Origin of the sequence: Desulfosporosinus sp. OT (genome assembly GCF_000224515.1) — a bacterium.
Taxonomy (GTDB): domain Bacteria; phylum Bacillota; class Desulfitobacteriia; order Desulfitobacteriales; family Desulfitobacteriaceae; genus Desulfosporosinus.
In genome coordinates, this window is record NZ_AGAF01000116.1 from 1 (window position 1) to 48,707 (window position 48,707).

49 protein-coding genes and 1 pseudogene are annotated in these 48,707 nt (G+C 42.7%); 16 read left to right on the plus strand and 34 right to left on the minus strand.

Annotation, left to right across the window (positions count from 1 at the left end; genetic code table 11):
- The 20 genes and pseudogenes from DOT_RS10400 to DOT_RS10495 form a co-directional block, all read right to left on the minus strand.
- The coding region (locus DOT_RS10400; RefSeq protein ID WP_009618032.1) for an acetaldehyde dehydrogenase (acetylating) at positions 1–1,316 on the minus strand (1,316 nt) is incomplete at its 3' end.
- 72 nt (positions 1,317–1,388) lie between these two features.
- Complete coding sequence (locus DOT_RS10405; RefSeq protein ID WP_009618034.1) at positions 1,389–1,988, minus strand: BMC domain-containing protein; 600 nt, start codon at positions 1,986–1,988, stop codon at positions 1,389–1,391.
- Positions 1,989–1,999: 11 nt separating this feature from the next.
- Entirely contained in the window at positions 2,000–2,680 is a 681-nt protein-coding gene (locus DOT_RS10410) for a cupin domain-containing protein (protein ID WP_009618037.1), read from the minus strand.
- Positions 2,681–2,737: 57 nt separating this feature from the next.
- A complete protein-coding gene (locus DOT_RS10415; RefSeq protein ID WP_009618039.1) occupies positions 2,738–3,286 on the minus strand; it encodes a BMC domain-containing protein in 549 nt (182 codons plus the stop codon).
- The gene (locus tag DOT_RS10420) at positions 3,279–4,616 is read right to left on the minus strand and encodes a 4Fe-4S dicluster domain-containing protein (RefSeq protein ID WP_009618042.1); all 1,338 of its coding nucleotides are present in this window, start codon (positions 4,614–4,616) and stop codon (positions 3,279–3,281) included. Before DOT_RS10420 ends, DOT_RS10415 begins: the two co-directional genes overlap by 8 nt.
- A gap of 20 nt (positions 4,617–4,636) precedes the next feature.
- Positions 4,637–4,897: a EutN/CcmL family microcompartment protein gene (locus DOT_RS10425; RefSeq protein ID WP_009618044.1), complete on the minus strand. Its 261-nt coding sequence runs from the start codon at positions 4,895–4,897 to the stop codon at positions 4,637–4,639.
- Complete coding sequence (locus tag DOT_RS10430; protein ID WP_009618045.1) at positions 4,894–5,205, minus strand: BMC domain-containing protein; 312 nt, start codon at positions 5,203–5,205, stop codon at positions 4,894–4,896. Before DOT_RS10430 ends, DOT_RS10425 begins: the two co-directional genes overlap by 4 nt.
- A 19-nt stretch (positions 5,206–5,224) precedes the next feature.
- Positions 5,225–6,067 carry an ethanolamine utilization protein EutJ gene (eutJ, locus tag DOT_RS10435; RefSeq protein ID WP_009618046.1) on the minus strand — a complete coding sequence of 281 codons (843 nt, stop codon included), beginning with the start codon at positions 6,065–6,067 and terminating at the stop codon, positions 5,225–5,227.
- Positions 6,055–6,726, minus strand: a complete 672-nt coding sequence (locus tag DOT_RS10440; RefSeq protein ID WP_009618047.1) for a hypothetical protein — start codon at positions 6,724–6,726, stop codon at positions 6,055–6,057. Before DOT_RS10440 ends, eutJ begins: the two co-directional genes overlap by 13 nt.
- 55 nt (positions 6,727–6,781) lie before the next feature.
- Positions 6,782–7,228, minus strand: a complete 447-nt coding sequence (locus DOT_RS10445; RefSeq protein WP_040411841.1) for a EutP/PduV family microcompartment system protein — start codon at positions 7,226–7,228, stop codon at positions 6,782–6,784.
- The gene (locus DOT_RS10450) at positions 7,225–7,578 is read right to left on the minus strand and encodes a BMC domain-containing protein (protein WP_009618049.1); all 354 of its coding nucleotides are present in this window, start codon (positions 7,576–7,578) and stop codon (positions 7,225–7,227) included. The genes DOT_RS10445 and DOT_RS10450 overlap by 4 nt, the downstream gene beginning before the upstream one ends.
- A 26-nt stretch (positions 7,579–7,604) precedes the next feature.
- Positions 7,605–8,588 (minus strand): choline TMA-lyase-activating enzyme, encoded by a 984-nt coding sequence (gene cutD / locus DOT_RS10455; RefSeq protein ID WP_009618050.1) that lies wholly within the window; start codon positions 8,586–8,588, stop codon positions 7,605–7,607.
- Positions 8,589–8,618: 30 nt separating this feature from the next.
- Positions 8,619–11,162 (minus strand): choline trimethylamine-lyase, encoded by a 2,544-nt coding sequence (gene cutC / locus DOT_RS10460; protein ID WP_009618051.1) that lies wholly within the window; start codon positions 11,160–11,162, stop codon positions 8,619–8,621.
- A 54-nt stretch (positions 11,163–11,216) separates the two neighbouring features.
- A complete protein-coding gene (locus tag DOT_RS10465; protein WP_009618053.1) occupies positions 11,217–12,716 on the minus strand; it encodes an acetaldehyde dehydrogenase (acetylating) in 1,500 nt (499 codons plus the stop codon).
- Positions 12,717–12,777: 61 nt separating this feature from the next.
- Positions 12,778–13,068 carry a BMC domain-containing protein gene (locus tag DOT_RS10470; protein WP_009618055.1) on the minus strand — a complete coding sequence of 97 codons (291 nt, stop codon included), beginning with the start codon at positions 13,066–13,068 and terminating at the stop codon, positions 12,778–12,780.
- Positions 13,069–13,098: 30 nt separating this feature from the next.
- On the minus strand, positions 13,099–13,398 hold the full coding sequence (locus DOT_RS10475) for a BMC domain-containing protein (protein WP_009618057.1): 300 nt from the start codon (positions 13,396–13,398) through the stop codon (positions 13,099–13,101).
- Positions 13,399–13,603: 205 nt separating this feature from the next.
- A pseudogene (locus DOT_RS10480) lies at positions 13,604–14,829 on the minus strand (FAD-dependent oxidoreductase).
- 26 nt (positions 14,830–14,855) lie between these two features.
- A complete protein-coding gene (locus tag DOT_RS10485) occupies positions 14,856–15,182 on the minus strand; it encodes a thioredoxin family protein (RefSeq protein ID WP_009618060.1) in 327 nt (108 codons plus the stop codon).
- A gap of 189 nt (positions 15,183–15,371) precedes the next feature.
- Positions 15,372–17,420: an alkaline phosphatase family protein gene (locus tag DOT_RS10490; RefSeq protein WP_009618068.1), complete on the minus strand. Its 2,049-nt coding sequence runs from the start codon at positions 17,418–17,420 to the stop codon at positions 15,372–15,374.
- Between the two features lie 186 nt (positions 17,421–17,606).
- A complete protein-coding gene (locus DOT_RS10495) occupies positions 17,607–18,986 on the minus strand; it encodes an MFS transporter (protein WP_009618070.1) in 1,380 nt (459 codons plus the stop codon).
- Between the two features lie 370 nt (positions 18,987–19,356).
- Here DOT_RS10495 and DOT_RS10500 point away from each other — a divergent pair, with 370 nt between their 5' ends.
- From DOT_RS10500 to ilvA, 4 genes are all read left to right on the plus strand, one after another.
- Positions 19,357–20,271 carry a LysR family transcriptional regulator gene (locus DOT_RS10500; RefSeq protein ID WP_009618072.1) on the plus strand — a complete coding sequence of 305 codons (915 nt, stop codon included), beginning with the start codon at positions 19,357–19,359 and terminating at the stop codon, positions 20,269–20,271.
- Between the two features lie 263 nt (positions 20,272–20,534).
- Positions 20,535–21,527, plus strand: a complete 993-nt coding sequence (locus tag DOT_RS10505) for a DMT family transporter (protein WP_009618074.1) — start codon at positions 20,535–20,537, stop codon at positions 21,525–21,527.
- Between the two features lie 14 nt (positions 21,528–21,541).
- Positions 21,542–21,823: a hypothetical protein gene (locus DOT_RS10510; protein WP_009618076.1), complete on the plus strand. Its 282-nt coding sequence runs from the start codon at positions 21,542–21,544 to the stop codon at positions 21,821–21,823.
- A gap of 215 nt (positions 21,824–22,038) precedes the next feature.
- Positions 22,039–23,247, plus strand: a complete 1,209-nt coding sequence (ilvA, locus tag DOT_RS10515) for a threonine ammonia-lyase (RefSeq protein WP_009618078.1) — start codon at positions 22,039–22,041, stop codon at positions 23,245–23,247.
- A gap of 60 nt (positions 23,248–23,307) precedes the next feature.
- Here ilvA and DOT_RS10520 read toward each other — a convergent pair whose 3' ends face one another.
- Both DOT_RS10520 and DOT_RS10525 read right to left on the minus strand, forming a co-directional pair.
- On the minus strand, positions 23,308–25,176 hold the full coding sequence (locus DOT_RS10520; RefSeq protein WP_009618081.1) for a heavy metal translocating P-type ATPase: 1,869 nt from the start codon (positions 25,174–25,176) through the stop codon (positions 23,308–23,310).
- 104 nt (positions 25,177–25,280) lie between these two features.
- Positions 25,281–25,700, minus strand: a complete 420-nt coding sequence (locus DOT_RS10525; RefSeq protein WP_009618083.1) for a MarR family transcriptional regulator — start codon at positions 25,698–25,700, stop codon at positions 25,281–25,283.
- Between the two features lie 343 nt (positions 25,701–26,043).
- Here DOT_RS10525 and DOT_RS10530 point away from each other — a divergent pair, with 343 nt between their 5' ends.
- Positions 26,044–27,846 carry a multicopper oxidase gene (locus DOT_RS10530; RefSeq protein ID WP_009618085.1) on the plus strand — a complete coding sequence of 601 codons (1,803 nt, stop codon included), beginning with the start codon at positions 26,044–26,046 and terminating at the stop codon, positions 27,844–27,846.
- A gap of 109 nt (positions 27,847–27,955) precedes the next feature.
- Here the strand turns inward: DOT_RS10530 and DOT_RS10535 are convergent, their stop codons facing one another.
- The 7 genes from DOT_RS10535 to DOT_RS10565 all read right to left on the minus strand — a co-directional run bounded on the left by DOT_RS10535 (position 27,956) and on the right by DOT_RS10565 (position 33,726).
- On the minus strand, positions 27,956–28,660 hold the full coding sequence (locus DOT_RS10535; protein ID WP_009618086.1) for a CZB domain-containing protein: 705 nt from the start codon (positions 28,658–28,660) through the stop codon (positions 27,956–27,958).
- A 12-nt stretch (positions 28,661–28,672) separates the two neighbouring features.
- Positions 28,673–29,344, minus strand: a complete 672-nt coding sequence (locus DOT_RS10540; protein ID WP_009618087.1) for a methyl-accepting chemotaxis protein — start codon at positions 29,342–29,344, stop codon at positions 28,673–28,675.
- A gap of 364 nt (positions 29,345–29,708) precedes the next feature.
- A complete protein-coding gene (locus DOT_RS10545; RefSeq protein ID WP_009618088.1) occupies positions 29,709–30,488 on the minus strand; it encodes an AraC family transcriptional regulator in 780 nt (259 codons plus the stop codon).
- 4 nt (positions 30,489–30,492) lie between these two features.
- Complete coding sequence (locus DOT_RS10550) at positions 30,493–31,089, minus strand: LysE family transporter (RefSeq protein ID WP_009618089.1); 597 nt, start codon at positions 31,087–31,089, stop codon at positions 30,493–30,495.
- Positions 31,090–31,164: 75 nt separating this feature from the next.
- Complete coding sequence (locus tag DOT_RS10555; protein WP_009618090.1) at positions 31,165–31,806, minus strand: DUF3786 domain-containing protein; 642 nt, start codon at positions 31,804–31,806, stop codon at positions 31,165–31,167.
- Positions 31,807–31,891: 85 nt separating this feature from the next.
- The gene (locus DOT_RS10560) at positions 31,892–33,010 is read right to left on the minus strand and encodes a HEAT repeat domain-containing protein (RefSeq protein WP_009618092.1); all 1,119 of its coding nucleotides are present in this window, start codon (positions 33,008–33,010) and stop codon (positions 31,892–31,894) included.
- 278 nt (positions 33,011–33,288) lie between these two features.
- Positions 33,289–33,726: a MarR family winged helix-turn-helix transcriptional regulator gene (locus tag DOT_RS10565; protein ID WP_009618093.1), complete on the minus strand. Its 438-nt coding sequence runs from the start codon at positions 33,724–33,726 to the stop codon at positions 33,289–33,291.
- A 278-nt stretch (positions 33,727–34,004) separates the two neighbouring features.
- Between DOT_RS10565 and DOT_RS10570 the strand changes: the two genes are divergently transcribed.
- A complete protein-coding gene (locus DOT_RS10570; protein ID WP_009618095.1) occupies positions 34,005–34,250 on the plus strand; it encodes a hypothetical protein in 246 nt (81 codons plus the stop codon).
- A 55-nt stretch (positions 34,251–34,305) separates the two neighbouring features.
- Here DOT_RS10570 and DOT_RS10575 read toward each other — a convergent pair whose 3' ends face one another.
- Together DOT_RS10575 and DOT_RS10580 are read right to left on the minus strand one after the other, a co-directional pair.
- The gene (locus DOT_RS10575) at positions 34,306–35,430 is read right to left on the minus strand and encodes an ATP-binding protein (RefSeq protein WP_242833815.1); all 1,125 of its coding nucleotides are present in this window, start codon (positions 35,428–35,430) and stop codon (positions 34,306–34,308) included.
- Positions 35,431–35,446: 16 nt separating this feature from the next.
- Positions 35,447–36,805, minus strand: a complete 1,359-nt coding sequence (locus DOT_RS10580; protein WP_040411848.1) for a sigma-54 dependent transcriptional regulator — start codon at positions 36,803–36,805, stop codon at positions 35,447–35,449.
- Between the two features lie 421 nt (positions 36,806–37,226).
- On the opposite strand from DOT_RS10580, the gene DOT_RS10585 reads away from it, so the two are divergent.
- From DOT_RS10585 to DOT_RS10620, 8 genes are all read left to right on the plus strand, one after another.
- A complete protein-coding gene (locus DOT_RS10585) occupies positions 37,227–37,814 on the plus strand; it encodes a hypothetical protein (RefSeq protein ID WP_009618100.1) in 588 nt (195 codons plus the stop codon).
- 19 nt (positions 37,815–37,833) lie between these two features.
- Complete coding sequence (locus tag DOT_RS10590) at positions 37,834–39,186, plus strand: 4Fe-4S binding protein (RefSeq protein ID WP_009618102.1); 1,353 nt, start codon at positions 37,834–37,836, stop codon at positions 39,184–39,186.
- A gap of 188 nt (positions 39,187–39,374) precedes the next feature.
- Entirely contained in the window at positions 39,375–39,959 is a 585-nt protein-coding gene (locus DOT_RS10595) for a DUF2318 domain-containing protein (protein WP_009618104.1), read from the plus strand.
- Positions 39,960–40,133: 174 nt separating this feature from the next.
- Entirely contained in the window at positions 40,134–40,817 is a 684-nt protein-coding gene (locus DOT_RS10600) for an ABC transporter ATP-binding protein (protein ID WP_009618106.1), read from the plus strand.
- A 12-nt stretch (positions 40,818–40,829) separates the two neighbouring features.
- Entirely contained in the window at positions 40,830–41,993 is a 1,164-nt protein-coding gene (locus DOT_RS10605; RefSeq protein WP_009618108.1) for an FtsX-like permease family protein, read from the plus strand.
- A 64-nt stretch (positions 41,994–42,057) separates the two neighbouring features.
- A complete protein-coding gene (locus DOT_RS10610; protein ID WP_009618110.1) occupies positions 42,058–43,194 on the plus strand; it encodes an ABC transporter permease in 1,137 nt (378 codons plus the stop codon).
- A 130-nt stretch (positions 43,195–43,324) separates the two neighbouring features.
- Positions 43,325–44,017 carry a response regulator transcription factor gene (locus DOT_RS10615; RefSeq protein WP_009618117.1) on the plus strand — a complete coding sequence of 231 codons (693 nt, stop codon included), beginning with the start codon at positions 43,325–43,327 and terminating at the stop codon, positions 44,015–44,017.
- Position 44,018: 1 nt separating this feature from the next.
- Entirely contained in the window at positions 44,019–45,407 is a 1,389-nt protein-coding gene (locus DOT_RS10620) for an ATP-binding protein (RefSeq protein ID WP_009618118.1), read from the plus strand.
- A gap of 19 nt (positions 45,408–45,426) precedes the next feature.
- Here the strand turns inward: DOT_RS10620 and DOT_RS10625 are convergent, their stop codons facing one another.
- Entirely contained in the window at positions 45,427–46,476 is a 1,050-nt protein-coding gene (locus DOT_RS10625; RefSeq protein ID WP_050809862.1) for a hypothetical protein, read from the minus strand.
- Between the two features lie 285 nt (positions 46,477–46,761).
- Between DOT_RS10625 and DOT_RS10630 the strand changes: the two genes are divergently transcribed.
- Positions 46,762–46,944: a hypothetical protein gene (locus DOT_RS10630; protein ID WP_009618120.1), complete on the plus strand. Its 183-nt coding sequence runs from the start codon at positions 46,762–46,764 to the stop codon at positions 46,942–46,944.
- Positions 46,945–46,959: 15 nt separating this feature from the next.
- Positions 46,960–47,880: a cytochrome c biogenesis protein CcdA gene (locus DOT_RS10635; protein ID WP_009618121.1), complete on the plus strand. Its 921-nt coding sequence runs from the start codon at positions 46,960–46,962 to the stop codon at positions 47,878–47,880.
- 110 nt (positions 47,881–47,990) lie between these two features.
- Here DOT_RS10635 and DOT_RS10640 read toward each other — a convergent pair whose 3' ends face one another.
- Both DOT_RS10640 and DOT_RS10645 read right to left on the minus strand, forming a co-directional pair.
- Positions 47,991–48,182 (minus strand): ribbon-helix-helix protein, CopG family, encoded by a 192-nt coding sequence (locus tag DOT_RS10640; protein ID WP_009618122.1) that lies wholly within the window; start codon positions 48,180–48,182, stop codon positions 47,991–47,993.
- Between the two features lie 238 nt (positions 48,183–48,420).
- Positions 48,421–48,707 (minus strand): RsbRD N-terminal domain-containing protein (locus tag DOT_RS10645; protein WP_009618123.1); only part of this gene is annotated, 287 nt, incomplete at its 5' end.

Sequence of the window (48,707 nt, forward strand, 5' to 3'; positions counted from 1 at the left end):
ATCAAGTGCAGGGGGGTTACATTATCGGAAGTTGCGCTTCCCCCCCAAGTACCACAACCCAAAGTAAAGGATGGGGAAAGTCCGGTACTTGCGCCCACACCGCCTTGGCTGGAGGATGTGTTAACCAAGATTCTGAATACGGGTTTTTCGGCGAATTTCATGACCATTTCATGATTTTCTGTATGAAGGGAAAGACTGTGTCCGACACCGCCATTATTCAAGAGTTTGATACACAGATCACAGGCCTCCAGCCAATCTTTTACAGTATAAAACGCCAACACAGTAGTCAATTTTTCATAAGACAAGGGATATCCTTCACCCACGCCCTGTTGTTCACCCAGTATGACCTTTGTTCCCGGAGGAATGGCTATGCCGGCACTGTCAGCGATGACCGCTGCGGATCTCCCCACCAGTTTGGCGTTCATGGCATGATTTCGAACAAACAGTTTCTTAGCAACTTGGTTTGTTTCCTCGGAGGTCATGAAGTAACCCCCCTGGCGTTTGAACTCTTCCATAACCTGGTCACGTAGGCATTCTTCAACAATAACCGATTGCTCCGAGGCACATATTGTCCCATTGTCAAAGGTTTTACTTGCGATAATATTCCTGACTGCTTTCGGAATGTCGGCAGTTCTTTCTATATAAGCCGGTACGTTGCCCGGACCAACACCCAAGGCCGGTTTTCCGGCGCTATAGGCCGCCTTTACCATGGCTGAACCACCTGTTGCAATAATCATGGCGACTTCATCGCATTTCATAAGTTCATTGGTTGCCTGCATCGAGGGTTTTGAGATACAGCCAATGATATTGGCTGGAGCACCGGCAGCTACTGCGGCATCATTCATTAGTTTGGCTGCCTGCAGCGTACATTTCAGAGCCGACGGATGCGGGGAAAACACAATTCCGTTGCGGGATTTGATAGCAATAATGGCTTTGTAGATCGCCGTGGATGTGGGATTAGTCGAGGGAATGATCCCCATAAGCAAGCCTACCGGTTCGGCAATTTCCATGACTTTATTGACCTTATCGTCTTTAATAACTCCGATAGTTGACATAGGTTTGATGAATTCATAGAGTTCTGTGGAAGCAAACCTATTTTTGAAGATTTTATCTTCTACTTTACCAAAGCCCGTTTCTTCCACTGCCATTTTGGCCAGATAAACGGCATTCTCCACGGCAACTTTTACCATATTACGAATAATTTTATCAATCTGATCAGAATTGAACTTGGCTAGTTGAGTTTGAGCCAATTTGGCCTGGCGGGCAAGATTTCTAGTCTCTTGCACGGATTGTAAATCATAATCAAAGTTTTCCAATTTGCTATTCCTTCCTCCGCTGTCTCTGTATTTTTATTGGATACAAGACATATTTAGGGTTTTGCACATCAGCTACTTTTCAATCTCCTGCTCGTAATATTCCTTCAGTTTTAGGATAAGTGATTCTTTGTTCGCTTTGGATATGGCTTTGCCAGCAACGCCAAGTGTTTTGTATTCTCTTGCCAGATTCCTAAGCTTTACCGCAGAAAGCGATTTTAAGACATCTGAACTTTTTTCGAAACCGAACTCTTGCACATAAGCATCTAGCAAGTCTTTGCGGAGTTGCTTCAGTATTATTTTCGCCGAGTCAGTGCTTTCTTTTGTAATCTGAGCCTGTTTTTGGGATTCTGCTAATGTCTCAAAACTTGGCAAGAGACCGTTTATGTCGATGGGATTTACCATTACACTGACCATGGTTTCAAGCTCAAGATGCGGTCTGGGTATTACATGATGAGAAACCAAAGACAAGTGCCTAATCTTCTCAACAGCAGTTACTCCTGCTTCCACGGCAGCTTTAACAGCCCCCACATCACCAGTTACGGCAACTGTCACGAGGCCGGAACCAATATAGGTCTTTCCCACAAATTCCACTTGCGCTGTTTTTAGCATGACATCTGCACCTTCAATAGCAGGAACCAATCCTCGTGTCTCAATTAGACCAAGAGCCTGCATAGCTTACCCTCCTATTGTTGTGCCATAAGATCAGCCCAGTTTGCCGGGTAAGTTACGTAAAAGAGTTTGACATAGTCAGACGAACTCCAGGTTACTTTGGAACCTTTGGGTACGAAAAGGACATCTCCCTGGTGAGCGTGATAGGTTTCACCGTTGATGGTGATGGATAAGCTTCCCTCGAGAATAATATCAATTTCTTCATAGCACAGCTCCCAGTCAAAGCTGGATTTCTCTATTGTTAAAAAACCCGCACTCATTTGAGAATCCTGTTTACTGACTACTTCGCGATAAGCTACATTGGTACACGGATCCCCCGTGTCAAAGGTCTCGAGTTTCACTGTCCTGCCGCGCACTATTTTCAGTCCACTTTTGGGTTCACAATCTGCACGGAAGGGCGTTTCCAGAGTTGGAGCAGGGACACTTGTCAGGAGTGGGTTAGCTAATACCGCTTTTACTACTTGAAAGATCATTGCTGGGTCAATCTCGTTTTCTTGGTTACCCTTCTTCTGTAGACCGCTTTCTTTAACGATGTGACTTTCTTCTGTAAATGAATCTTCAGTAAATACCACACCCAATTCTTTAGCTAAATCCTTGGCTGCCAGGGTAATAATCGTATTTCTGTCGATACAGAATTGTTTTTGACCTTTTTGGGCTGCTGCTTTTACCTCGTTTGCAGATACTAATTTTTTCACAGTCGCACCTCCTTTCGATCGTATAGGGTATAGAATTATGGGATTGAAGTATAAAGGCTAAAATAGCGATGCCCACAGTCTGTCTGAGGGGGAAGGAATTACTTCTGTATCCACTAACAAGCCTTTTTCGATGGCAATGGCTCTTCCGGCTTCGATGCCTGCTTCCACAGCACCAACATCCCCAGTGAAAGTGAAGTAAGCTTTACCGCCTAGCCCACTGCCTAAACGCAATTCTAGAGCCTGTACATCAGCCGCTTTGAGAGTTGCATCAGCGGCAATAATCATCGAGGACAGGGAAAAACATTCTATAATCCCCAGAGCACCAATTCCATCAGGCATGGTTGTAGCCGTGATGGCCGGGAAAACGGCCTGATGGACATTGGCAAGGATAAAGCTATCAACCAGGTATTCTCCTGCTATTTCTACACCTACACTGAGCGAGCTTTCTACGGCAGCAACGTCTCCTTTGATAATAGCGATATATTTGCCGGGACAAACGGGGGTTGCACTGACCACTTCAACGTAGGCTGTCTTAAGCATCAAGTCTGTGGCATTAATTCCTCTGGCAATACTCGTAAGCTCAATCATACCTATTGCACTATACATACGACCCCACCTTTATCACAATTGAATTATCCTTGATTTCAATTACAGTACCATCGAGGCTAGAGTGGACAGTGGCTCCGAGACTGTTGTCCGGGATTTTTCCAATCATTTGTCCAGCCTTTACCTGATCACCGATACCGACTACGGGTGTTGCTGGTGCTCCGATGTGCTGTCGTAGAGCGATCCGGATATATTCAGGTCGAAATTCGACCTGCTTCATCGGTGCAGGTTTATCGAAGGCTGATAAGCCGATTTTAATGACTAGACGTTTGCTTGGAATAAGGCGATGATCTCTGGCCGACCTCGCTTGGAAATCCATCGGTATTGGCTGATATCGAATACCTTGTTCTGCCAGCTTTTGCTTATAAAGAATATTGACAGACTTCGGATGGAGATTAGCTGGGCAGGAGAACAATTCACAGGCATTGCATTCACAACATAATTGGGCAATTTGTTGTTCCTTCACATCGTCAAGATTGTAGCTTAGGGCACGCATGACCTTATGTGGCTGCATATTATGTCCCAGGAGATAACGAGGACACAGATCGGTACACATCCGACATTGCTCACAGGCGGTTTTACCAATAATTCTTGCTCGATTAAGGCTCACAGATTTTTTGCGGATGAGAAAGTGATCCTTTTTAAGCAACACATACCCTTTACTTTTTTTGGTAACATACCCTTCGACATCATTCATGACAGAGCCCATCATAGGACCACCGTCGATGACGGCATAGTCAGCTATGTCTTGTACACCGCATTGTTCAATCACATCCCGAATGGATACACCCACAGGTACTTTGACGGTCATACGCTGCGGAATATCTCCGGCGATAGTGATGTACGTTTCCGTGACAGGGTTCCCGGCCAGAGCCCTCCATATATTCAGGGCAGTTTCCGTATTAATAACCACACAGCCCACTTTCAGGGGAATAGATGCTTCCGGAACAATTCTTTGAGTCAGTTCATGAACCAGAACCTGTTCGTCACCAGCAGGATAGATATCTCTGAGTTCCATTACCTCCATGTAATTTGAAAATCCCAGAGCTGCAATTCTTTCTCGTAGGAGGACTATGACTTCTTTGTGTTTGCCCTTGATACCAATAATGGCTTTGCGGGCTTCAATATATTTTCCTGCCGCTTCCATTCCTCGGATGATTTCATCAGGAAACAGCATCATCAATTGCTGGTCCACTCTGAGCAGAGGTTCGCATTCAGCTCCATTAAGCAATAAATACTCTGCTTTAGAAGTTAGTTTCGCGTGAGTTGGAAAGCCAGCTCCTCCTGCCCCAATAACCCCTGCATCCTTGATTATGTTCAGCAGATCCAACGTTTTCCACCTCCAATTTCTTAAAACATACAGTCTTCGTCAATGATCCCAACAATGACAGCATCAATCGGTACATCCTCCCGATCGAGCATTTTGCGGGCTGAGCTACCAATACAGACCAGCACCCTTTCGCCAACGCCCGCACCGATCGTGTCGACAGCGATCATAAGACGACCAGCATCCATACCTCCGAGGACTTCCACCAACATGAATTTCAGTCCTACGAGAGAATCGGCTTTTCTTGTTGACCATATACTATCCATTACTTTTGCTGCTATCATCGAATCTCACCCGTTTTTGCTTCCTTAAATTTATATTGTATCTCTTGAATAGCGGCTTCCACCGACGCTGTATCTCCAAAGATGGCGATCATAATCAGATTCTGCGGGCAATGTCCTTTAATGTCTTCCACTCTTACCCCGGCAGCTTTTTCTGCGATATCAGCTGCAAAAACCATATCAATCAACTTCCCTTGAACCAAACCCACAGCATCATAGTTCTCGATAGGGACAGTAGAAGCAGTGCCCTTTCGCCGAAAAAGAATATCCACTGTCCCACTGGAAGGGGATTTGATAATTCGATATTCCATGAGAAAAAGTCACTCCTGTCTAAAGAATTTCCTGTGTGCAGTTAAGTGCAATACCCAAAGGTGTTACAAACATAGGGTTTTGCGGTTTATACGTGGGCAGGTTGGTTTGTTTAGCGATAATATCTTCGATTCCTTCCAGGCAACAGGTTCCACCTACCAGATAAATTTCTTTTACTGGGTATTCATGAATGTGGCGACTGATAATGGATGAAACTTTTTCAATGACTGGTCTTAATACGGGAATCAACTCCCTATGGTTTTTGAAATCTCGCTTATATTGGTCCGCGTCTTCAAAGCTCATTTTATAAGCACCGGAAATGACGAGTGAAAAGTGAGTACCTCCTGTTGGTTCATCATCCACATGAATCACTTTGCCGTCTTTCAGAATCGCAGTCCCCGTAGTGCCACCACCAATATCAACAATCGCACCGTCTTTAATCTTTAATACCGCATTAGCTGCCGTCGGTTCATCCAATACGTTGGTAATTTCAAAACCAGCCCCCTGTACCACATGTCTAATTGCTCCTGAGTCAAGACTGTTAGTTCCCGGAGGAAGTGCTGCCGCTGCATAGATCAATTCCGTGCCAAGTTTTTCTTCGATTTCTTGTTTTAATTCCTTGACTATACGAATCGCGCCGATATAGTCCACCACCATACCATCTTTGACAACACTGGCAAAACGATAGGCTCCGGCAACGGGCTGATAGTTTTTATCAAGAACTGCCAGAACAATATAGGCTGTTCCCAGATCAACGCCAGTGTAATATACGGAGGATTTCTTTAAGATGGGTGTTGTGACGACTTTCTCAAAATCACGAACAAGTTGATCACAGTATTGAAACGTTGAATTTACCGTTTCCATTTTTGTCCTCCTGAAGACTTCCACATCATCATGCAGAGTATGTTAATGATCAGATTGACTGTATCAATCAGGTCTTGCCGAGAACAGACTTGCTGCTCCTCATTCCAATAGGTTTCCAAAAGGGCTGGTTCGACCTCTCGGAGGGAGGCGCGCAAGTAATTTAACAAGGCAATCTCTTTTCCATTTTTCAAACCTACGTGAAACTCATCGACGTCAACGTTTTTTTCAAGATTGTTAGATCGTTCTCTAATTTCTTCTTCCGACCATCCCCAAAATTGAAGCTTATCCGGAGCTTTCTGTTCCCGTTCGGCTTTTTGTACGTTCCGAAAGTATTTGCCGAGCGCCATGACTTCTTCGGACAAGATTGTTTCACCAGAGTGTAAAAGTTCTGCGGCCATTAACAGAAACAAGGATTCCAGGCAGTCCATCCTTCTGCGTAATCTCAGGCTACACCGGCTTTCCCCTACCTGAGCCTGATTCGACTCGTGGATGTTTGATTTCTTACCGCCACTATACTGAACCTGTTCCAGCATGACTCGTCTGTCCGCAAGAAATTGGCGTGCTCCTGGTGTAATCTTTGTATCTGGTTCTAGCACAAAAGTAGCAAAGGGTTCCGTCTTATATAAATCTCGCAACTCCATTTCAGTGATGAATTTCATTGCCTCACCTACCCTTCCTCAAATTACCTTTACCAAATCCCATCGATTATTGAAGCTAAGTTATTTCTTGTGCTTCACACAAATATCGTTTCAAGGCTTCCACGCCTGAATTATCTTTTAAAGAAATACAGAAGTAAGGTTCGATAATCCCGATTCTTTTCAACTGTTGAATACACAAATTGACATTCTTCGGAGCTAAATCAATCTTGGTAATCACTCCAATAACAGGACAAGTATACGATTTAGCAAAACCGGGCGGATATACTTCAACGAGTCTGGATTGATCAACCAAAATGAGCAAATGCGATGCTGTTTGTGCTGTCGCAATCAGATATTTGTACATAGAAGCGTTTTCAATATAGGAGCCCGGCGTGTCAATAGTATTTTTGCCATAAATAACATCCTGGGTCTTTCTTAATGGTCTGACGGAATCATTTAAGACATTGGTCAAGGTAGATTTGCCAGATTGGGTTGGCCCGACCACCATAACTCGTTTTTTCATGTACGAGTAATCTTGGCAGGCGTGAAGCCTAACAGCTTTTCTAAAGTGTCATTAATGGCAATCATAGCTGCTTCAACACTGGCCACATCGCCGGATATAACCAGAGATCCCGTAAACCGATCAAGGAAACCGATCTCTATGTTCGATGTCTTTGTGGCAATATCGGCTGCAATAATAGCCGTCTCCGATGGAGTGAGAGTTGAAATTCCAATGGCTCCAGTCTCTTCAATTCCCAAACGTTCATATATGTCTTGTACGGGCGAAGCTATGATGTGAGCTAGAGTGACTTGCTTGCCTGGCACATATTCCTGGACAATACGTTTCTTGTCAAATTCATCGGCTACACTCATAAAATCCTCCGTCCGGTATATAACTTTTAATGTCTGATGACTTCGACCTGCAAGTCATAACCTTTTATAAACCCTTCAATTTTATCTAATTCGTCTTCCTTGAAGCTCAAATCTTCGGTGATAGCGTAGTTCATGTCCAATTGCTTGTATTTGTTGATGCCTAGTTTATGGTAAGGGAGCAAGTCGATACCCAGAAAGCTTTTGTGACGTTTAAAGGATTCCAGAAATTCCAAAGTCCTACAAATGGTGTCCTCGCTATCATTTAATCCCTTGATTAGAGGCATCCTGACTTTGACATTAAACCCACGTCGGATGAGTTGCGTTAGGTTATCCAAAATGCCTTCATTGCGCACCCCCGTAAGTTCATAATGCCGCTCAGAATCGATCTGCTTAATGTCATACAGAAATAAGTCCGTAAACTGGGCTATCTTGAGCAGGGAGCTCAGTTTGGCATAACCGGAGGTTTCAATAGCTGTATGGATCCCTAAACGTTTACACTCAGTCAGCAAATTGGTGGCAAATTCTGGTTGAGCTGTGACTTCACCGCCTCCAAGAGTGACTCCTCCACCTGAACTGTGGTAGAAAAGTACATCTTGTTGGATGATCTCCATGACTTCGGAAATAGTCTTGTCCACACCAACAATGGACAGAGCTTGTTTTGGACACGCCGTTTCGCACTTTCGGCAACCTACACAATCCATGCTTCTATTTACTCTATGCCTAGATCTTTCGCTTTTAGTTCGGAGTTGCCCGTCTTCATCATTCAGAAGATAATGGATGTGGGCAGGACAAACAGGAATACAGTTGCTGCAATCAACGCACAAATCTTCTTTAAACATGACCTGATATTTTCGTTCAAGTCCCTCGGGATTAGAACACCACAGGCATCTCAGGGGACACCCTTTGAAGAAAATTAATGTTCTTATACCTGGTCCATCATAGATCGAATATTTCTGGACATTGAAGATTCTCGCTTTTCTTTCTAAGATGCTACCGTTTTCTGTACTCATCATTTCCCCATTTCTTAAAATCCCTTCCTATTAAAAGTGTTCCAATACGGTTCTGCTGATTATTTCATCCTGTACTTCCTTGCATAGCTCTACGAAGTAAGCGCTGTACCCAGCAACACGAATGATCAAGTCTCGATACTTATCAGGTTGGACTTGTGCTTTCTTCAAAACTTCATTGTCTACATAGCTGAATTGCATCTGACCGTTGCCAAGAATAGATGCTGTTCTGAGCAAGTTAATTAGACCATTTTCCCCTTCCGGAGTTTCCAGAATACCGCGTAACAGTTTGAAGTTGTGCACCATGCCGATATTCATAGACTCGTTACTCAGCTTGCTGACCGATTTAATGATGGCTGTAGGGCCTAATTTATCGGCACCCTGAGTCGGGCTGATTCCGTCTGACAAAGGTGTCCAAGCCAGCCGTCCGTTGGCTGTCGCCCCAGTAATTTCTCCAATGGGCGTGTTGTTTGATATGGAAAGAGTTCCATGAGTCAAGTGCGAATAGAGCATTTTAAATGTGTGATGGACCCGTTCTGTCCAAATGATGATATCTGAGGCAATTTCATCAACATAGTCGTCGTCGTTCCCGTATTTCGGTGCATTCATGCAGTCTGTACGAATCGTTTCATAGCCCTCAAAATTCGCATTTACCGCATCCCCGATCTGCTTCAGCGTATATTTCTTGTCGTCAAAGACCAATTTTTTAATAGCTGCCATTGAATCAGCATAAGTTCCTAAGCCGGAGAAAATAAGTCCGGGACCACAATTGACAAGAGCGCCTCCATTTGTAACATCCGTCCCCTTTTCCATGCACCCTTCTACCAACAGAGACATGAGGGGTTTGGGAACCAGGTCTCGATGCACCCGCTGACTGACTATAGTTCCGATTGCCGACAGACGGATAATATGTTCAATTTGTTGTTTGCAGGCAGCGTCAAATTCTTCATAGGTCTTGATATTGTCAATATCTCCCGTGTCAAGGCCTTCCATGGTGCCACGCCATTTCATCCTGCCGCGATTTAGAACAAATTCTATGGCAATGGGCCATTGAGTATAACCGGTCGACGTCCACTGATAGATTCTGCCGGATTTTTGCGGTTCCACGCAACCCATGAGACAATAATCGCGTGCATCTTCAATACCAAAGCCCTTGGCCAGCATCATTTTGATATGACTATCATCAAAGTGACAGGCGGGGAAGCCAAGGCCCGCTTTTACAACATCGACAATTTTCTTTAGATATTGTTGCGGTGATTTATTATGAATCCGACAAGCCAGGGACGGTTGATACATCTTGGTAAAACGAACGGCATCCATGATCAGATCGGTTAGCTCATTGGTTGCATCGCCACCGGTTCTCTTCTGTCCACCAATCGTTAAGTTGATAAATGGTTGATAACCAGCGAAATATTTCGCTCCAAGTTCACTGGACAGCCACATCACTTCAGAGCATTTAATAATAAAACAGCTCAAAAGCTCAAAGGCTTCCAGTTTGTTCATTCGGCCAGCTTCTAAGTCAGCCTTGAACATGGGATAAATGTATTGATCCAAGCGTCCAACAGAAATCCCTGTCTGGTTTTCTTCCACCACAAACAAGGACTGCAGTGTCCAAATGGACTGGAGTGCTTCATGGAAGGTGCGGGGAGGATTAGCCGGTACATGAGTCAAACAATCGGAAATCCTATAAAGTTCTTTCTGCCGGGTTGCGTCATGCTCTCTATCTGCCAGTTCTCTGGCATAATCAGAAAGTCGTTGGGCATAAGCCAAAATGCCGTCACAAGTCTCAATCTCCGCTTTATAAAAATATATCTTATCTAGGTCATCCGGATTTTCCATGGACAATTTACTCAGTCTGGCGACGGCTTCCTGTCTTGCACCACTAATGCCTTTTTTAATCAAGATGACATCATAACCTGGGCAGGTATCCCCACCGCCATTTACCTGATGATAGGAAAGGTCACTGACAAACGATTCGCCTGAAAATGCCCACACACCAGCTTCTTCATATTGTGTCTGACAAATTTCATCCACGCTCTTGCCTTCCCAGTACGGGAAGATCTCCTCCCGCAAGATCTGCTTGTCTTCCTCACTGATTTGAAAGGGATCCTGCTGCCTGGTTGACATCGTGTCCAGTTCGTCTCGAATCCATCTCCAGGCAATATCTGGGGATACAGCACCCGCTCTCGCTTTCCCGCAGGGATGTCCTACAATCAATTCGTCGTTTTGGATCACCAAAGGAGCTGTTTCACAGGCTTTTTTGAAACATTTGGCCCGGAGAAGTATTTTGGGCAACCCCGTATTTTCTTTGGTTACTTGGGTGAAAGCTTTGGCACGGTAGATGCTGACACTTGGTCTAACCTTTAAATAAGCTGCTTTCAGCCGTTCTAAACGCGGTGTAAGCCCCGTGATTTCCCCTTCATACGCAGGCGAGAGGGTCACATTATTTGTCGCAGGACTGGTAGTGGATAATTCCTTGGAAATCCCCTGAAAGAGCTTCATGACGGCGGCCGTTTCTTCCGGGGACAAGTGTTTTGTTGCATCCGCAAATTTGGTTGAAAATTCTTTAATATCCAACTTTCTTTCCCTCTCTTGCTAAAAATTCTTTATTACCGCTTCACCTCAATCGTCTCAGTACCACTTAAGTTGCTCAAGCAATTTTTCGAGCAACTCTTTCAAATCAGGTGTACCTTCGAGGGTACTTTGAGTAGCAGAGCAACGGGTTCCTCTTGCTTCAACGACATCCCCTGTCTGTACGACCCTAGTTATATCCTCCATTTGCCGCACACCATAGCCGACTTTTCGGATATTAATCAAGTTCATCGGCGTGACATTGTCAGAAGTAAACCCACCTCCTGCTGCACCACAACCCAAGGTTAATGCCGGGAAGAGATTGGTTGTCGCTCCTATGCCTCCTAATGACGCGGGAGTATTTACTAGCACTCTAGATACTGGTTTTTTCAGGGCAAATTCCCGAATCATATCCTCATTCTTCGAGTGAATGACCAGAGTATGCCCCCGCCCTTCATTGATAAGCAGTTCTACGCACTTTTCACAGGCATTCATCCAGTCCTTTTCAACGTAAAATGCCAGAACCGGACAAAGCTTTTCTCTGGAATACGGATTGTTAGGAGACACAAATTTCTGTTCCGAAATCAATACTAACGTATCTTCTGGGACACAAATTCCGCTTTGCCGTGCTAACTCGATAGCCGATTTTCCGACGATTTCTGGATTTAAGCCGCCATCAGGACGGAAAAAATACTTACTAAGTTGATCTGATTCCTGTCCTGTCATGAAATAAGCTCCATTTTCCCTGAGTTCTTGCCTTACTTCATCAGCAATACAATCCTCAGCAACAATCGATTGTTCCGAGGCTGAGACAATTCCGTTATCGAACGTTCTGCTGACAATAATATCTGCTACGGCCTTTCTAATGTCAGCTGAACGCTCGATAAAGGCTGGTCCATTACCCGGGCCACCATAAATAGTCGGTTTTCCTGATATATTCGCCGCCCTGGTCATCTTGGGCACGCCCGTAATCAGAATTAGCGATGTGTCTTTGTGGTTCATCAACGCAACCGTCCCATCTACAGCGAGCGTCTGCAAATATCCAATGGCACCTCTTGGCAATCCATTTTCCTCTGCCGCCCGTATAAGCAGATCAAGTACCTTGGCGATTGTTTTTTTAGCCTTAGGATGAGGAGAAAAAACAATGGCATTACCCGATTTTATGGCAATTAGGGTTTTATATATTGTTGTGGACACAGGGTTGGTTGAGGGAGGCAACGCGACGATCACTCCAACGGGCACCCCAATATCCATGGTCTTATTTTCTTTGTCTTCACGAATAACACCGACAACTTTCAGGTCCCTGATTTTCTGATAGAGAAAATCACTAGCAAAAACATTTTTGACAAACTTGTCCTGCCATTTGCCAAATCCCGTTTCCTCATGGGACATAATGGCAAGTTCCTGCGCATATTTATAAGCTGTTTCAGCCATATGTCCAACAATTTCATCTAATTTTTCTTGAGGAAAAGCTGCCAGTACCCTTTGCGCCTCGCGGGCGTTTTCCACAAGAATCCGAGCCTCTTGAACGGAGAGCAAATCATTGTCAATTCTATGCATATCTCATTCACTTCCCCCTTTCCCACTCCCAGAGATTTATAGGTTTCATAGAATGAGTCATTTACCAGTTAATAACGTATTTGGCGACAATCTTTTCTACGTCCGCATGCGGCCTGGCAATGACATTGGAGCAATAGATCTGGCCTACCTTGCTGGCTTCTTTGATGCCAGCCTCTACAGCCGCTTTCACCGCTCCCACATCACCACGAACCACAACGGAAATCAAACCGGAAGCCACATTTTCATAACCAACCAACTCCACATCGGCAGCTTTGCACATGGCATCGGCAGCTTCCAGCACTGAAACAAGGCCATACGTTTCTATGAACCCTAAGGCACCATTTTTGTCCACACGGAATCCCCTTTCCAAAGCAATCAATGTTCATTCCGCATCAATGTCATGCCTCGTAACAATCTTGCCTACCCGGCTGATGGGACGCGGCATGACATGGGAAGCTGTCACTTCACCAATGGCTGCTGCAGCGGCCGCACCGTTTTCTACGGCTGACCTCACTGCTGCCACATCACCTTTAACCATGACCGTAACAAGCCCGGAACCTACATTTTCATACGAAACAAGAACAACGTCAGCAGTTTTGCACATGACATCCGCCGCTTGAATTGCCGGAACCATACCTCTTGTTTCAACCAGACCTAAGGCCTCTTCTCCAAAGTATTTCATCGAAACAACCCCTCAATAATACAGATTTAAACGACTAAGGATTGTCACTGTCACTTTTACCTTTTTATCAACCGACAACTTATTGCTTCGATATTAACGAATGCAGAAACGTTCCTTATTAACAAATTGAAACCATTCGACTCGCAATGACATCCGTATCAATTTCCATTCTATCGTGCAACTTCACAACACTTTGCTTCGCTAATTAACATGAAATAGCGTCAAATTGAGATTTTAGTTTTTCTTTATCCATGCTACAATCCAACTGTTTGATTACTTTCCCTTTATCTAATACGACAACTGCGGGTACTTCTTCTATTTCATATTTTTCAGCAAGATTCTTTTTTGTTGACATATCGACTTTGCATAATTTATAATCATTACTATTTTCACCAATAATTGTTTCTAACAAAGTGCTGAATTCTAAGCTTTCATTGACTAAAACATTAAAAAATAGTAATAATATCTTTTTATCACTTTGAAGAACATTTGCATGAAAATCGTTGAGTTCTTCGATATATCGCTCAGCCGCCACGGCTGCAGTCGCACCATCACCGGCTGCAGACACAACTTGTCTTAAATATTTCACTCGATTGTCACCGACTGCATAGATTCCTTCGAGGTTCGTTTCCATACGGTCATTGACAGGGATATATCCGCTCTTGTCCATCTCAATTCCGCTATTGTTTATAAAACGGGTTGATGGAATCATACCGACGAAGAAAAATACACCCTGACAGGTGAGTTCGGATGAACTACCTGTTTTTAGATTCTTAATTTTTACCCCTTCCACATTTTCTTCTCCAAGAACCTCTTCAATCGTTGAGTTCCATATAAACTTCATTTTTTCGTTATTAAATGCTCTTTCAGCACTTACTTTATTACAATCGAGAATTCCCTCATCATGTAGGACAATCACAGTCACTTTACGGGCAAACTTAGTGATGTACATGCCTTCTTCAATAGCCTGGTCACCACTTCCAACGACGACAACCTCTTCCCCTTCAAAGAACTCGGCATCACAGGTGGCACAGTACGCCACGCCACTCCCCCGCAGTGTTTTTTCACCAGGAATATTTAAAATTCTAGGCTCACTGCCACAAGCCAGAATAACAGCCTTAGCAGTGAACTCCTTGCCTTTTTTTGTTTTAATGAGTTTGTCTTCTTGAGAAAAGTCGACACTGATAACCTCTTCTTTTAAAAATTCAACGTTAAAACTCTCAGCATGCTTCTGGAAATCCTTCATAAGATCCGGTCCACTGACTTGCCTATAGCCAGGATAATTCACTATTTCCCTCGTCGTATCCGCTAAACCGCCGATCGTCCCTTTATTAATCACTAAGGTCTTTAACTTAGCCCTACCACCATAAATCGAAGCAGATAGTCCAGCGGGGCACCCCCAATAATAATCAAATCATAACTATTAACCACGTCTTCTACATCCCCTTTAAATTTGATTACACGCCCAAGACTTCTGCAATTTTTTCTTCAATGCTTTCCTCTTCAACTTTACCAGCGACTTTTCCCCGATACTCGCCTTCACGAAAAAAGAGGACCTGAGGAACACCTTTTAATGAAAACCGTTGGAATAAAGTCTTGTCTTCTTCAACATCAACATAATAGAACCCAAATTTACCTTCATATTGAGGTTTCATTTCTTCTAACATGGGAACGATTTCTTTACATACATGACAGTCTTTTCTCGAAAAGATCACCAAAGAGGGTTCACAATTATCATAGATAATTTCTTCGAACCGGTTTGAGTTTAATTGTTCCAAGGACATATACTTCACTCCCTAAAAAAAGATATTGTAATTTTATTAACAATAATCAAAAACAGCTGTTTATCAGTCTTTTAGATAATATGGCAATAATACTAACATCGCTATCTACATTCTCATTCATTGCTCTAACTTCTATTTAAAAAGCAGCTATCAGAGTGCGCTTTCTGATAGCTGCGCATAAACATTTTGTTAAATTTCTTCGGAGAAAATCTGATAAATCGGAGCCCCTTCACATTGTGCAGGGTACCGTAAACCGAGTAATACTGAAATTGAAGGTGCCACATCAACTTGTCGGATAGTACGATCAGTTGTAAAGGCAGATTTAATACCGCTACCTGCAGCTACAAAAATTGGCGAAACGGATGAATCAAAATATCCTTCTGAAGTTGAGATACTATCGCCATGCAATCGATTGTAGCCTTCTTCAATCGAGAAGAAAATATCACCACATTCTGGTCCATTAGCACCAATTAAGACAGCATCTTTGTTTCTAAGGCAGATGCCGACAACACGTTTACCTGTTCGATCATCCCTGTAATTATACAAATCAGAGATTAGTTGTTCTTCTAAATCGTATTGATCTTTTGGATCGACAATCCCATATTTGTCGCGACCCTTAATATTAAGATAAATATAGTTACTCCGAATCTGAACAGCTCTTGTCTTTTCCCAATCGACTTCCCTTATGGAATTGCCATTTTCATCTTTTTTCATGACCGTATAGCCCAGATCTTCCATGACCTTGGTATTGAGACCACCATATTCCCCTAAGATAGGAGGTACGTTTTCCCCAACAATAAGACCATGATCACTTACAACTAACACAGTCCAACCTTCGTCTAATAAATACAGGAATTCGCCAAGATAATCATCTGTTTGCAGATAGAATTTTTCAATAAACCCTTGGAACGTTTTTTCATCGGTATGATCCCATGGTGGCAGAGTCTTTCCTAGATGCCATAATTGATGACCTGCACAATCAATATTATGAAGATGTGAAAATACTACATCATAGCCTTTTTCTTTGATGCAATAATTCAGGCAATCAGCTTGCCACTTATCGTAAATTGCCCAAGACGGTTCAAAGATTTCATGTACCAATTCATCATCTTCCCCGCCGATTAAGCTGACAGGTGGAACCTGTCCAACATTATTAACAACATCTTTATAGAGAGATTTTTGATGCCATAATTGGTCATTAGAAATATCCAGAGCATTGCTGATCCATACTCTAACTTTATTACCGGCTGAATCAAGTTCTAAAATCTTCATAGAACGGCAGGCAGGCTTAGTGACTTCTTTTTTGGTAACATCATCCATAATCCCTGTTACCATAATATCTCTTTCTAAGGTAACGATCGGTGCTTCTGCTTTCTTGTTCTTATAAATAGCCACTCGGTCATATTCGCCAGCTTCATTTTTGAGAATTAAGGCAGGGCGTCTCATCACACCACCAGAAGTGAGGATCGTGAATTCTTTAGCTCCTTCTGGAGCATTTGCCCAACCTGTAGCCTCTTTGAGCGGAGAATTTACAATATCATAAGCAACCTTACTACCGATAACTACTTCTGTATCTTCATCATCCATAACGTAGGTACGAATTTCGCCGCCTTCACGAGCTGTATCGCCCCACCAAAGTTCCATCATTTCATCATCAACTTCATTGTCCAAAGTACCTTCCAGATCGGCAATGATGCAACCAACACCCGCAGGCTTATCCACTCGTGGTGCATAACGCACTTCTTTAATATCGGGTGTAGCAACAATGACCTTTTCCCAGTCAAGTTGGGCAACGCCCATATTAACAGAACCTGGTTGCGTACCATCAACAACACTCAGATTTTCGCTATGAGAGGTTGGGGGCCAAGAACTCCCCGGCCAGTGCCAAACAAGTGTCTTCAGGCCAGCTTCAGAGGTGATATTCCAAATTTGTTCTGCAGTGCAGTTACGAGAGTCCATGTTGTAAACAACTGCATCAAGACTTTCCGGCGATTGTCTCCAATAACACGTGATGCCATGGGTTCCTGGATAAGCGCCTGTAGCGAGTGTTGTCCAACAAGGTGGTGTGATCGTTGGAATTGCTCCAAGTAGGTGTAAATCTTTTCTAGCAGATCCGCGTTCGATAAATTTTTGTAAGTTAGGCATTTTCCCTTCAGCCAAGAATTTCTGACTAATTCTGGGGTCCATCCCGTCGACACCTAATACCAATAGCTTCTGGGTAAGTGCTGTTCTCTTCATAATATTCTATCCCCTCTTATCAATTTTGGATTTATAGCGATCTCAATCCTCTGCTTTATCAAGGGTACAAATTTGTCTTTTTCAAAGACTTAGATCTTAGTGTAAGGGGCATTTGCAATGCCTCTTACACTAAGCTAAGCAACATTCCTCGTTGGACTTTAGACACATACAATTATGATAGGTGTTTTAAGCACCAATTTCATCGAGTGAGCGACCAGCGGTCTTTTCACCCCAGATTCCAGTAACGACTGCTACGACTAAGAACATCGCACCAATAATAAAGAATAACGTTGTATAGCCAAAACTTTTATAGATCATAGGAACTACGATCATAGCCCCGGCAGTCAGAAGCCTACCGGTACTGTAGATAAAGCCTGTCCCACTGTTTCGTATGTGTGTGGGGTAAGATTCTGCCAAGTAAGACCACATCACAACGAAAACACCGTCCATAAGCACCCTGATAACAAAGCCTATCCCTACAATGACCATCGGGATTTTAAGAGTACCAAAAGCAATTGTCAAGACACCAACTAAGATGCTGTATATGACGATGGGGATCTTTCTACCGCCTTTGTCGGTTACCGTAGCTGCTAGATAGTTACCAATGGGGCTTCCAAAGGATACTAGAGCTGACATCCACAGGGCATCTTCCAACGTGAAACCAAATTCATTCAGTAAGGTCGGCATCCAAGCGAAAAACATAAAGTACCCAACCGTGATACAGCAAACCATCGTGATAAGCACGCCAGTTTTTCGAGCATACTTTTTACTAAAGACCTCTTTTAGTGCTGTTACGGTTCCGATCTCTTTTTGTTTGACAGCACCTTCTACTGGGATACTTGCTTCATCATTAATATCAACTTTAATCTCTGGCATAAATCTCTGGATAATGACTTCTGCCTCAGCATATCGCCCTCTAGAGATAAGCCAACGTGGAGATTCTTTTAACCACATCAGACCTAAGATTAAGATAATAAACCCTGTTCCACCGATGAAGAAAATATGTCTCCAGCCATCTGGACTACTTGGCACAATTCGTTCAGCTACTTGTCCAATTAACGGTACACTCAGTAGACCCGTTGCTAGAGATATTGCCTGCCACTTTCCTCTCGAAACAGATGGTAATATTTCTGTGATATAGACCATTGCCACAACGACCATTGATAATATACCGAAACCAGTCAATGTTCTAAAAACTATGAATAACGCTTTGTTAGGTGCCAAGCCATTTAATATTGAAAATGTAGAGAAAAATGCCACCGAATATAAAAATGCTTTTTTCCTGCCAATAACGTCCGATAGCCACCCACCAAACCAACACCCAAACAACATCCCGACAAAAGTGCAAGAATTAACTATTCCGATCCACTCCATCGAAACACCCCAGTGTTTCGTCAGAGCAGGAGCAACGAAAGAAAACGTAAATAAATCCATTTGGTCAAAAGCATAGGCTAGAGCAAGAATAATTAAGAACTTATAATGCTCTGAACACATACGCGCATCATCTAGGTAACGTTTCTTTTCACTAGGTTGTTTCTCTGAATCTAAACTTGCCATAACTGCCATATATTTACCTCCTATTCATAATAATTGGCGCTAATAAATGTTAAATCTTAAGATCCTTTACTTTTTAAACCTCCTACCTTTCAATATTTAAAGTCCGAAACATTTTTTTTGTGATTTCCCGCACTTACAACGCAGATTATAAGCAATACCTGTAACTCTGTAAAATACTTAGTGATTATGCCCCGTATAACTGGCCAATAATGGGATAATACATATTTTCTATTGAGAAAATTCTGTTATTATTTTTTTCCTTAAAATGGCTCAGTTATTTTTAATATTCTTTAACTTAAATGCTATTGCCATTTGAATCACTCATAGTATAATAAATCGGTCAGATAGGGAAATATATCTATCAAGGATGGTTAGGAATATGCGTATTGAACAATTAACCTATTTAGTTGCAGTCCATGAATCAAAGTCCATTTCCTTAGCAGCCGAACGTACTCACATTTCTCAACCTGCACTTAGTTCAGCCATCAGTAAACTCGAGGATGAACTAGGTGTAATTCTGTTGAAAAGAACGAATTCTGGCGCCCATTTAACCGAAATAGGGGAACTAATTATAATTAAAGCTAAGGAAGTGCTTAACACCCTTGATGAGATCAAATCTATCGCCCACGGTGACTCAATTGAGCTCAATGGAAACATCTCAATTGCAGTAGAGCCAAGTATCAATATTACCGTAATGCCTGACATCTTGACCACTTTTAAGCATAATCATCCTAAAGTTAATGCTTTACTCAAAGTTGGAGAATCCAATAACATATTGCGAGATGTTGAAGCTGGCAAGGCAAATTTCGGTATAATTTTGAAAACTGATGCATTTAGCAAATCGAAAGATATTAACTATAAGAAATTGTTTTCTGATGAATTAGTCATCATTACTGGAAAAAACTGCGAAGTTGCTATGGGATCCAAACAGATGACTCTAGAGCAGGCGCTTTCTACACCTATACTTTTGTACAATACGGAGTACATCACGAATTGTGGAGTGTCTAGTGAGTTGCAGAAGTATGGTAATATTAATGTTTCATATAGGGTTGACAACTTAGAGATGATGGAAAAGATCTTATCTCAGGGTAAAACTATTGCTTTTGTCCCTCAGTTTATGGCTGATGAGTATATAAAATCGGGTCGTATAAGTAAATTAACTTTAAGTGATGCCCGTTTAGATATTTCGGTTATCTTAATTTGGTTAAATCGTCATCATCTTTCAATGGTCGAGAAGGAGTTTATCAAAGTTATCAGAGCCGTCTGTTCAAATTTTTCCACTACGCAAGTGTAAAACAACTCCTGGTACTTTTGCCGAGATAACATTCGTTATCTCGGCTTTTTATGTCTTTATACGTAATAGGTTATCCTTATATCCACAAATTATCTGAACTCTAATTTCGTTAAACTTATAGGGGGCATATTTACTAAGTATTTTACTCTGGCTAATCATGAACTTATAATAACAATCACTTCAGTCACTCTAGGATTTATCTTGTTAAACATTTCTCATAAATAAAGTTTGTTAACAATCAGTAACACAAGGAGTTAAAGCACATGGATCAGAAAGCACAAATACTTTTGCAGAAAAAAGATCTAGCCTTTGCGAAAAAAGGTATAGGCCTAGGTTTAATGACTGGTGCAGCTTGGGGCTTAGACGGGGTGTTGATGGGAATGGTATTAGCCCTAGCACCATTCACTGATCCTTTGAGCATCTTCGCTGCACCTTTGGTAGGAGCTTGTCTTCATGATGGATTCGCCGCAGTATGGTTGTTTATTTATAATTTCATTAACGGTAAATGGCGTGATTATGCACGCACCTTAAAAACTCGACCTGCTAAAATGATAATTTTAGCAGCTATTTTAGGTGGCCCCATTGGGATGTCTGGTAACTTGCTAGGAATCTATTTTGCTGGTGCCTCTTACACTGCAGCGATCACAGCTGCTTATCCAGCTATAGGTGCTATTCTTGGATCGATCTTTCTTAAAGAGAAGATATCGCCCCGTGTTTGGGCTGGCATAATATTAGCCATTATTGGCTCATTTGTTGTTGGGTTTGTCCCACCCGAAGGGTCAACCTATCCCCACTTTTATCTCGGTCTTGGATTAGCCTCGGTTGCCGCCATTGGTTGGGCGATAGAAGGCGTTATGTCAACTTATGTAATGGATTTAGTCGATTCGGATATTGCCATTGGGATAAGAGAAATTACTTCATTTTTTGTATATCTGATTGCCATATTACCATTGTTCGGAAAAATTGGTTACCACATTCTTTCCGTTAGTTTAACGACTCCCTCTGGTTGGTATATTGCAGTTATCGGTTTAGTTGGTGGAATTTCCTTTACATCCTGGTATCGGGCAATGAATATGACTGGAGTGGGCAGGGCTATGGGTCTCAACGTAACGTTTGCACTATGGTCTGTATTTTTCGGGTGGTTGTTAAATAAATTGCCAATAACCCCAAACCTGATTATCGGTGTTATAATCATTTCCATTGGCACAATTCTTACAGTAGGCAACCCCAAAGATTTGATAAATTTAAGAAGTTGATAAGGAGGCTCACCATGAATCAAATGCCTGTAAAAATCAGAACAGCACAAGTAATCTTCCTGAATGAAGGAGTCTCAAACGAAGGAGTCTCAAATCAACAAATATTAGAAATGCTCAAAAATGAATACCCTCTTGATCGAAGTGTTAATGAAAAAGGCGTCGAGAATTACCTGCTTTCTTTGAAGGCTGTTGGTCTTATTAAGTTAACAAGCGTTTCTGTGGATGATAATGGTAATCTTAAGCAAAGTTATAGAATCACTGATTATGGGGCAAGCCGCATAAACTATATTAGTTAGATAAGGATCTTCATCATCCACATGATCCACTGCCTATAAAACAACGAAAGCAAAAGCCTTTACATTGTAATAAAGGCTTTTGCTTTCGCTTTTCCTTTGATAGAATAATATTTCTACCAACGAATGAACAAGCTACGATATAATACAAAGACAACGTGCTCAATGTATCAATACATGTACTGATCTTATCTTATTTAATGAAAGGAAGCCTGAGCATGGACATTTCCCTTGAAAATATAACTAACGCTAAGGAGACATTAAAAGGAGTTGCCTATAAAACGACGTTAGTGAACAATCCGCTTCTCAGTGACATGAGCAATAACCAGGTATATGTAAAGATGGAAAACCTTCAGCGTACGGGCTCTTTCAAACTCAGAGGTGCGTACAATAAGATTGCCCATTTAACAGAGGCAGAAAAACGCCTCGGCGTGATTGCCTCTTCTGCTGGCAATCACGCCCAAGGTGTCGCCGTTGCTGCGACCATTTACGGCATCAAGTCCACGATTGTCATGCCCAAGCACGCTCCCTTGTCCAAGGTAACTGCAACGCGACGATATGGTGCAGAGGTCATCCTTCACGGTGAAGTGTATGACGAAGCTTACGAAAAAGCCCTCCACATTCAAAAGGAGACCAAAGCGACATTTATTCATCCCTTTAACGACCCGCTGGTGATTGCCGGTCAAGGAACCATCGCCTTGGAAATCCTTGAAGATTTGCCTAATGTTGAAGTCGTTGTTGTCCCTATTGGTGGCGGTGGACTGATCTCGGGGATCGCCCTGGGGCTGAAGACTTTAAAACCGGATGTTAAAATCATTGGTGTACAGAGTAAAAACATGCCTTCAATGGCGGTATCTTTTTCCCAACGTCAAATGGTGACAGTTAATGGCACCCCGACCATTGCCGATGGGATTGCAGTAAAAACACCTGGCAATCTGACGTTTGAACTCATTAAGAAATATGTTGACGAAATAGTAACCGTAGATGAGGATGAAATCGCCAGCGCTATGCTTTTTTTTCTAGAAAGTGCCAAAGTCGTTGCAGAAGGTGCGGGGGCTTCTCCGGCCGCAGCGATCATTCATCGTCTTGCCCATTACAAAAATCGCAAAATGGTTGCCATCCTGAGTGGCGGAAATGTTGATGTCAACATCCTCGCTCGTACGATCGACAAGGGGCTTGTGAAAAATGGACGGAAGTGTTTCCTGACAACCGTCATTTCTGATCGCCCTGGGGCTCTAGCTCAACTACTACAGTTCATTGCTCGTCTGGGGGCTAACGTCCTTGCGGTTTCACACCGACGAGAAACCTTAGATATTCCTATAAGTTATGCTAAGGTAGAACTCGAGTTAGAGACCACCGATGCTGCCCAAGTTCAAACAATTAAGAAACTTCTTGAGGAAAATTACTACCACATTGAAATTCAATAATATGGTCAGAAAAGCAAACGCTCTAGCCGATTGGTTAGAGCGTTTGCTTTTTGGAGCAACTTACCTCAGTAAGCGTAAGCCACTAATAATGACGATGATTGTACTCCCTTCGTGTCCGATCACACCTAGCGGTAGATTTATGTTCCCGAAAAAATTAGATAGTATCAGTAAAAACATGACTGTAACAGCAAAAGCCACATTTTGTTTAACCACCCTAGTCGAGCGACGCCCTAAGGCAATGGCATAAGAGACCTTAGAAATATCATCAGCCATCAGGACTACATTAGCTGTCTCTAATGCTACATCAGTTCCGGCAGCGCCCATGGCGACACCCACGGAAGAAACCGCCAAAGCCGGAGCATCGTTTACACCGTCGCCGACCATGGCAACTTTGCCGTATTCCCCTAATTTTTTTATTATATCTACTTTATCCTCTGGCAGAAGTTCGGAATATACTTGGTCGACACCCACCTGATCACCCATTATTTTAGCAGTTGAAGAGCTATCTCCGGTCAACATCACAACTTTAATTCCCATTTTTTTCAGTCTACTTATTGATTCTTTCGCTTGCGGTCGCAGAGTGTCCTGAACTGCTAAGACACCGATTCGTTCTTTTCCTACCTGAACAAAGATCACCGTATTCCCTTGCTTCTCCAGTTCCCGAACCGCCTTCATTTCCTCTTCCGATATTTCCCCTTCGCTCAGGTCTAATTTCCCAATTCGATGTTCCTGACCCTCCACTATTCCCTGTACTCCAAATCCGGGCACCGCTTCAAGTTTTGAGGCTGTACTCAGGTGGAGATTTTTTTCCTTCGCTTCGCGGGTTATAGCCTTAGCAATAGGATGCTCTGACCACGTTTCCAAAGAAGCGGCGATTCTTAAGACTTCACTTTCAGTATAGCTACCATAAGGTATCACTTGAGTAATTCTTGGTATTCCCTCGGTGAGAGTTCCGGTTTTGTCAAAAGCCACTACACTCACATCACCGATAGCTTCCAGATAGGCCCCCCCTTTGAATAAGATACCTTGGCGAGCTCCGTTCGAAATCCCGGATAATACAGCGGGCATAACTGAGGAAACCAGCGCACAAGGTGAGGCTACGACGAGAAAGATCATAGCCTTGTAAATTGCGTCACTCCAAGACAACCCTAGCAAAGGTGACAAGACTGAAATCAAAACTGCACCAGTGATCACAATTTTCGCGTAAATACCTTCAAAACGCTCCATGAATAATTGACTGGGGGGTCTTTCGCTTTGCGCCTCTCGAACCAGATGGATGATTTTGGCAAGCAAGGTTGCCTCTGCGGGTTTGGTCATTTCGATAACTAAGGTGCCCTGTCCATTCATAGTTCCAGCAAAAACCTCTTCACCTGCCGACTTGTCTATGGGAATTGATTCCCCGGTTATCGATGATTGATTCACAGAAGAATATCCCTCGCGCACAATCCCATCTGTCGCGATCCTCTCTCCTGGCCTGACTAACAAGAGATCACCTTGTTGCAATTCTTCGACTCGAATCCTCTTCTCTTGGTTTCCATGTAACACAATAGCCTCTTCCGGGCGTAGCTTCATGATAGACTTAATTTCGTCATTCGTTCTCTCCAGAGTATATCCTTCCAAGGCACCACTTAGGGAGAAAATTAAGATTAAAATAGCCCCATCTCTCCAAAATCCGATACTAGCTGCACCAATTGCCGCTACGACCATAAGCAAATCGACATCTAAATCCTTTTCCTTGATCAGTGTTTGCAATCCTTCCCAGGCTTTCTGATATCCACCAATGGCATAAGCCAAAAGGTAGAACGGAGTTTCAAACTCAGGATGACCATATCGACCCGAAAGCCAAGCCAAAATAAGAAATCCTAAACTTAGGATCGTAACAATCAAACCTTTATGTCTCGACCAAAGCGAAATCCACGACGTTTTCATATCGATTTCTCCTCTTATCCTTTATTTTACAAACTTCAAGGTTATGTACCTTCTAAGCTTAACTCCATCGATCTATAGCCCGATGGAGTCATTATTCCCAACGTTTAAAAAGTTTCGGCATTGATTTTTTTTAAGGTGTTCAAAAACTGCTTGATTTCATCATCACTTAAAATGGACGTCATTTGCTCTGTCAAATGCATGTGGAAGTCATGATGTTCCTCAAAGGCCTTCTTACCTAAGTCAGTCAAACTGATGAGATTTACACGCCTATCTTCTTTCGTCGATTCACGGCGAGCAAAATTCTTCTTTTCTAAGCGATCCACCGTTACCGTCGTGGTTCCTGTTGTAACCCCCAACTTCTGAGCTAAACCTTTCATATTAATTTTTTCATGTTCACCAAGCACCTCTATAGCATGGGCCTCAGAAACCGTTAACTCACTGGATCGCACAATTGAATTTTCCCAGGAAGAAAACCCATTGAAAAACGCCAAGAGTTCATGGGTCAGCTCCTCATTGATGGTCATAAAAACTCCCCCTTCAGAATAGTAAGATTTTCATACTGTTTTAATGATGATAATTTACGATTATAATATTGTTTGATATTCAAGATATATGATAACAAAAGTACTCTGCGTTGACAAGGGGTTAACAAAGATATTTAAAACCACTCAAATATTTAGTGATCTCTCTTCGCCTAAACTGCATTTGATTAGAATTTGGCAACTCCATCTGAAGGTATGATCGATCTAATCATCGATCTAATCGTCCTAATGATTTAGAGTCTCTCATTAACTAGAATCGTTTAGCACTTCAAATCACAAGTGTGCATATCAATATAGAAATTTAAATGATGAGAGGGGAACTCATATGCCTTATCCGCTTGACCCGACAACTAGCCCAAAGTTTGCCCACGAGTTGGTTGTTCCACCAGTATTTGAGCCTTTAATAGTTAGGCATCCAGTCACAGGCAAGGTAATAAGCCACAATTATGAGGTAACAGTCAGTCAGTTTACCCAGCAAATTTTGCCGGCAGCCTTCCCTGAAACTACTGTGTGGGGCTATGGCGGCAAAGTTAGGATTCCAGAAACCGGTGAGGTCATATCTGATTTCCGCTCCACACCCGGTGCTACCTTCGAAGCTAAGCGAAAAATTCCGATTAATGTGCAGTGGATAAACAACCTAATCGAACCCCAGCCTTTGGCAGTCGATCCTACTATTCACTGGGCTGACCCCAATTATATGGACATGCCAATGCCACCCTTTCCGCCATTCCCACCGGGATTCCCTTTAGCCCAAAGCCCGGTGCCAATTGTTACACATCTCCATGGCGGCGAGACCGAATCGGATTCGGACGGTCACCCCGACGCTTGGTTTACAGCTGGAGAAGCCATCACTGGTCCAGCTTTTCAAAAATCCCGCCTTCACTACGTAAATGAACAGGAACCGACTACCTTATGGTACCATGACCATGCCCTGGGCATAACTCGCCTGAATGTCCTAATGGGGTTAGCTGGTTTCTATCTATTACGCGATCCTCATAACCACCTAGATAAACAACATTCCGTACTGCCCCATGGAAAATATGAGATTCCTCTAGCTATTCAAGATCGCTCTTTCCTTGACGATGGTTCCTTTGCCTTTCCCGACACTGGTGTCAATCCAGACATCCACCCGTACTGGATGCCAGAATTTTTCGGGGATACTATTATGGTCAATGGCAAAGTGTGGCCCAATTTAAATGTTGAACCGAGACAGTACCGTTTTCGGGTTTTAAACGGCTCCAACGCCCGTTTTTATAACCTAATGTTCTCTAACTTGATGCCTTTTATTCAAATTGGCACTGATGGGGGCTACCTACCCAAACCTGTTCAACTCATCTCCTTGCTCCTGGCACCTGGCGAACGTGCTGATATCTTAGTTGATTTTTCCCAGTTATCCCCTGGCACTCAATTAATCTTGACTAATGATGCCAATGCCCCGTTCCCCAGTGGGGATCCGCCCGATCCTCTGACGACGTTCCAAATTATGCAGTTTACAGTGCTCAACAAACCTCAAATTATACCGCCTCCCTTGCCTAAGATCTTAAACATCCTAGAACCGTTAATTCCGAACAGCCGAAAAAAAACTTTGACTCTCTTTGAAGTTGAGGGGCCCAACGGGCCTTTGGAAGTACTATTGGATGGTCAACATTGGAGTGCCCCCATTTCCGAACTGCCTTTGGTCGGCGCGACGGAGGATTGGCAGATTGTCAACCTGACGATGGATGCCCACCCTATTCACCTTCACTTAGTTCAGTTCCGTCTAGTTAGTCGACAAGATTTTCTGGTAACCAAGTATACCGATGATTGGTTAGCCTTAAACGGTCAGCCTCCGCTTGATCATCCTACGAAGGTATTACCAGTGAAAGACTATCTGCTCGATGGTCCAATTAATCCACCCGCTCATGAAGATGGTTGGAAAGACACGATCCAAGCCTATCCCGGGCAAGTAACCACGATCAGGGTGCGTTTTGCACCTCAAAATGCTACATTCTCTGTCCCAGGCATCAATCTTTATCCGTTTAATCCAGCCAAAGGTCCAGGGTATGTGTGGCACTGTCATATTCTTGACCATGAAGACAACGAAATGATGCGCCCCTACAAAGTACGGAACCCCTTTGAGATTTGCTAACTTATTTGATAACTTATTTGGTCTCTTCTGAGAAATGTCTCGATAAAGAAAGACCTCCCGAGCGTTTGCCCGAGAGATCTTTCTTATGGGATAAGTTCTCTTTTTTGAATTATCCACACACCTTCTGCAACTCTTTTAGCTTTTCTACCAGTTGCTCTGAAAGGACATGCATTTGTCTAAGATACTTCTGGGCCTCTTCTTTGCTCCCAGCGTTCATAGCTCTAACTGCATTCTCTGCAAGTACGTGGAAATCAACATGAGTGCTATACATCTTCTGAAACTTGTTCCGACCTTTTAACTCCATTTCTAGATTTAACCATTTGCCAAGCTGACATGTATTGAAATCACCCGCAACATGCGGATCTATTACATCATTATCTAAAAGCATCGAATCAATACGCCAAATCCATAGTTGATGATCCGTAATGGCCAGATTTATAAGCTCCACGGACGTTAGATTAACTTTAAAGCGCGCAGTATCTTTGCGCATCCCTTCAACAAGAATCCCTATTTCTCTTAGTTTTCTTGCTGACTCAATTGAGTTTTCTACTGTTTTAGCATAGGTATCTGAGACATTGTCAATAGTTGCAGCAATTTCCTCAAACGTTGCGGATTGTTCCTGTGTCATAGGGGCAATGTTATCTACCTGTTGTTCTGTCCTCTCAATACTTGTGATTAATTTGTCAAGTGATTCCTCAATAATAGAAGCTTTCGACGCCGCCCCATCTGTAGAACTACTTAGATTTTCTATATGAGATGTTGTTATTAAGGTTTGCTCTGTTAAATTTGAAACCTTTCCAGCGATATCTTGCACAGATAATTGGGTTTACTCTGCAAGTTTACGTACTTCCTGAGCAACAACTGCAAACCCTCGACCTGCCTCTCCTGCTCTCGCAGCCGCGATAGCTGCATTGAGCGCAAGGAGGTTTGTCTGATTTGCAATATGGCCTATAATATCGGTAATTTGTCCGATCTGTAAGACGTATTCTTTCTGCTCAGCATTTTCACTGCGCAGTTTGTTGAAGCTAGTTTTAATCATATTAATCTGTTCAAGCAATTCTTTAACATTAGCAACGCTAGCATGTGAGCTGCGTTTTGCCTCCAGAGCAGCATCTGCAATTTCAGCTGTCGTAGAAATAGCCACACTTTCTACGGATTGGGCTGTATTACATACTGCACTTGTAATTTGTTTAATCTGCTCAACCTGCTCAGTAAGGCCTTCGTTCTGCACACGGATAACTTTAAGCTCCTCATATGTAGCTGAAACGACTTGAGTAAGTCTTTGTGTTGTGCTTTTAAATGCTGACTCGTAGTTATTTATAAGATAGTTTATTTTTTGCAATAGTTCCTGTCCTTGAGGTGATGTTCCTTGTTCTGAAGCACTGATCTGTTTGCTTAAATCACCAGTGCTAACTGCATCGAGTATAGCCATGATGGATGCTAATTCCAGCTCACTGATCTGTGCGGATTTAATGGTTTCTTTTCTTTTGTTAAACATTTATCTCAACCTTTCTATGCTTAAAAGATGATCTGTTTAACTTTAAGGGCCCTAACTATAAAACTATAACCCCAGCTCATTATGGAAAAACTCTCACCTTGCCTGTGTAATACTTTAGATTATTGTTTTAATCCACCTTAATCTAGAATAAAGATATCGATATTGATAATGATTATCAATATCTTTTGAAGAATTATACATATTCCCCTTAAAAGTGTCAACCTAAATTATTGACACCCTCCCCACTCTCTGCTTCGATTTCATAAGAATACTTGAAAATAATATAATCTCGACCAAATTTTGGCCGAGATTATACGATGTTTGATCTTAATATCCCATAACATTTCAATGATCCTTTTCCGTTTTACATTTTTACATATTGTAAATATTCATACGCGGTAGTGCCATAAATTCCTTTGAAATGTCTGTTTAAATGAGCCAAGTCAAAAAAACCACAGTCTGATACTACAGTGTAGATATCTTCACTTGCTTCAATGAGCTGCTTGGCACACTCCACCTTGCAGTTCAAGAAATATTGATAAGGTGAAATTCCAGCATATGCTTTAAATAAGCGGATGAACCGATATTTCGATATCTGAAGTTCACGACAGATATCATCCAGCTTTAACACAGTTCCTAGATTATAGCGGATCATTTCTACAGACTTTTGCATAAGAGCATCCTGTTTGAGACTAGCCGTCTGTATATGTGATGTGGTAACGTCGGTAATAAGTTTTAAGAGCAGTTCACTGCCTAATGCTTCGTCTCTGTCGTTTAAAATGCAATGAGCCAAATTCAAAATAGACAGCGCAAGCTTGTCATTATAAACAATGGGCGCTGAAAAACAAAGTATCTCCTTGTTGCCTGATATCTCTGAAAGCAGTTCTGTTGGAATATAGAGCATCACATAATCAATGCCGTCTTTATCGGCCGCACTACCATCATGAGCCTGTTCCGGGTTAAAGAGCATTACACCGTTTCGATGTGACGAACATAACTGTCCATCTAAGTGATACTGCTGTATGCCGCGCAGTGTCACACCCAGGGCATATTCTTCATGAGAATGGCGCTTGTATACAAATTCAGTCATACTTGCAGACAGAACGGTTATACCTGCTGATTTCTTATATAAGAATTTCTCCATATAATCACCTCATAAACAGCTCTCGCCAACCAGATACCATTAATGCACAATATATTAGAGATAAGGCCATCACAGTGTTAACGAAACTCTGGTATTCGCTCAGAAACCGCTTTAAGACTGTACCCAAAATGACCCACGTCATAAAAGCCGCCATTCCTATAGCTGTAATGATGGCAACGTATAAAGCCAGATAGGTGAACGATGAATAATTGGGAATCACAAAATTAGATATGACCGTTAATACAAACAAAACGACCTTCGGATTGACAAATTGCATGAGAAATCCTGTTATAAAAGTTCCGCTTTGCTCCGCTACATCTGCCGATGCATCCATTTTATATAGTTTCTGGGCCAAGTAAAGCATGTAAAGAGCGCCAACTATTCCCATGACTCTTTTTATATCCGGCATTAGGTTAAACAAGACGCTGTTGAATGTCGCCGAAAGCGCTAGTAATATCCCAAAGGCAAGTGTCGCACCGGCTGTAAATTCGAGGGCTTTTTTCATTCCATAGTTATGTACCGTCGACAGAATAACAATATTGGTTGGGCCTGGTGTGAAGGTTACAATAATGCAATAGGCAAAAAACGCTGTAAAGTTCATAAAGCTTACTCCTTAACGGTACTTTAGAGCATTATAGCGTTTCTACTCACTCTTCGTATAGGACATTATTGCAGGTCACATCGACGCTGGTAGAGGTGAAGACAAACTTGCTTGCTTCTTTAATTTGCTCGCCAGATACATTCCGAGACCGATTACGCTCTCCATGTGCAACAGATGTTCAACGGACGGCTCGAAGAGAATAGTGGCATTGGCTCGAACATCTTCGTCACCTTCCCATATAATCACACACAGCGGAATTTCGGGAAAGGCCCGAAAAATTGCAGATGCACTGCCAAAGGATGCGGGTTTTCCACCCATGGTTGCGGCACACTCCAATAATTGATGGGACTGATGTCCAAATGCCTTGATCAAACCAAGGATCGAGTTTTTATGAAACGCGGGATAAAACAACATCCCACCGTTCGGTATTTCTTTGAGACTAACCCATTTTTTAGGAGTTTCTTGAGGTGATCGCGCATAAGCCAGGTAATTCAGCATGATTATTGAAGCCATTATTTCCGGGACCTGTCCATCTGTTTTTCTGTAGACTGTTTGGTCATTCCAGTCCAAAATATACTCTGAGTCAAAAAACGTCACGACGAATTGACGAGTTTCACTACTGTAGGTCACATTAAGCTGGGTGGCAATTTTTTCCGGCACCTTTCTCTTTAAATCCCTCCAGTATTTGTCATAAGCAATTCGGTAATTAGTTTCCATCTCAGATACCTCCACTTTCATTAAGTAAGTGTTCGCAAATACCTCCGAGAGAATCCTGTCTGTACCAGTCTGGACTTAATTCTGCTTACAATAATGCTTCTCTAATTTCTTGCTTGACAGATTCAGATGTTTCCCTGCTGAGATTTTCCTCCAAAATTTGTTTAGCTGATCTGCCACCTATTTTTCCTAGAGCCCATGCGGCGTATCCACGTACTAACTCTTCAGGATCATTCATGGCAACTGCCAAATCAGGCACAAATGCAGGGTCGCCAAGATTGCCAAGAGCAATGGCCGCATTTCGCTGAAAGTATTTCCTCTCTTTTATATAGTTGTACATCAAAGGTTGTATCCTTGTCGAGTAAAACTCATCCGTCATGTTGAGCATTTGCGAAAGACTGAAATCTCGGGCTACTTTCACTAAAAACTCATCGTCTGGCAGCTTTGCTTGTAACTTCATCTGATTGCGAGGACACACCTCTTGACAAATGTCGCATCCATGAACTTTGGTCCCCATTTTTTCACGGATTTTAGGTTCAATATGACTGCCGGCTATTCGCTCTTGCGTCATAAATGTATTGAATGCTATGCAACGGCGTGGATCTAATTTTAAGGGTTCGTAAATGGCTTGCGTCGGACATGCTTTCATACAAGCGGAACATCCTTCTGGACAACCAACCTCCACAGTAGGACTATCATAATCAAGCTCTTGATCGACAACAAACGACGTAAGGTAGATGAAGGAACCAATACCTTCGGCATAAGCGAAATTATTTCTGCCGTAATTCACTATGCCTGCTTTGGCCGCGACCAATCGTTCAGGCAAACTGATCTTGTCGCCTACTTCACAGCCGAGTTTGCGCAGAAATCCCCTCATTAATTCTGGTCTGGCACCATTGATCCGTTCAGGCGGTGCATTATAACACCTGGCTTGATAAACTCGACCAATTTTATCTGTTAATTCCTCAGGAAAGCTTTTTTGGGAATAGTCATAAACTGTTGTAATGATCGACTTTGCCGTAGGCATCAACGACCGAGGTTCTGCGGCAACCAACGGACGAGATGGTCCCTTGAGATAAAAAGAATACATTTCATGTCTATTGGTTAAATCGGTGATGTATTCAGGAAAGCCATTAGCAGGTATAATGCCGACCTTGCTATACCCAATGTCTAAGGCAAATTCTTTGATTTGGGTTGTAAGTGACATGCTCATTCCCCCCTAGTTAATTTAATCTGATGTTTTAACTATGTTTACCGCACCATGCAATTTCAGCTAAGCTTCAGATGCAATGCAAAACTTATATAAAACGTGTTCTGTTGTTCGAGTCAGTAATCATTTGATGACTCACAGTCACATATTAAAATTAATCTTAATCTTGCTCTCTCCTTTCTTTTCAATGATGTTTCAGTAAATGAAGTCATTAGTGCATATACACGTAATTAGTCGAACTACTTCTCTAAAAGTATTTCTACCAAAGGAATTTATCAAATTAGCGCTTCCAGTTTGGAAAGCGATTTCTCAAGACTCTCCAACTCTTCTACCCCTAAATATTCCTCCAATGATGCTTGGGCTTCACTCCATAGCTCCAAAGCATTGAATAACACAGTTTTACCAACCTCTGTAAGCATCACCTGCTTGGAACGTGAATCTTCTCCGGGATTAACCGCTATTAGACCGGCATTGATCAGTGGTTTCATATTTCTGTTCAAAGTAGTTCGGTCAATGCGCATTGTTTTGGCCAGCACACTCATATTAACTGACTCCAACCACTCGAGATTCCGCAATAACGAATACTGCGTAACTTTAAGTCCACTTGGTTCCAAAACTTTTTCATAAAATTGAGTTACCGCCCGAGAAGCCCGTCTTATATTCAAACAGTGACATGGACTAGAAGATTTTGGTTTGGATTTGATACGTTTCATCGACTTAACGCCTTTCTCTATGATCTATGATCTATGATCTATGATCTATGCTAAATTTTAGCGTGTATATACACTTATTAGTTTTAATATATAACCTATTACTTGTTCTGTCAATATTTCCAGTCCATTGAACGTATCACAATACTGTGCTCCGGCAATTTATAGAAGGGATTCCTAGGCCTGTTTATTGGAGGAGATACAGCAAGGAATTATTGTTAAATGTTACCAATCGATTCTTTGTTGCATATACTACATTAAATATAGGAGGTGGTTTTCTGATGTATGGTTGTGTAAAACCGATTTGTTGTCCGCCACAATATTGCGTGCGAGACTATTACACTCAACGAGTTGTTCCTGTAATTCATCCTATAGTGACTATTAACCGCCAGAATATTGTTGATGTTCCCCAGCATTATTATCAACCGACGACGAGAAACGTTGTTGTTGACCAAGGTTTCCAAGGTTATCAAGCTAACCAAGGTAATTTAGGTTATAGAGGCTTCTCTAACCGCTTATTCTTTTAAAAGATTTAAACTATAAATTAAAATGCCACGCTTGAGATAAGCGTGGCATTTTGATTTATAGTTCACTTAACGGCAACAATATCTCCACTCGAACCCCTCGATCCCTCCGATTCATAGCGACTATCTTCCCTCCATGCAGATCAAGGATACGATGCACAACGGATAACCCTAATCCAGTCCCTTTTTCCTTGGTCGTAAAAAACGGGTCATAAATATAGGGCATGATGTCTGGCGAAATACCCGGTCCCTCGTCGCTCACGGCGAAACCAACAAAGCCATCCCGTTTAACCCCCTCGAGTTGAATAACACCACCTTCTCTCTGGGCATCGATGGCATTGAGTATGATATTCAGGATTACTTGCTTCATTTGATCCGGATCAAATTCAACTTCTTGCTTGTCCACTTGACCTCTCACCTGCTTCAAGACAATGCCGTGCTGCCTTAAGGCAGGATTGAGCAGATTAACACCTTCGTCCAAGAGTTTTCCCAAGGACATTCGTTTACGTGCTAATTCCTTCGGACGGGCAAAAGAAAGAAAATCGCTCACCAAGCGATTTAGCCGTTCGCACTCTTCCAGAAGCACTCGGCAATATTCTGAAACAACCCCATCCTCGACTTTCTCTTGAGCCAGGAGTTGAATGCTCACCTTCATGATGCCTAAAGGATTGCGTATTTCATGAGCCAACCCAGAACTCATATGCCCCAAAGCCGTTAGGCGTTCTGTTTGTCGGATCTCCTCTTCCAAGCGTTCACGCTCCAGACCTTCTTGCTTTAACTTCTCCACCAATTCCTTTTGGACAGTTAAAGCGATTTGATATTTGCGTTTTGCCCTCCGCTCCTGCCCAGTTAGAAATCCTGTCAACCAGCCAATCACGTTGATCAAGCCAATTTCTACCCATTGAGTATAGATGGCAGATGGGTTCATGGCATGGAAATGGGTCATAAACGGTAAGATGAGAAGCGTAATGACCAAGCCGGATAGGATCCCCCCAGCAGGACCAAAGCGCATGGCAGCATAAATCACTGGAAGGTAGTACGCGAATTGCAAAAGGATGTGGTAATTCATTTCATAATGGTAATTTGTGTAGTGAACAGCCGTTAAAATGGCCATGACAAGCCCGATCGCGATGAGGTCAAAGAGCGTGCGGGCTTGATTTTGATCAGGAAATTCATGTTTCAACAAACGGGCCTCCTCTCTACATACCCCAGTGAGGATCTATTCCGTATTTTTCTAAACGGTATAAAAAGGCATGCCTAGAAAGGCCTAACTGTTTTGCCGCCTGACTTTGGTTTCCCCCCGTGTGTTCCATAGCCTGCTGGAGAAACGATTTCTCAAACTCTTCGAGGGAAATCCCTTCTGTTGGCAGCACAAAACCTCCGATGTTCTTCTCCAATTTTGGTGGAATACCCAAGAAGGGCAAACTATCCATCTCAATCTCTGCCCCTTGAGAAATAATTACCATACGTTCTACGACATTTTCTAGTTCGCGCACATTTCCCGGCCAAGTATAGGCCTTAAGTTGAGATAGGACTCCTGGACCAAGAGTTTTGCTTCCACCATAGGTCCTAAGTTTTTCCAAGAAATGTTCAGTCAGCTCAGAAATATCCTCTCGACGTTCCCGTAAAGGAGGCACGAAAATTGGAAAAACATTGAGCCGATAATATAAATCCTCTCGAAAGCGTCCTTCTTGAGCCTCCTTAAGTAAGTCTCGATTCGTTGCCGCGATGATCCTTACATCAACCTTAATGGTTTTTTCTCCGCCAACTCGTTCGAACGTCCGCTCCTGGAGTACCCGCAACAGTTTGGCTTGAACATTAAATGACAACTCGCCAATTTCATCAAGGAAGAGCGTCCCCCCATCCGCTAATTCAAATCGTCCTGTTTTTCGGGCGTGGGCCCCTGTAAACGAACCTTTCTCATGTCCAAACAATTCACTTTCCAATAGGGTCTCTGTCAGTGCTGCACAATTCACCCGGATATAAGGTCCATCAACGCATGGGCTTAAGGTATGAATGGCATGAGCCACCAGTTCCTTTCCTGTGCCCGACTCCCCATGAATAAGGACCGTTGCTGGCGTTGGAGCAACTCGTTCAACCAAATGTTTAACAGCTTGCATCGTCTCGCTGTTACCTACTAGTTGCCAACCACCGTTCTGAACCTCCCCTTTCAAATAGTCCACCTGCTCGCGCAAGCTTTCCACTTCAAAGGCCTTAGCCACTGTGATCAACAGTTCATCTATATCAAAAGGTTTCATCAAATAATCCTGAGCTCCAGCCTTCATGGCTTCAACTGCTGTGGAGGTACTTCCGTGGGCAGTCATCATGACCATCAGTAAATCCGGATATCGCTCTTTCAATCTGGGCAACAGACTTAAGCCGTCCATCTTCGGCATTTTTAAATCCACAAGGACAAGATCAGGACGCTCCGCCAAAGCCCGATCTAAGGCGAGTTGTCCATCCTCCACCGTTTCCACTTCGTAACCAGCTTTTGTTAAGGCCCGTTCTAGAACCCAGCGCATATTAGCCTCATCATCAGCCACTAAAATCCGACGCACTCTCTCCACTTCCTTTAAAATCATTACTATATTAAGGGTGTCCTTCTTTAGCCCTGGCTTAACTCCGAAAGTGGCTAGTCAACGCCAGCAGCAACAACCCGTAGAATTTAATCTTACTGAATGCTTAATAGTCTTTTAATAGTATGTAGCTAAGATGCCAGTGTTGGATAAGACACACTACACTGTGTTTTATCCAACACCAATGCTAATTATCCATCTAGTTCTTAAGACTTTATAGTTTCTTTCATGTTTATTAATGACTAAGAAAAATCTTTTGTAACTTACTTTAAAGTGTTACTAAATCTAGCCTGGAGCAGTTTCTAGATCCTGTTACTATTGAATCATATTCATAAACAAAGCGCAACTTGGCATCACTTTTGCAGTAAGATTGTCCGTCAATATTTTTAAGGGAGCGTGTACCATGAATTACCTAACAAAACCAATGAAGAAAATCCTTTTTTCCCTATCCCTATTACTCTTAACTCTCTTGTTTGCCACTAATACTCTAGCTACATCTGGCGAACTTGAACAAGACGCTGGACCCTATCATGTAACTATGCAGACCAATCCGGAAAACCTTATGGTCAACCAAGCTGGAACCATGACAATAATATTAAAAGATAAGGCCACCGGGCAACCCGTGACAGGCGCCAAAGTAATGATGAGCAAATCAACAATGTTGTCCAGTAGCACTGGTGATAGCGGCATGGCTGGCATGAACATGTCTTCCAGCATGGATAAACAAGAGGGTACAGCCATGCAGGAGCAATCCTCAATGGGTGGCATGGCTATGGACCCTGGTTCCTACATGGTGGAAGGAATGATGTTTAACCAACCTGGACAATGGAACCAATCGATGACTATCACTTCGTCTTTGGGCGAAAGCACTGTCAATTTTCCTATTACTATCGGTAAATCTGGACCTAACCTAGTCTTAATTGGTAGTGTCGCCGGTGTTGTCGTAATTGTCGGGCTTGTTGCAGCACTATTGAAACGAAAGAAAAACTAGGAAAGTAGAGGCCATCAATATGTCTACTAAAAAGCAACCACTAAACCTCCTTAATTACTCATGGCTCAAACGTTTTCTGAAAAGCTCTTTATTCCCCAGGGTATTCCAATGGATTACCGTTTTAGTTTTTGCGGTTATCATGGTTGAAACCTTAGCAGGACCCTCAGTTGCCCATGATAACTTTGGCACAGCCGCAACCTGGGTTCTTTGGTGGCCATTAATCCCTTTTTTCTTCTTTCTCCTCGGTCGGTTTTGGTGTGGGATTTGTCCATTTGCCTGGGTGAGCGATCTAACTCAAAAATTATTTGGAGCCAATCTCAAGGTTCCCAACTTTATCCGTAAAAACGGTCTCTGGATCATCGATATTACCTTTATCTTTATCACCTGGTCTGATCACGTTTGGGGAATCGTTGAATCTCCCCGAGGATCTGGAACCCTCCTCTTACTCATCTTAGGTGGGGTTATGGTCACTGCGCTACTCTTCGAACGCCGTACTTGGTGTCGGTATCTCTGTTTTCTAGGTAGTTTGTCCGGCAACTATTCCCGCGCAGGTATGTTAGAACTCCGAGCAGACAAAGCCACTTGTAAAACCTGCAAAACAAGAGATTGCTATAAAGGCAATGACAAAGTACCCGGTTGTCCGATGTTTGAATTTCCGATGGCCATGGAAAACAACGCCAACTGTAATCTCTGCGGTAACTGTATCAAAAGCTGTCCCCATGACTCAATTCGCCTAACCCCCCGTATCCCTACCAGTGAATTCTGGTCCATGACCAGAGCCCGTTTTGAAGAATCGTTCTTAGCGATTGTCATCGTAGGAATTGTTTTTGTTCAAAACGTCACGATGTTAGACTTTTATCCCTCCTTCTTAAAGTGGGTGGAACAAACATTAGGTATCGCTAATCAAGACGTTGCCTTTACAATTCTCTTTATTTTAGCGATGGCGACACCTGTATTGCTACTTTTCGCGGCTACTGCAGTTTCTAAACGTTTCACAGGTGAGACTTTACGTAATGCCTTTGCGCGTTTTGGATATGCCGTCATTCCACTGGACCTCGCTTCTCACATGGCCCACAACTTGTTCCATCTTCTGGCTGAAGGGAAGTCAATCTACTACACCTTCATGGGACTCTTGGGGACGCATCTTGAGGGACCGACTGACTTCGTTTCCGATCCAACGATTCAAATTATGCAATACCTCTTAGTTATCGCTGGAACTCTCGGTTCTCTTTACACTGCCTACAGAATTGCTAAAAAGAACTATGGTGTGAGTAAAGCCTTGTCCGTCTCTCTGCCATATTTAATTGTTATCTTGCTCTTCGGTATTTTAAACTTTCTTACCTTTACTGTACGAATGGGAATGCGAATGTAACTTAAAAAGTTAATTTTATTTACCACAATATTCTTCTTTATAAGTTGGTTAAAAAAATGTATAATCATTTTGTTGTTTCTCGATTTAGTTACTATTTAAAGACACTTTGATTAGGACCTTGTCAAATACCAGTTTTTAATTGAAAAGATCTATTTATCAATTATATTTTTTTCAAGGAGGATATCGAAATGAAAAATAACCGTGAAAATAAGAAGCAGAAATTTACTCAACAAAAGAAAAGCAAAGCGGGTCTTTTCAGTATTGTCGGCATTGTAGCTGTTATGATTGTTATTGGTTCCTATTTTTTATTTAGCAATAGCAATAATCCAAGCGCCTCTACTAAGGCCGCTGCAGATACCGGACAAAAAATAGATTATAGCCCGAACGATAACCTAGAGCAAACGGTGATTGCCAGCAAGGTAGAAAATAGTAAAGAAATTGTAACTACCCTAAGTATGGTAAAAGAAAAGAAGTTCATACGGACAGAATACACGGCCAACGGCAAGACTGTTCCGTTGACGGCCTTCATCCAACCCGATGGTAAAGTAATGGTGGCTGTAAGCTATTGTGAACCTTGTAAAGGAGATTCCTTTCATATTACTGGAAATCAAATAATTTGTAACACTTGTGGAACGACTTGGGATCTCCAGACATTTAAAGGAATAAGCGGCGGCTGCCAAGATTATCCTCCTCAAGCATTGACCTACTCTTTAAACGGCGATAACCTTGAGATTCCCCAAGCTGTCCTAGATACCTGGTCACCCAGAGTATGATCTAAAAACGCTCCTCCTAGCAAATATAATGATTATGCTATAACGCACTCGTTCTTACGAGTGCGTTCACTCTAATAATTGTAGGATCATGAAAGATTTGCTTTAGCACTACCGCTTACTTATAATAATGTAACGTTCCTAAATATATCTTGTGATTTGGGAGGAAATAACCAAATGTCTTTAATAAGGGTCTGTGAAGCCACCAAGACCTATCGAGGTGGAGACGGTGTTGTCGAAGCCTTAAAAAATGTTAATTTAGAGATTGCAGAAGGCGAATTTTTGGCTTTAATGGGTCCGTCAGGTTCTGGGAAAAGCACTTTACTAAGTATTCTTGGAGGATTAAATCCGCCCACCTCTGGTAAACTCATCATCGACGATATTGATGTTTATGCTTTAGCACCAGAACGATTAGCCGATTTCCGGCACGAATACGTCGGGTTTGTTTTTCAACAATATCAATTGATTCCCTATCTCACCGCCTTAGAAAACGTCATGCTCCCTCTGGCTATCTCCTCCAGGCCAGGGAAAGAACAACGAGAAATGGCTCTGGCCGTTCTGGATAAAGTAGGCTTAACTTCAAAATCCCTGCGTCTTCCCAGTCAATTGTCCGGCGGCGAGCAAAATCGGGTAGCTATTGCTCGAGCCATCGTTAACCAACCCGCGATTATTTTTGCCGATGAACCTACCGGAAGCCTGGACTCGAAAACGGCAGTAGAACTGTTAGAATTATTCCAAGCCCTTAATCGCGACGGTCTAACCATCATTATGGTAACTCATAACAAAGAAAACTTAGAATGGGTCTCCCGCACAGTTTATATCCGTGATGGTGTTTTAGCTTCAATGCCTCAAGAGACCTAAGGGGGAAACTCAATGCGTTTAACAGATATAGCGTTTCAAAACCTGCGCCGCCGTAAAATGCGCTCCACTTTACTAGTGCTCAGTGTAATTATTGGGGTTGCTTCAATTATCTTCCTCTTCACGACAACCCAAGCCATGAAAGAAGATGTGGCCAACAAACTGGATCAATTCGGTTCAAATATCCTTATTCTTCCTGATACTGGACAAGCCCTGACTTTTGGCGGTATAACCGTCGAGGCTCCGACTCAAGTCAAAGCACTCGACATGTCCCTCATTCCACTTATGAAAACGATTAAAAACAAGGAAACCTTGGCTACCATTGCCCCCAAGCTTTTAGTCGACACGACTATCAAAGGACAAACCGTTCTATTACTGGGCGTAGATTTCCCACAAGAATTACACCTTAAAAAATGGTGGACAGTAAGCGGCCTCACTCAAGACCAAATTCCATCTGCCAACGAAGTTATATTAGGAAGTGACGTGGCTCGTTCGTTGAGTTTGAGCCTCAACCAAACCATCACGATCAAAGGACAAGATTTTAGAGTAGCAGGAGTCATCCAACCTACAGGTTCTGCAGATAATGACCAAGCTGTGTTTATCGACTTGGCTGTACTCCAAAAACTGGCCAACCGGCCAAATGCTATCAGTCTTATAGAAGCCGCTGCTTTTTGTTATTCTTGTCCCATCGATGAGGTAACCAAACAATTAACCGCTATATTACCTGGCACCCAGGTAACTGCTTTAAGATCCACCCTTGAATCTCGCAATGATACGCTCAATAAGTTCAACTTATTCGCCAGAAGCGTATCCATTATTCTCTTCCTAGCTAGCAGTCTAGTTATTACTTTGACTATGAAGTCCTCTGTTGAGGAACGGACCCGAGAGATAGGAATTTTGCGGTCGATCGGTTTCCGCAAACGCCACATTATCCAAATTGTTCTTACTGAAGCAGGTCTTTTAAGTACTTTGGGTGGGCTTTTAGGTTACCTTCTTGGGATGGGTGCGGCAGTGAACTTTGGATCCGTTTTAGTTAAAGCTCAAGTACCAATCCTTTGGCAATCTAATTTGCTTCTTTATGCCTTAGGGGCATCTCTCATAATTGGCCTAGTAGCAAGTCTTTATCCAGCTTGGAAAGCAGCAAGACTTGACCCTACTGAATCTTTGCGTTATATATGATGAGCGAGGCGCGAGGCGCGAACATCGAGCCTCGTACCTCGAGCTTCGATTTTGGAGGTACTATATGACACTTACTGACATAGCAATCCAAAACTTACGTCGGCGTAAAGGGAAAACTGCCTTTTTACTTCTAACCTTCATATTGGTGATTGGCATAACGGTCACTCTGAATACGCTGGCAAAAGGCATGCAAGATAATTTACAAAAAAGTTTAACCCAATATGGTGCCAACGTCGAAATTACTCCCAAGTCTGAACATTTTACACTCAGCTACGGCGGTCTCTCCATTCCGGGTGTTAATTACGAGATTAAAAGCTTGAATAATAACATTTTGGCTAAAATCAAAACGAGCACAAATCTCATGATCAATGGAATCGCCCCAAAAATTATTGGCTCAGCCGTGAGCGTCAGTAATCATTTTCTGGTCATCGGAGTGGACTTTCCCAGTGAATTAAAGATGAAGCCGTGGTGGCATATTCAAGGACGACAACCCGCTGACGGAGAAGTCATTATCGGTTCGAACCTTGCTCGTCAAGGAAATCTAGTTGTTGGGAGCACTCTAGAGCTCAACCACCAAACATACCCAGTCGTCGGAGTAATGCAAGAAACTGGCGGCTCAGAGGACAACGGTGTTTTTACAAATTTCGATACATCTCGAGCCATTACCGGAATTGATTCTTGGTCCATGATTGAGCTCAACACCTCTGACCCAGATAAAACGACGGTCAGCTTAGCTAAACTTTTACCAGAAGCCAACGTCGCCGAAGTATCTCAATTAGTTCAGGGTACCAAAGAAAGTGTTGACCGCTTTTCAAATTTTTCCTTAATAGTTTCTTCTTTATTAGGGATTATCGGGGTTTTGATTGTATTCGTTACGACGACAGGAAACATCAATGACCGAATTGCCGAACTTGGGATCCTTCGAGCCATCGGTTTTCGCCGTCGCCATATTCTTTCCATCCTGATCCAAGAAATTTCCTTGGTTAGTCTCTCTGGGGGTGTTCTGGGATTTTTCTTGGGCTTGCTTACCCCCACTTTACTCGGCCCTATAGCTTTTCAAAAAGCTGTTACTTTTCAATTACACCCCTTAATGGCTTTGCTCTCTATAGGCGCTTCGGTCTTAATCGGTATAGTCTCCATTGTCCTTCCAGCTAGACGAGCGATTCTGTTAGATCCTTTAGCAGCACTCTCCTATATCTAACAGAACTAGTCTCCGTAAGGCTTTTATAAGCCTATGGGGACTAGTTCTGTTAGCAGTGTACTCCCAATTGTAGATTATTGCCGAAACCTGCCTTTCCCTTATATAATGGGTCTTTGAAAGGAGTTGCATAATGAGAATTTTACTCGTTGATGACGAAAAAAAAATTACAACCGTGCTCAAGGCTTACCTTCAACAAGAGGGCTTTCAGGTCAGCACGGCTATTAACGGGCTTGTTGCCCTGACCATGTTTAAAGAAAATAAGTTCGACCTCCTCATCCTTGATCTAATGCTCCCCGGCATGTCAGGAACAGAAATTTGCAGTGAAATTCGCAAAATATCCTCTGTCCCCATCATCATGCTCACTGCAAAAGTTGAAGAAGAGGACCGCCTTAATGGATTGAGCATTGGCGCTGACGATTACATCACCAAACCATTTAGCCCCCGCGAAGTGGTTGCCCGTGTTCGAGCTGTTCTACGTCGGACCAATAATGAAACTGCACCTCTGGCTGATGTAGTCTCTTATGATAACGGTCTTACCATTGATAATATTCAACATGAAATTCGGCTTCATGAGCAAGAGGTCTTTCTTACTCCAACTGAGTTCAAAATCCTTGGGGCCTTAGCGAAACACCCCGGTCGAGTATATTCACGCGGACAATTGGTAGAAATAGTTCAGGGGCACAACTTTGAGGGCGATGACCGCGTGATTGACGCTCATATTAAAAAGATCCGTCAAAAGATAGAAACTACCCCAAGTGATCCTCAACTTATTCTGACGGTCTACGGCGTCGGGTACAAGTTTAATCCCAGCAAAGGGGCATAAAATGCTTAAAAAACTTTTCCTCTCCACGCTAATCATTGTACTTATTACCTTGACTCTCAGCATGCTTTCTGTAAATCTGGTCTTTCATCAACAGTTCAGCAATTATCTAACTAAGACGAACGAAACCACTTTAGAACAATTACCTACTCGTCTCAGTGTTCTTTATCAGAGCAAAGGAGCTTGGGATCTTGCGTCTCTGAGTGAAATCAGCAATTCCCTGCCTGTTGGCACGAGTGTCACCTTAACCGATCCTAGCGGCAAACTCATAGCTACGTTGAACAACCCGATGGAAGGCATGATGCACGCTCAAGGCAGTATGGGGATGAGTATGATGTCCTCTTCTTCTATCACGAGTTGGAAAACGATGACCTTAACGGTGTCCGGACCTCTCGGGACAATCGCTACCGCCCTCATCCGTTATCCGGCGAGCGCCCAGATTCTGAATCCCCAAGATGTCCTCTTCCAATCCTCAGTCTTTCGTTCTCTCCTCCTCGCTGGAGGGTTAGCACTTCTGTTCGGGATAATCCTCAGTTACTTCACAAGCCGTCGTCTCGTCGCACCGCTGAAGCGTTTAACTCAAGCCGCCGATCGCATCGGTCAAGGACACCTGGATGGGCGCGTGACTATTCAAGCCAAAGACGAGGTAGGACAATTAGCCACCGCTTTTAACGCAATGGTGGATAATCTAAATCGCCAAGAAACTCTGCGCAAACAGTTTGCTGCAGCGATAGCTCACGAACTACGTACACCCTTAACCTCCATTAAAAGCTATATTGAAGCCTTTCAAGACGATGTCCTTCCTGCTGATCAAGAAAACCTCTCCTCCATTCATGAGGAGATTGACCGCTTAGTTGACCTGTCCAGCGACCTAAAGGATTTAAATGTAGCGGAAATGGGTGCTTTAACTCTAATCCTCGAACCTGTGAATCTGGGGCATCTTCTGGAGAAAGTGATTCATAGTCTTCATCCTCTTATCCAGGAAAAGCAATTAGCCCTGATATGGAATGCACCAGCAGAGCTCGTGACCACGTCGGGGGATGCGCGCCTCCTAACAAGGCTCTTTTACAATCTCGTTCACAACGCCTATCGGTACTCAGATATTGGCGGTCAACTCACCGTTGCTCTTACACAAACATCCGATTTCGCCGAAATCGAAATCAAAAACACAGGTCTAGGCATCTCAGAAGACGATCTCCCATTTATCTTCGAGCGTTTTTATCGTGCCGATAAATCCCGGACCCGTGAAACTGGGGGAACCGGAATTGGTCTAGCGCTGGTTCAACAAATCACGGACCTCCATCATGGGACAATCTCTGTGCAGAGTGATGTCGGCAAAGAGACTGAATTCACGGTCAAGCTTCCTAAAGGCCTAAAGGTGGCTGAGGGTTAAACCCTCAGCCACCTTTATTTCACTTAACATCAATTGTATTTAGAATCGGTCCTTGCCAGTTTTCAAACCAAACTTGACCCGTATATCCGTTAACGTCCAGCTCTGAGTAATCCTTGCCATCTTTTTGAATCATAAATTCATAATAACCTGGAGCTAGTTCCGCTTTTCCAATTGAATATCCTTGGCCCATTCTAGTAACAAACTCTTGCGCATTCTTCGTGGCCTGTTCTTCACTGACCGTAACCTCCCCAGGATCACTCCAATTTATAGCTCCGTATTTGGTATTCCACATAATATTCGGGCCCATCTCAGGGATAACCTGTCCACCATTTTTATAAACTATAACTTCATAGGCTTCAGTCCCTGTCTTCACCTCTCTGAGCTCTACTTCATACCCATTGGAAAATTCAGAAAGTTTAGCTATAACTACATCCGGGTTCAGCTTTTGAATATATGCTTTGGTAATAGCTATAGCTTGATCCGATGTAGCAACTTGACCATTAGTGAGGCTAACACCCAAACTTTGGGCGTTATAACCTCCGCCCATCATACCGTAATAACCTCCACCGTATCCATTTGTACCTGAGCCACCCATCATACCATAGCCTCCGCCATTTTCACCTAGACCACCCATCATGCCATATCTCCCGCTATAGCCATTTTCACCTAGGCCACCCATCATGCCATATCCCCCGCTATAACCATTTTCACCTAGGCCACCCATCATGCCATAGCCTCCGCTATAACCATTTTCACCTAAACCACCCATCATACCATATCCCCCATTATAACCGTTGTACCCTGGAGTAGTTACGCCATTGGAATTATTGTTCGTGGAAGACGGTGTCGTGTTTATTAGTTGCCTTGTTACAGCATAATGAACATTAGTTGTACTGCTTCCGTCAGTAGCGGTTCCTTGATTTGGAGTTATAGCAACTCTGGAAGCAAGATCAAGTGGTTTTTCAACTGATTGAGCAACTACCGACCCTGGGTTTAGGATAAATACTCCACCTAAAAGCGCCACCATACTTGCAATTGAGAGTCCAACAATCCATTTTTTCTTATTCATCATATTTCCTCCTTTAATATCACTCGAAGAGATTTAATCGCCACGCTGCTTTATGTTCCCTAGTATACCGAATCAATTCGAGTATGCTGTGAATGAGTTGTGAATTTCTGATGAATGAGAACCCCCAAGGCTGAAGATTCGCCGTTCAATGCGGCGGCCTCTCCGTCTCGGCGTTTGTTCAAAGCGTTGACTGCTTTCCTGACTTATATAAATCAGAAATACATGGTAAAGTAATGAGAGATACCTTGTAGTCGCTAAAAGTGTAAAGGGGGGTGAAGCATCAAGATGAAGATGAAGAATAGAGTGCTGATTTTAATAACCGTTGCCGTTTTATCTATCATGGCTCTGGTTGCCCCTAGATTTACTGGTCAATCAGAGTTTCAGGTAACCAGCCAACCGTTAGTTGCTTTCCAAGCAGCGCAGAAATCCGACACACCAATCTTCCTGGAGTTTTATGCCAAGTGGTGACCCAGCTGTAAGAGCATGGAGCCCGTGGTGCTGGCTCTAGAGAAAAAATATAATCATAATATTAATTTTATAATCGTCGATATTGATGATCCTCAAGGACAAGTTCTTGCTAAGCAATTTAACATCTATTATATCCCCGCCTATTTTGTGATTGATCAACATGGAAAAATAACTTTCAGTGATACTGGCCCTCAAAGTGAATATACTTTAGAGAATGCCATAACTTCAGGAAATCCGACCAGTAACTGGTCGGAATCCTTCTTCTACGAAACGATCCCTAATGCTTTGACGACCGGCGGATTATCCATCTTAATTCTAATTTTCTTAGGGGGATTACTAACTAGCCTAAGTCCCTGTATGTTATCAATGTTACCAGTCATGTTGGGATATATTGGTGGTTTGGAAAAACCTTCTAAACTAAAAGGCTTTAGCGCTTCAACCTCTTTTGTCTTAGGTTTAGCCGTTACATTTGCTATGTTGGGTGTAATAGCCTCTCTGCTAGGTAAAGCTTTCGGTCAAATCGGTTCTGTATGGCTTTATATGATGGGCTTCTTTGCTATCTTCATGGGATTGCAACTAATAGGGATTATTAATTTTAATTTACCAGGTTTAAAAACTATGCCTAAGCAAAACGGTAGATTTTTAGGATCTTTTGGAGTTGGTTTATTGTTTGGTCTAGTTGCTTCGCCCTGTGCGACTCCAGTGTTGGCAGTCTTGATGACTTATGTTGCTGGTCAAGGCGTACTATGGTATGGTGCTTTATTGCTCTTTATTTATGGTCTGGGTCACGGGTTACCATTGATTGTTGTGGGTACCTTTACAGCTGTTTTGAAGAGTCTACCTCGTTTACAGAAGTGGGGCCACTACATTACTTATCTAAGTGGCGCATTATTAATAATCTTGGGCTTATATCTTTTCTTACGAACAGGTTGGTGAAAGACAGAAGGAAACAGCTGCCATCATGATTACTGGCGACTGTTTCCTTCCTTAAGACCCATTGGCGTAATGAAAGCAGAGTAAGAGACAAAATTTATCGTCGAATCTCCTTAAAATCCAATTCCTAAACCGAGTCGCTTAATCTGATCTGTCATATAATCAACTGTGACACCATCCGTAGAAAAAATCATTTCGATTACTTGTGGGCGGCTCAAGTTTTTATCTTCACAAAGTTTGTCCAATCTCTTCAAAACCTCAGAATCTAAGCTAAGTGTGATTCTGATTTTTCTTTTCATTTTCATTTTGTTCGCTCCTTTTAGTATTAATTGCTATAACCACTATTCTACCTACAATACTGACTGACAACAACCATTATTTCAACGATGATTGTTCATTGTTAATAGTCCGCCAGCCCTATTACATTTAATAATGCATTAAGAGACTGAAGTTCAGTCTCTTAATGCATTATTTTTATTCAGTTGCACCCACATACTTGAATGAAATTGAGAGTTCTTATGTTAAACAAGGTTAGCCTTATTTCTAGTCTCTGTGTTCAAATTCCTGCACAGGAATTTCGGACATTAAATTTGCTTTCTTTAATAACGTGAAAGTCATTCTTTGCAGTTCATCCGTCTTAAGTTTGTAAATCAGCTCCCGACATTTAATGTATTTATCAAAGGAGAGAAGCGCAAGATTATCTATTTTTGATTCAAACTCCAGCAAGTCATCAGAAAGCTGGCTCTGTTTGATTTCCTTTTCTAATTCTTCCCGGACCACCTTTTTGAGAAGAAAAACAAAGGACATAGCCTTCGAAGGAGAAAAATCCT

Coding starts and splice junctions, on each gene's coding strand:
- DOT_RS10405 (WP_009618034.1), bottom strand. CDS start 1,988: ATGCAGGCTCTTGGTCTAATTGAGACACGAGGATTGGTTCCTGCTATT.
- DOT_RS10415 (WP_009618039.1), bottom strand. CDS start 3,286: ATGTATAGTGCAATAGGTATGATTGAGCTTACGAGTATTGCCAGAGGA.
- DOT_RS10425 (WP_009618044.1), bottom strand. CDS start 4,897: ATGATAGCAGCAAAAGTAATGGATAGTATATGGTCAACAAGAAAAGCC.
- DOT_RS10430 (WP_009618045.1), bottom strand. CDS start 5,205: ATGGAATATCGAATTATCAAATCCCCTTCCAGTGGGACAGTGGATATT.
- eutJ (WP_009618046.1), bottom strand. CDS start 6,067: ATGGAAACGGTAAATTCAACGTTTCAATACTGTGATCAACTTGTTCGT.
- DOT_RS10440 (WP_009618047.1), bottom strand. CDS start 6,726: ATGAAATTCATCACTGAAATGGAGTTGCGAGATTTATATAAGACGGAA.
- DOT_RS10445 (WP_040411841.1), bottom strand. CDS start 7,228: ATGAAAAAACGAGTTATGGTGGTCGGGCCAACCCAATCTGGCAAATCT.
- DOT_RS10450 (WP_009618049.1), bottom strand. CDS start 7,578: ATGAGTGTAGCCGATGAATTTGACAAGAAACGTATTGTCCAGGAATAT.
- cutD (WP_009618050.1), bottom strand. CDS start 8,588: ATGAGTACAGAAAACGGTAGCATCTTAGAAAGAAAAGCGAGAATCTTC.
- DOT_RS10465 (WP_009618053.1), bottom strand. CDS start 12,716: ATGCATAGAATTGACAATGATTTGCTCTCCGTTCAAGAGGCTCGGATT.
- DOT_RS10475 (WP_009618057.1), bottom strand. CDS start 13,398: ATGAAATACTTTGGAGAAGAGGCCTTAGGTCTGGTTGAAACAAGAGGT.
- DOT_RS10485 (WP_009618060.1), bottom strand. CDS start 15,182: ATGTCCTTGGAACAATTAAACTCAAACCGGTTCGAAGAAATTATCTAT.
- DOT_RS10490 (WP_009618068.1), bottom strand. CDS start 17,420: ATGAAGAGAACAGCACTTACCCAGAAGCTATTGGTATTAGGTGTCGAC.
- DOT_RS10495 (WP_009618070.1), bottom strand. CDS start 18,986: ATGGCAGTTATGGCAAGTTTAGATTCAGAGAAACAACCTAGTGAAAAG.
- DOT_RS10500 (WP_009618072.1), top strand. CDS start 19,357: ATGCGTATTGAACAATTAACCTATTTAGTTGCAGTCCATGAATCAAAG.
- DOT_RS10505 (WP_009618074.1), top strand. CDS start 20,535: ATGGATCAGAAAGCACAAATACTTTTGCAGAAAAAAGATCTAGCCTTT.
- DOT_RS10510 (WP_009618076.1), top strand. CDS start 21,542: ATGAATCAAATGCCTGTAAAAATCAGAACAGCACAAGTAATCTTCCTG.
- ilvA (WP_009618078.1), top strand. CDS start 22,039: ATGGACATTTCCCTTGAAAATATAACTAACGCTAAGGAGACATTAAAA.
- DOT_RS10520 (WP_009618081.1), bottom strand. CDS start 25,176: ATGAAAACGTCGTGGATTTCGCTTTGGTCGAGACATAAAGGTTTGATT.
- DOT_RS10525 (WP_009618083.1), bottom strand. CDS start 25,700: ATGACCATCAATGAGGAGCTGACCCATGAACTCTTGGCGTTTTTCAAT.
- DOT_RS10530 (WP_009618085.1), top strand. CDS start 26,044: ATGCCTTATCCGCTTGACCCGACAACTAGCCCAAAGTTTGCCCACGAG.
- DOT_RS10540 (WP_009618087.1), bottom strand. CDS start 29,344: ATGTTTAACAAAAGAAAAGAAACCATTAAATCCGCACAGATCAGTGAG.
- DOT_RS10545 (WP_009618088.1), bottom strand. CDS start 30,488: ATGGAGAAATTCTTATATAAGAAATCAGCAGGTATAACCGTTCTGTCT.
- DOT_RS10550 (WP_009618089.1), bottom strand. CDS start 31,089: ATGAACTTTACAGCGTTTTTTGCCTATTGCATTATTGTAACCTTCACA.
- DOT_RS10555 (WP_009618090.1), bottom strand. CDS start 31,806: ATGGAAACTAATTACCGAATTGCTTATGACAAATACTGGAGGGATTTA.
- DOT_RS10560 (WP_009618092.1), bottom strand. CDS start 33,010: ATGTCACTTACAACCCAAATCAAAGAATTTGCCTTAGACATTGGGTAT.
- DOT_RS10565 (WP_009618093.1), bottom strand. CDS start 33,726: ATGAAACGTATCAAATCCAAACCAAAATCTTCTAGTCCATGTCACTGT.
- DOT_RS10570 (WP_009618095.1), top strand. CDS start 34,005: ATGTATGGTTGTGTAAAACCGATTTGTTGTCCGCCACAATATTGCGTG.
- DOT_RS10585 (WP_009618100.1), top strand. CDS start 37,227: ATGAATTACCTAACAAAACCAATGAAGAAAATCCTTTTTTCCCTATCC.
- DOT_RS10590 (WP_009618102.1), top strand. CDS start 37,834: ATGTCTACTAAAAAGCAACCACTAAACCTCCTTAATTACTCATGGCTC.
- DOT_RS10595 (WP_009618104.1), top strand. CDS start 39,375: ATGAAAAATAACCGTGAAAATAAGAAGCAGAAATTTACTCAACAAAAG.
- DOT_RS10600 (WP_009618106.1), top strand. CDS start 40,134: ATGTCTTTAATAAGGGTCTGTGAAGCCACCAAGACCTATCGAGGTGGA.
- DOT_RS10605 (WP_009618108.1), top strand. CDS start 40,830: ATGCGTTTAACAGATATAGCGTTTCAAAACCTGCGCCGCCGTAAAATG.
- DOT_RS10610 (WP_009618110.1), top strand. CDS start 42,058: ATGACACTTACTGACATAGCAATCCAAAACTTACGTCGGCGTAAAGGG.
- DOT_RS10615 (WP_009618117.1), top strand. CDS start 43,325: ATGAGAATTTTACTCGTTGATGACGAAAAAAAAATTACAACCGTGCTC.
- DOT_RS10620 (WP_009618118.1), top strand. CDS start 44,019: ATGCTTAAAAAACTTTTCCTCTCCACGCTAATCATTGTACTTATTACC.
- DOT_RS10625 (WP_050809862.1), bottom strand. CDS start 46,476: ATGAATAAGAAAAAATGGATTGTTGGACTCTCAATTGCAAGTATGGTG.
- DOT_RS10630 (WP_009618120.1), top strand. CDS start 46,762: ATGAAGATGAAGAATAGAGTGCTGATTTTAATAACCGTTGCCGTTTTA.
- DOT_RS10635 (WP_009618121.1), top strand. CDS start 46,960: ATGGAGCCCGTGGTGCTGGCTCTAGAGAAAAAATATAATCATAATATT.
- DOT_RS10640 (WP_009618122.1), bottom strand. CDS start 48,182: ATGAAAATGAAAAGAAAAATCAGAATCACACTTAGCTTAGATTCTGAG.